The organism is Streptomyces sp. NPDC107581 (assembly GCF_055657175.1).
The window spans coordinates 93,605-151,275 of record NZ_JBVKBH010000011.1 but is presented as its reverse complement, the minus strand read 5'-3'; the positions used below and the strand labels follow the sequence as shown (position 1 = coordinate 151,275).

The 57,671-nt window shown below is 71.2% G+C and carries 37 protein-coding genes, 1 tRNA gene and 1 riboswitch; of the genes, 26 read left to right on the top strand and 12 right to left on the bottom strand.

The features are described 5' to 3' along the window. Positions 1–6: 6 nt before the first annotated feature. Complete coding sequence (locus ACZ7P3_RS27180; RefSeq protein ID WP_472085666.1) at positions 7–537, bottom strand: SUKH-3 domain-containing protein; 531 nt, start codon at positions 535–537, stop codon at positions 7–9. An 80-nt stretch (positions 538–617) separates the two neighbouring features. Then, on the bottom strand, positions 618–1,133 hold the full coding sequence (locus ACZ7P3_RS27175) for a YwqJ-related putative deaminase (RefSeq protein ID WP_472085665.1): 516 nt from the start codon (positions 1,131–1,133) through the stop codon (positions 618–620). Positions 1,134–1,418: 285 nt separating this feature from the next. Here ACZ7P3_RS27175 and ACZ7P3_RS27170 point away from each other — a divergent pair, with 285 nt between their 5' ends. Then, positions 1,419–2,438 (top strand): SMI1/KNR4 family protein, encoded by a 1,020-nt coding sequence (locus ACZ7P3_RS27170; protein ID WP_472085798.1) that lies wholly within the window; start codon positions 1,419–1,421, stop codon positions 2,436–2,438. Positions 2,439–2,447: 9 nt separating this feature from the next. Next, entirely contained in the window at positions 2,448–5,732 is a 3,285-nt protein-coding gene (locus ACZ7P3_RS27165) for an SUKH-4 family immunity protein (protein WP_472085664.1), read from the top strand. Between the two features lie 396 nt (positions 5,733–6,128). On the opposite strand, the gene ACZ7P3_RS27160 is transcribed toward ACZ7P3_RS27165, so the two are convergent. Further along, complete coding sequence (locus ACZ7P3_RS27160; RefSeq protein WP_472085663.1) at positions 6,129–6,812, bottom strand: DUF899 family protein; 684 nt, start codon at positions 6,810–6,812, stop codon at positions 6,129–6,131. A gap of 137 nt (positions 6,813–6,949) precedes the next feature. Here ACZ7P3_RS27160 and ACZ7P3_RS27155 point away from each other — a divergent pair, with 137 nt between their 5' ends. Then, positions 6,950–7,837, top strand: a complete 888-nt coding sequence (locus ACZ7P3_RS27155) for a cellulose-binding protein (protein ID WP_472085662.1) — start codon at positions 6,950–6,952, stop codon at positions 7,835–7,837. Between the two features lie 111 nt (positions 7,838–7,948). On the opposite strand, the gene ACZ7P3_RS27150 is transcribed toward ACZ7P3_RS27155, so the two are convergent. The 3 genes from ACZ7P3_RS27150 to ACZ7P3_RS27140 form a co-directional block, all read right to left on the bottom strand. Then, the gene (locus ACZ7P3_RS27150; protein ID WP_472085661.1) at positions 7,949–9,559 is read right to left on the bottom strand and encodes a sodium/solute symporter; all 1,611 of its coding nucleotides are present in this window, start codon (positions 9,557–9,559) and stop codon (positions 7,949–7,951) included. Continuing rightward, positions 9,556–9,990, bottom strand: a complete 435-nt coding sequence (locus ACZ7P3_RS27145; protein WP_472085660.1) for a DUF485 domain-containing protein — start codon at positions 9,988–9,990, stop codon at positions 9,556–9,558. Before ACZ7P3_RS27145 ends, ACZ7P3_RS27150 begins: the two co-directional genes overlap by 4 nt. Positions 9,991–10,226: 236 nt before the next feature. Next, on the bottom strand, positions 10,227–11,723 hold the full coding sequence (locus tag ACZ7P3_RS27140) for an MFS transporter (RefSeq protein WP_472085659.1): 1,497 nt from the start codon (positions 11,721–11,723) through the stop codon (positions 10,227–10,229). A 408-nt stretch (positions 11,724–12,131) separates the two neighbouring features. Between ACZ7P3_RS27140 and ACZ7P3_RS27135 the strand changes: the two genes are divergently transcribed. The 3 genes from ACZ7P3_RS27135 (at position 12,132) to mfd (ending at position 19,887) form a co-directional block, all read left to right on the top strand. Beyond that, a complete protein-coding gene (locus ACZ7P3_RS27135) occupies positions 12,132–12,920 on the top strand; it encodes an ABC transporter ATP-binding protein (RefSeq protein ID WP_472085658.1) in 789 nt (262 codons plus the stop codon). Further along, on the top strand, positions 12,917–15,496 hold the full coding sequence (locus ACZ7P3_RS27130) for an ABC transporter permease (RefSeq protein ID WP_472085657.1): 2,580 nt from the start codon (positions 12,917–12,919) through the stop codon (positions 15,494–15,496). Before ACZ7P3_RS27135 ends, ACZ7P3_RS27130 begins: the two co-directional genes overlap by 4 nt. A gap of 857 nt (positions 15,497–16,353) precedes the next feature. Further along, the gene (mfd, locus tag ACZ7P3_RS27125; protein WP_472085656.1) at positions 16,354–19,887 is read left to right on the top strand and encodes a transcription-repair coupling factor; all 3,534 of its coding nucleotides are present in this window, start codon (positions 16,354–16,356) and stop codon (positions 19,885–19,887) included. Between the two features lie 171 nt (positions 19,888–20,058). Here the strand turns inward: mfd and ACZ7P3_RS27120 are convergent, their stop codons facing one another. Next, entirely contained in the window at positions 20,059–20,652 is a 594-nt protein-coding gene (locus tag ACZ7P3_RS27120) for a TetR/AcrR family transcriptional regulator (RefSeq protein WP_472085655.1), read from the bottom strand. A gap of 200 nt (positions 20,653–20,852) precedes the next feature. Between ACZ7P3_RS27120 and ACZ7P3_RS27115 the strand changes: the two genes are divergently transcribed. The 5 genes from ACZ7P3_RS27115 to ACZ7P3_RS27095 all read left to right on the top strand — a co-directional run bounded on the left by ACZ7P3_RS27115 (position 20,853) and on the right by ACZ7P3_RS27095 (position 36,244). Further along, a complete protein-coding gene (locus ACZ7P3_RS27115) occupies positions 20,853–21,731 on the top strand; it encodes an SCO6745 family protein (protein WP_472085797.1) in 879 nt (292 codons plus the stop codon). A 187-nt stretch (positions 21,732–21,918) separates the two neighbouring features. Then, complete coding sequence (locus tag ACZ7P3_RS27110) at positions 21,919–22,701, top strand: HNH endonuclease family protein (RefSeq protein ID WP_472085654.1); 783 nt, start codon at positions 21,919–21,921, stop codon at positions 22,699–22,701. A 330-nt stretch (positions 22,702–23,031) separates the two neighbouring features. Beyond that, entirely contained in the window at positions 23,032–34,020 is a 10,989-nt protein-coding gene (locus ACZ7P3_RS27105) for a LamG-like jellyroll fold domain-containing protein (protein WP_472085653.1), read from the top strand. 577 nt (positions 34,021–34,597) lie between these two features. Further along, complete coding sequence (locus tag ACZ7P3_RS27100) at positions 34,598–35,038, top strand: DUF4304 domain-containing protein (protein WP_472085652.1); 441 nt, start codon at positions 34,598–34,600, stop codon at positions 35,036–35,038. Positions 35,039–35,128: 90 nt separating this feature from the next. Then, the gene (locus ACZ7P3_RS27095) at positions 35,129–36,244 is read left to right on the top strand and encodes a hypothetical protein (protein WP_472085651.1); all 1,116 of its coding nucleotides are present in this window, start codon (positions 35,129–35,131) and stop codon (positions 36,242–36,244) included. 236 nt (positions 36,245–36,480) lie between these two features. Here ACZ7P3_RS27095 and ACZ7P3_RS27090 read toward each other — a convergent pair whose 3' ends face one another. Beyond that, positions 36,481–37,212, bottom strand: coding sequence for a hypothetical protein (locus ACZ7P3_RS27090; protein ID WP_472085650.1), 732 nt, complete (start codon positions 37,210–37,212; stop codon positions 36,481–36,483). Between the two features lie 397 nt (positions 37,213–37,609). Here ACZ7P3_RS27090 and ACZ7P3_RS27085 point away from each other — a divergent pair, with 397 nt between their 5' ends. The 13 genes from ACZ7P3_RS27085 (at position 37,610) to ACZ7P3_RS27025 (ending at position 52,131) form a co-directional block, all read left to right on the top strand. Continuing rightward, positions 37,610–38,437, top strand: coding sequence for a glycoside hydrolase domain-containing protein (locus ACZ7P3_RS27085; protein ID WP_472085649.1), 828 nt, complete (start codon positions 37,610–37,612; stop codon positions 38,435–38,437). A 104-nt stretch (positions 38,438–38,541) separates the two neighbouring features. Beyond that, entirely contained in the window at positions 38,542–39,165 is a 624-nt protein-coding gene (locus ACZ7P3_RS27080) for a hypothetical protein (protein ID WP_472085648.1), read from the top strand. Positions 39,166–39,302: 137 nt separating this feature from the next. Further along, positions 39,303–39,950, top strand: a complete 648-nt coding sequence (locus ACZ7P3_RS27075; protein ID WP_472085647.1) for a SurA N-terminal domain-containing protein — start codon at positions 39,303–39,305, stop codon at positions 39,948–39,950. 242 nt (positions 39,951–40,192) lie between these two features. After that, a complete protein-coding gene (locus tag ACZ7P3_RS27070) occupies positions 40,193–41,224 on the top strand; it encodes a nucleoside triphosphate pyrophosphohydrolase (RefSeq protein WP_472085646.1) in 1,032 nt (343 codons plus the stop codon). Further along, entirely contained in the window at positions 41,221–42,489 is a 1,269-nt protein-coding gene (locus ACZ7P3_RS27065) for a cytochrome P450 family protein (protein WP_472085645.1), read from the top strand. Before ACZ7P3_RS27070 ends, ACZ7P3_RS27065 begins: the two co-directional genes overlap by 4 nt. A 189-nt stretch (positions 42,490–42,678) precedes the next feature. Then, on the top strand, positions 42,679–43,749 hold the full coding sequence (locus ACZ7P3_RS27060) for a transglycosylase family protein (protein ID WP_472085644.1): 1,071 nt from the start codon (positions 42,679–42,681) through the stop codon (positions 43,747–43,749). A gap of 182 nt (positions 43,750–43,931) precedes the next feature. After that, positions 43,932–44,101, top strand: a riboswitch (cyclic di-AMP (ydaO/yuaA leader). 4 nt (positions 44,102–44,105) lie between these two features. After that, positions 44,106–44,819, top strand: a complete 714-nt coding sequence (locus ACZ7P3_RS27055) for a transglycosylase family protein (RefSeq protein WP_472085643.1) — start codon at positions 44,106–44,108, stop codon at positions 44,817–44,819. 405 nt (positions 44,820–45,224) lie between these two features. After that, positions 45,225–46,511 (top strand): phosphopyruvate hydratase, encoded by a 1,287-nt coding sequence (eno, locus tag ACZ7P3_RS27050; RefSeq protein WP_472085642.1) that lies wholly within the window; start codon positions 45,225–45,227, stop codon positions 46,509–46,511. A 153-nt stretch (positions 46,512–46,664) separates the two neighbouring features. Further along, a complete protein-coding gene (locus tag ACZ7P3_RS27045) occupies positions 46,665–47,141 on the top strand; it encodes an FtsB family cell division protein (RefSeq protein ID WP_472085641.1) in 477 nt (158 codons plus the stop codon). Between the two features lie 28 nt (positions 47,142–47,169). Beyond that, positions 47,170–47,697 (top strand): DUF501 domain-containing protein, encoded by a 528-nt coding sequence (locus ACZ7P3_RS27040; RefSeq protein WP_472085640.1) that lies wholly within the window; start codon positions 47,170–47,172, stop codon positions 47,695–47,697. Positions 47,698–47,803: 106 nt separating this feature from the next. Beyond that, complete coding sequence (locus ACZ7P3_RS27035) at positions 47,804–48,745, top strand: Ppx/GppA phosphatase family protein (RefSeq protein ID WP_472085639.1); 942 nt, start codon at positions 47,804–47,806, stop codon at positions 48,743–48,745. 444 nt (positions 48,746–49,189) lie between these two features. After that, positions 49,190–50,569 carry an NAD(P)/FAD-dependent oxidoreductase gene (locus ACZ7P3_RS27030; RefSeq protein WP_472085638.1) on the top strand — a complete coding sequence of 460 codons (1,380 nt, stop codon included), beginning with the start codon at positions 49,190–49,192 and terminating at the stop codon, positions 50,567–50,569. A gap of 266 nt (positions 50,570–50,835) precedes the next feature. Then, a complete protein-coding gene (locus ACZ7P3_RS27025; RefSeq protein WP_472085637.1) occupies positions 50,836–52,131 on the top strand; it encodes a class I SAM-dependent methyltransferase in 1,296 nt (431 codons plus the stop codon). 55 nt (positions 52,132–52,186) lie between these two features. Here the strand turns inward: ACZ7P3_RS27025 and ACZ7P3_RS27020 are convergent, their stop codons facing one another. Together ACZ7P3_RS27020 and ACZ7P3_RS27015 are read right to left on the bottom strand one after the other, a co-directional pair. Then, complete coding sequence (locus tag ACZ7P3_RS27020) at positions 52,187–54,715, bottom strand: ABC transporter permease (protein WP_472085636.1); 2,529 nt, start codon at positions 54,713–54,715, stop codon at positions 52,187–52,189. Beyond that, the gene (locus ACZ7P3_RS27015; RefSeq protein ID WP_472085635.1) at positions 54,715–55,485 is read right to left on the bottom strand and encodes an ABC transporter ATP-binding protein; all 771 of its coding nucleotides are present in this window, start codon (positions 55,483–55,485) and stop codon (positions 54,715–54,717) included. The genes ACZ7P3_RS27020 and ACZ7P3_RS27015 overlap by 1 nt, the downstream gene beginning before the upstream one ends. Before the next feature lie 391 nt (positions 55,486–55,876). Between ACZ7P3_RS27015 and ACZ7P3_RS27010 the strand changes: the two genes are divergently transcribed. Then, positions 55,877–55,960, top strand: a tRNA-Leu gene (locus ACZ7P3_RS27010). Between the two features lie 115 nt (positions 55,961–56,075). On the opposite strand, the gene ACZ7P3_RS27005 is transcribed toward ACZ7P3_RS27010, so the two are convergent. Both ACZ7P3_RS27005 and ACZ7P3_RS27000 read right to left on the bottom strand, forming a co-directional pair. Then, complete coding sequence (locus ACZ7P3_RS27005) at positions 56,076–56,327, bottom strand: hypothetical protein (protein WP_472085634.1); 252 nt, start codon at positions 56,325–56,327, stop codon at positions 56,076–56,078. A gap of 311 nt (positions 56,328–56,638) precedes the next feature. Next, a complete protein-coding gene (locus ACZ7P3_RS27000; RefSeq protein ID WP_472085633.1) occupies positions 56,639–57,046 on the bottom strand; it encodes a helix-turn-helix domain-containing protein in 408 nt (135 codons plus the stop codon). 232 nt (positions 57,047–57,278) lie between these two features. On the opposite strand from ACZ7P3_RS27000, the gene ACZ7P3_RS26995 reads away from it, so the two are divergent. Then, complete coding sequence (locus ACZ7P3_RS26995; RefSeq protein WP_472085632.1) at positions 57,279–57,494, top strand: hypothetical protein; 216 nt, start codon at positions 57,279–57,281, stop codon at positions 57,492–57,494. The last annotated feature ends 177 nt before the right edge of the window (positions 57,495–57,671 follow it).

The following is a 57,671-nucleotide window of genomic DNA, read 5'->3' as shown; positions in this document are numbered from 1 at the left end:
GTCGGGTCAGCCGGTGGTGAGGCGGGCGGGTTCCATGCCGGCGATGAGGGTGGACAGGGCGTGCCCGATGTCGGGGCCGACGTACCAGTCGCCGGTGTGGTCGAGGGTGTAGACGCGGCCCTGGGCGTCGACGGCGAGGAGGGCGGCGGTGTCGGTCTCGGCGCCGAGGGGGCAGACCTCGGTGCCGAGGGCGCGGCCGAGGTCGCCGAGGGTGCGGGCGAGGTGGAGGCCGTGCAGGGGGTCGAGGTGGAGGGTGGCGGGGGCGATCTGGCGGCCGGGGCCGGTGGGGGCGATGCGGAGGCTGCCGAATTCGGCCCAGGCTTCGACGGCGGCGGGGAAGACGGTGTGCCGGTGTCCGGCGGGCGAGGTGTGCTCGCGCAGGGTGTCGGCCCAGATCTCCGCCTGCTTTATGTCCCAGCGTCCGGGTTGCCAGCCGGCGGCGCGCAGGGCGGCGTCGACGGGTACGGGGAAGCGTGAGGGGTGTCCCCCCGGTCGGGAGGGTCCGGGGCTGGGGGAGGAGGCGCGGTCGGGGTGCATCTGCCCTTCGATCGTCGTGTTCGCCGGGTCGTGCCGGAGGTGTGGGGTCGTGTCGGCGGGGCCGGGGTCCGGCCGTCGGTTCAGTGGTCGGCTGCGGCCGGGTCGACGATGCGGACGCCGAAGTGGGCGCTGAGGGCGGTGCAGGCGCGGCAGGGGGTGGCGAAGCTGCCGTGGAGGGGGTCGCCGTCCTCGCGTATGCGGCGGGCGGTGAGTTTGGCCTGTTTGAGGGCTTTGCGGGCTTCGCCGTTGGTCATGGGTTTCCGGGCGGCGCGTTTGCTGCGGGTGGCGTCGGCGGCGGCGATGTGCCGCGAGATGAGGATGGTTTCGGCGCAGCGGCCGGTGAAGCGGTCGCGCTGGGCGCTGGTGAGGGTGTCGAGGAAGTCCTGGACGAGGGGGTGCAGGGACGGTGCCTGGTCGCCGCGGGCGGCGGTGCCGGTGAGGGTGGCGCCGCGTACGGAGAGGGCCGCGGCGACGGTGGGCAGGATGCCGTCGCGGCGGTGCAGGAGGGCGGGGGCGGTGGGTGTGCCGGTGCCGCTCCAGCCGATGCGAGGGTCCCCGGCCCGCACGTCGTTACCTCCGGTCTGCAAGGTATTCATGATGGTCTTCCCCTCCCCGGGCGTCCCCCGAAGGACACAGAGTGCCAAATGCCGTGCCTGGTCGGGAAGCTGGGTCGGCGCGACACGCCCGGGTTTGGGCGGGCTGTCACGGCGGGGTGACGGCTGGTCACGGTTGCGGGGGGTCGGTGGTGGCGGGAACGCGGGGTGGGTGGGCCGGTGGATGCGGTGGGCCGGTGACCGGGGTTCGTGTACCGCATAGGCTGTCGCCATCCGCGATCGACACCGCCGTTCAGGCCAGAGAGAACGCCGCAGGGGGCAACCGCCATGACGACAGGTCGGCTCGGGCTGGGGGCACCGCCCAGCCGCCAGGCCGGGGCACAAGCCGCGCCGCCGAACGCGGCCTACGCCGGGCAGGTCGTGCACTTCCCGGATCCGGTCCGGGCGGCACGTCACCCGAGAGGGGTACGGGTCGACGAGCATGGTTACCCCGACTTCTCCGCTTATGCGCGTGCGGCGGCGGAGATCGCCGATCCACCGGAGGGTTTCGGGGTCGACGAGCTGCGGCTGACGGACTATGTGTCGGCGAACGCGGCGCTCGCGGCGTCGGGGCACGAGTTGTGGGACACGGTGCCGGATGTGGCGACGCCGCATGGCTGGACGTGGCATCACGTGGTGGGTTCGCGGCGGCTGGAGCTGGTTCCGGTCGATGTGAAGGCGTTGCTGCGGCATCACGGCGGGATCGCTTCGGCGCGGGTGGACCAGGGCAAGCGGGGGACGCGGCCGTTGCAGGAGACGCGTCCGGCGCACTTCGGGCTGCCGAAGTCGGGTGTGGCCGTGACGGAGTCGCAGGTGCAGGGCCTGGAGGAGGACCTGGGCTATCGGCTGCCGGGTGCCTACCGCTCGTTCCTGAAGGCGGCGGGTGGGTGTGCGCCGGTGGGTACGGCGCTCGATGCCGAGCTGGGGCTGCTGCTGGACCAGCCGTTCTTCACGGTGCGGGACGAGGCGGCGGTCAATGACCTGGTGTATGTGAACAAGTGCCTGCGCGACCATCTGACGAAGGACTATCTGGGCGTCGGTTTTGTGCAGGGCGGTCTGCTCGCGGTGAAGGTGAAGGGCGAGCGGCTGGGTTCGGTGTGGTTCTGCGCGTACGACGATGTGCGGGACGTGGATCCGTCGTGGCCGCCGGCCGAGCGGGTGGAGCGGTTGCTGCTGCCGTGCGGTGACGATTTCGACGCCTTCCTGTCGCGGCTCGCGGGCAGTCCGCCGGAGCTGGAGACGGTGGCGAATCTGATGGTGGACGGCGGTTTCGCGCGTGCCGTTCCGGTCTCTTCCGTGGGGGAGTGAGCTTCGGCGATGGTGACGTTCGCGCAGGCGCAGGAGCGCGCCGAGGAGTGGATCAACGGGGATGTCCCGGCGTACCAGCACCGTGAGGTGCGGGTGCGGGAGTTCGAGCTGGGTTTCGTGGTGTGGGGCGAGGACCGTGCGGAGGGCCCACGTTCGGATGCGGGCGGGCAGCGGCTGGTGATCGCCCGGGACAGTGGTGAGGCGACGCTGTGGCCGGCGCTCCCGGTGGGTGAGGTGATCCGCCGGTACGAGGAGGAGTACGGCCGTGGTGACGAGGTCGAGGACGCGGTGCCGGCGCCGGCTGCTGCGCGGGTGGATCTGAACCAGACGTCGTTCCTGCTGAGTCCGCCGGAGTGGTTGCAGGAGGCGGCGGACAAGCTGGGCCTTCCGGACCGGCGGTCGGGGGAGGGCTCGGGCGCTGCGGTTCCTGCGGCGGGCGTGGCCGGGGCGGACGCTCCTGCTTCCACTCCTGGTGCGGGTGCGGGTGCGGGTGCCGGTTCGGTCGGTCAGGGTTTCTCCAGCGGAGGAGCGCTTGCGGAGACGCAGGCCGGGGTGCCTGCGGTGACGGATGCCACCGCTTCGGCGGCTGCGGCTGCGGGCGTGCCGAGTGCGCCCGAGGTGCCGGCCGGGGCCACGCCGTGGGCCGGTACGGACACGAACGCGGAGGCGGGGGAGGACCGTTCGGTGCCGTTGCCCGCGACGGTGTTCGCACCGCCGTTGAGCGAGCAGGACGGCCCGGCTCCGCGGCCGCCGGCGGCGCTGTCGGACGCGAAGACGGCGTTGATGTCGGGGGGCAGCCAGTTGCCGCCCACGGCGGTGGCACCGGCGCTCGATGCCTCGAACGTGCCCGGAGCACAGGGCTTCCCGCCGCCCGGGGCACAGAACCACCCGCCGGGAGCGCAGGGTTTCCCGCCGGGAGCTCAGAACTACCCGCCCGGAGCACAGGGCTTCCCTCCGGGGGCGCAGGGCTTCCCGCCGCCCGAGGCGCAGAACTACCCGCCGGGAGCGCAGGGCTTCCCGCCGCCGGGAGTGCAGGGCTTCCCGCCGCCGGGAGCGCAGAGTGGCACGCCTGTCCCGGGTGCCCCGGCTGCATCCGGCGTTCCGCTGGGCAGTACGCCTCCGCCGCCTCCGGGCGCCCCGACCTACGGCTATCCGCCGGCGCCGGCGGCACCTGGCACGCCTCCGCCGGGCGCGCCGGTCCACACTCCGGCGCCCGGCACCCCGCCCGCGCCCCCTGCGGCTCCCGGTGCGCCGGGTGCGCCGGGTGCTCCGTCGGGCAGTACGCCTCCGCCGCCGCCTCCGGGCGCCCCGACGTACGGCTATCCGCAGGGTCCGGGCGCGCCGGTGGGCCCCGGCGGGCCGCAGGTCGCTCCTGGTTACGGCTATCCGCAGGCGCCGGGTGGTGCCCCGGATGCGCCGCAGTCTCCGGGCGGCCCCGGACGGCCGCTCGCGCAGAACGCCGGGGACATCGCGGACGCCGCGACGAGCAAGGCCGCGCCGCCGCCGCGCAAGGCGCGCGGCGGGGCGGGCGCTCCTCCGCCTCCGCCGGGTGCCCCTGGTGCGCCGGGCGCGCGTCCGGGGTATCCCGCGCCGCCCGTGCCGGGTGCGCCTTCCGGCCACCCCGCGTCGCCCGTGGCGCCCGCGCCGAGTGCGCCTGCGGGCGGGTATGTGCCGACGCAGCTCGTGTCCGCGCTCGGGCCCGAGGGGCCTGAGGGAGCGGGCGCTCCGGGTGTTCCTGGTGGGCCGGGGGGCGCGCAGACGCCGCAGGCTCCGGGCGTACCGAATGCGCCGGGCGCCCCCCATCAGCCCGGTGCGCCGGGTGCTCCGGGCACGCCCCCGGGCAGCGTCCACCACGCGGCCACGGTGCTGGCCGACCCGAGCCAGCTGGGAGCGGGCGCGCCGCCGGCTCCGGGCGCCCCGCAGCCGCCGGGTGTCCCGGGGGTGCCTGGTGCGCCTGGCATGCCGCAGCCGCCTGGTGCCCCCGCGGTTCCGGGCGCCCCCGGCATGCCGCCCGCGCCCGGCGCGCCTCAGCCGCCTGGTGCCCCTGGCGCTCCTGGCGTCCCGCAGCCGCCGAGCGCCCCCGGCGCTTCCGGAGGCGCGCATGGTGCGGTGCACCACGCGCAGACCGTGCTGGCGGCGCCCCCTGTGGGCGGCCCGGGTGTGCCCCCGCCGCCCGCCCCGGGCGGACTCGGCGCGCCGGGCGCTCCCGGCATGCCGCCGGGAGCCCCGGGTGCCCCGCAGCCGATGCCGCCGGGTGCCGTGCCGCCGGGCGGCCCGCTGCCGGGGCAGCCTCCGGCCTACGGCTATCCGCAGCAGGGGCAGCCGACGGTGGGCCCCGGGTACCAGGCCGTGCTGCGCTACCGCGCGCAGGACGGTTCGGAGCAGCAGCTGATCCGGCGTTCGGCGCCGGGTACGCCGCACCCGGAGTGGCAGATCTTCCACGAGCTGCGGTCGATGAACGTCCCGCCGGACCAGGTGCTGGAGCTGCACACGGAGCTGGAGTCGTGCGAGCTGCCGGGCGCGTACTGCGCGCGGATGATCCGGGAGCAGTGGCCGCAGGCGCGCATCACGAGCATCGCGCCGTACGGCACGGACCACGCGAGCCGGCAGCAGGGCATGCAGCAGTTGCTGGCGCACCAGGGCGAGCTGCACCAGGTGGCGGACGGTCCCGCGCGTCCGGCGCCGGTGCGGGCGCCCTTGCCGCCGGTGCAGGCCGCGCCGCCCGTCCCGCCGGAGGCCGTCGCGCAGGAGCTGGCTGCGGCGTTCGGGCCGGGGATCTTCCGGTTCGAGCAGCAGGCGGTGTCACGCCAGGGCGTGCCGCCGGTCGTGGCGCACACACTGGCGACGGCCGGGCTGCCGGTGGACCTGGGCCCGTTCTTCTGGGCACAGGCGCAGCCGGGCCGGCCGGTGCCGACGCTGGCGGAGCTGGCGGCCGAGCGCGGGGTGCAGCCGGCCTCGGACGCGGGCTCGTATCTCGTCATGGGCACGGACTTCGGCAGGGCGATCTGCGTCCAGTACGGCACCGCGAACATCGTTGCGGTGCCCGTGGAGGCGGGCCCCGGCGGTGCGCCGGTGGCGCCGCAGTTCGTCAACACCGGGCTGCCGGAGTTCGCGCGGTGCCTGGCGCTGCTGGGCCGGATGTGGCGGCTGCGGTTCGGGCTGAACCAGGAGCAGGCGGGCCGCTGGGCCGTCGACTTCCAGGCCCAGCTGGCCGCCCTGGACCCGGCGGCGCTCGGTTCGCCGGAGAGCTGGTGGTCGGTGCTGCTGGAGCAGATGTGGGACGGGCTGCTGTAGAGCAGGCGTCGTTGTGGAGCGGCCTGCCGTGAGGCGGGCCGCAGCGGTCGACGGGCCTGCGGTGAGGCAGGCGTCGTAGTGGGTCGGCCTGCGGTGAGGCGGGCGTCGTTGTGGAGCGGCCTGCCGTGAGGCGGGCCGCAGCGGTCGACGGGCCTGCGGTGAGGCGGGCGTCGTAGTGGGTCGGCCTGCGGTGAGCCGGGCGCCGTGGCGGGCCGGCCTGCCGTGAGGCGGCCGTAGCGATGGCACGGGCCTGCCCCGACGCGGCGCCGCAGTGGGACGGACGGGCTGCTGGGACGGGCTCCTTGGGGCTGGGCCGGCTGGGTCGTCCGGGCCGGCTGGGTCGTCCGGGGCCGGTCGGCTCTGTCGAGTGGGCCGGCAGCCGGGCGCGCACCGCCCTCAGTAGTCCAGTCCCGCGAACCACTCGCCCCGGCCGCCGGGGGTCAGGTCGAGCAGATGCCAGACGGGGTTGAGCAGGTCGATTCCGCGCTGGTCGATGTCCTCGTCCATGCGCGGGTGCATGGAGTAGAAGTGGCGGACCGTGCCGTCGCCGTCCCGGGTGAAGACCGAGACGGTGGAGTCCTGCTCGCCGTCCTTGTCCTCACTGCCCAGGTCGTACTTGAAGGTGCTGTCGCCGCAGCTCAGCAGGCGTAGGGCGGTCCAGCCGCGGGTGCGGGCGTGGGCGCGCAGCGTGGGCAGGTCGGCGGCTGCCGCGACGGCGAGATCGGCGTTCTGGGCGAGGTGGCGGGCGGCGCCGTTGAAGCCGTCGATCCACATGGTGCACATGGGGCAGGCGTTCTCCTGGAGCTTGCCGTACATGAAGTGGTAGATGATCAGCGGCCGGTCCGGGGCGGTGAACAGCTCGCCGAGGGTGACCTCGCGGACCGGGGTGTCGCCCGCGTCGAGGTCGGCGGGTCCTTCGAGGAAGACGTAGTCGTCGACCGGCGGGCCCTGCGGGAGTGCCCGTCGCCGGGCTGCCACCTGCTCGCGGTGGCGCATGAGTTCGATCTCGGCGAGGCGGAGTTCTTCGCGGGCGGCGAGGTACTCCGCGGACTCGCCGGGCAGTCGGGTGTGCCGCAGCATCGCGTCCTCCTGGGTACTGACCGTGACCGACCGTGACGTTCGGCCGGAGTGTCGCGTTATGAGCCTTTCCGTCCTGTACATCAAGATGTGCGCGAAATCATCATCTCGTGGTCCATTCGGCGGAGAGGGGTTCCAGGATGAGCGGCGCACCGGTGTCGCCCTACGGTTTCACGGCCGGGCGGGGGCGGGGTTACCGTCCCGAACAGGCCGATGCGTACGCCGCGGCCCTCTCCGACGACCGGGACGCCGCGTGGGAGCGTGCCGCGCGGCTGACGGTGCTCGCGCGGGAGATGGACGAGGAGCTCGTACGGCTGCGGGAGGTCGTGGCGCGGCTCGCACCGCAGACGTACGAGACGCTGGGGGAGCGTGCTCGGCGGATCTTCCAGTTCGGGCAGGAGGAGGCGGCGGCGGTCCGCGAAGGCGCGCGGCAGGAGGCGGGGGGCCTTGCGGACGAGGCGCGCACCTACGCGGAGCGGGTGCAGGGCGAGGCCCGGGCGTACGCCGACATCCTGCGGGCCGAGGCGGACGAGTACGCGCGCCAGCGCCTGCTTGCGGCGCGCGCCGAGGAGGACGACCTCCGTGTCTCCGCGCGGCGCGAGGCGAAGGAGAGACGTGGTGAGGCGCTCGCCGATGTGCGTGAGACGCGCGGGCGCTGCTCCGTCATGCTCGCCGAGCAGCAGAAGGAGTTCGCCGAGCGGCAGGCCGGGGCGGAGCGCGAGGCGAAGGAGCGCGCCGCCGCGTTCGAGGCGGACCATGTCGAGCGGGTCGCGCGTGCCGAGGCCGCGCTCGCCGAGGCCGAACAGGCGCTCGCCGATGCCCGGGCGTCCGAGGACCGGTGCCTGGGGCAGGCGCGCGAGCGTGCCGACGAGATGCTCGCGCAGGCGCGGGTGCACGAGGAGGGGGTCGTTCGGGAGACGGAGCGGGTGCTGCGCGAGCACGGGGAGACCTGGGACGAGGTGCAGGCCCAGATGGACCATGTGCGCAGCAGTCTCCTGTCCCTGACCGGGAGGGCGCCGGTGGAGTAGCAGGAGCCCGCCCGCGCGGGTGTGGCAGGGGGCGTGCGGCGCCCGGCCCGGCAGTGGGGCGCGGGCCCGGCAGGGGCGTGCGGTGCCGGGTCCGGCAGTGGGGCGCGGGCGTCAGTTGCCCCTGCGCACCGCCCCGGCCAGGATCCATCCCTCGACCGCCTCGTACTGGCGGCGCTGTTCCTCCGCCTTCCGGCGCCCCGAGGCCACCGTGCCCGCCCAGCCGAGGGCGAAGCCCAGCGGGATGGTGACGAGCCCTGTGGTCGTGAAGGGGAACCAGTTGAAGTCGGCGTCCGGGAAGAGCGCGGTCGGTGAGCCGGAGACCAGATTCGTCCCCGGCATCAGCGCCAGCACCGCCAGTGTGCCGCCGATCAGGGTGCACAGCAGGCCCGCGCGGGTGTAGCGGCGCCAGAAGAGTCCGTAGACCAGGGCCGGGGCGATGGCGGAGGCGCCCAGGCAGAAGGAGAGCGTCACCAGGGGCTGCAGAGTGCGGTGCTGGACCTGGATGGACAGCAGGATCGCCGGGATGCCGACCGCCAGTGCCGAGACGCGGGCCAGCATCATCTCGCGGCGGGCGGGCATCTCCTGGACGCGGGCCGCGAAGACGTCGTGGGCCAGGGAGTTGGCGCAGGCCAGGATCATGCCGGCCACCGAGGCCAGCAGGGTCAGGAAGATCGCCGTCGTCACCGCCGTGAACAGCAGGGTCTCCGCCGTCGACACGTCCGCGCCGAAGGCCGCCCGCGACCCCAGCAGGTACGCCGTGTTGCCCTGCGGGTCGGCGGCCGCGATCGTCGCGCGCCCGATCAGCGCGGTCGCGCCGAAGCCGACCACCGTGATCACCAGCACGAACAGTGCGACCGCCGACACCGCCCAGGACATCGAGCGCCGCACCTGACGGGCGCTGGAGGCGGTGTAGGTGCGCATGGTGATGTGCGGCAGGCAGGCGCCGCCGAGGACGACGGTGAGCTCCGACGTGATCATGTCCAGGCGCGGGTTCGCGCCGCCCGTGAACTCCAGGCCGGAGTGCAGGAAGGCGTCGCCGACCCCGCTCTGCCGCGCCGCCGTGTGGAACAGCGCGCCGGGGTCCCAGGCGAACTGGCGCAGGATCAGTACGGCGACGACGGCGCCCGAACCGAGCAGCATCACGATCTTCAGGATCTGGATCAGGGCGGTGCCCTTCATGCCGCCGATCGCCGCGTAGCTGATCATCAGCAGGCCGAGCCCGACCACGCATCCCGTCTTCAGCGAGTCGTTGGAGAAGCCGAGGATGAAGGCCAGTAGCTGTCCGGCGCCGGCCAGTTGGACGAGCATCAGCGGCAGCAGCGCCGCGATCGTCACCGCGCACGCCGTCATCCGCACCGCCCGGCCCGGCATCCGGCGGGCCAGGGCGTCGCCCATCGTGAACCGGCCCGCGTTGCGCAGCGGTTCGGCCAGCAGGAACATCAGCAGCATCAACGACAGGGTGGTGCTCAGTGCCAGCACGATCCCGTCGTAGCCGCACAGGGCGATCACCCCGCCCGTGCCGAGCACGGACGCCGCCGAGATGTAGTCACCGGCGATGGCGAGGCCGTTGCGCATCGGAGACAGGGATCCGTAGCCCGTGTAGAACTCGTCCAGGCCGTCCCGGTCGGGGCCGGTCATCACGCACAGCAGCAGTGTGATCGTCGCTACGGAGGTGAAGGCGACCAGCGACATCGTCTGCGCGGAGGCGCTGAAACCCGTCATCGTCCCGCCTCCCGTCGCGCGTCCACCTCGGCCAGCCTGCGGATGCGGTCCGCGAGCGGGTCGACGTAGCGCCGCGCGGTGTGTTCGTACAGCGCTATGGCCAGCCAGGTGACGGGGAGTTGGAGCAGGGCGAGCAGCAGGCCCGTGGGCAGGCCGGCCACCGCCGTGCTCGTCATGAACGACGGTGCGAACGCCGACAGGACCAGGAACAGGCTGAAGTAGCCGAGCGCCGTGAGCCCGGCCACGCGGCGCTGCCAGCGGGAGGCGCTGCGCAGGATGCGCAGGTCGCTGTGGTTGCCCAGGGCGGGGGGCGGGGTGCGGTGGGGGGCCGGTTCGGGGGCGGGCGGCTGGGGCTGCCAGGGGTAGGTGAGGTGCGGCGGGTTCGGTTGTCGCGGCGGATACGGGTACGACGGGGACGGGTCGTAGGACATCCCGGTCTCCTTGCAGGGCTCGGGTCCGTGGCGGCGGACCGCAGGGAGTTGGGGGGTGCGAGCCACGCACGCTACTCGCCCGTAATCGGAATGCGGAAGCTTTTCTCCGAACTGGCCGGTCGGTATGCGCTTACTGTGCCGGATACGCACTGACCTGGGGTGTTACCGCGATTAACTCAGACCTTTGAAACGGCTGTGCCGGTGTGAACACCGGCCGCGCGGGCGGCCGTTGGGGCTCAGTCCTTCAGGACCGGGAAGCGCCGCGGTGCCAGGACCAGCAGCACCAGGAACGCCAGCGCCGCCGCCAGGGACGCCCCCAGGTACACGGCGTGCACCGCGTCGGCGACGGCGTGCCGCGTGGCCTGCGGTGCCGTGCCGGAGGCCAGCCCGCGGGTGACGGAGTCCAGGTCGCCCGCGCCGCCCAGGCGTGCGGCCAGGACGCCGTTGGCGACCGCGCCGAAGACGGCCGCGCCGACGGTCTGCCCGGTCTGCCGGCAGAAGAGCACGGACGCCGTCGTCGTGCCGCGTTCCGCCCAGCCCACCGTCGACTGCACGCCCACGATCAGCGGGAGTTGGAACAGCCCCAGCGCCGCCCCGAGGAACGTCATCAGCAGCGTCGGCTGCCACGCCGCCCCCGGATACGGCAGGAACGGGAACGCCAGCAGGATCAGCGTCGCCGCGCCGATGCCGAGCATCGCGGTGTTGCGGAAGCCGATCCGCCGGTACACGTGCTGGCTGAGCGCCGCCGACACGGGCCAGGTCAGCGTCCAGACGGACAGGACGAACCCGGCGGCGACCGGGGCCAGGCCCAGCACCGCCTGCGCATACGTCGGCAGGAAGACGGTGGGCGCCACCATCAGCAGGCCCAGCGCGCCGAGCGCCAGGTTGACCGCGGCGATGGTGCGGCGGCGCCACACCCAGCCGGGGATGATCGGTTCGGCCGCGCGGCGCTCGATCACGACCACGAGCGCGACGAGCGCAAGCCCCGTGGTGAACAGCGCGAGGGACGGCGCGGACCACCACGGCCACGCGACCCCGCCCTGCACCAGCGCCGTCAGCAGCACGCCCCCGCACGCGAACACCGCCAGCGCGCCCGCCCAGTCGATGCGCGCCCCCTTTCGGGACTCGCGCGCCGGCTCATGCAGATGGCGCACCACCAGCCACAGCGCCAGGGCGCCGACGGGCAGATTGACCAGGAAGATCCAGCGCCAGTCGGCGTAGGCCGCGAGCACGCCGCCGATCCCCGGGCCCGCGACCGCCGACACCGCCCACACCGTGGACAGCTTGGACTGGATCCTGGGGCGCTCGGCCAGCGGATAGAGGTCGGCGGCGAGCGTCTGCACCGTGCCCTGCAGCGCGCCGCCGCCCAGGCCCTGCACGATGCGGAAGGCGATCAGCGCGCCCATGTTCCAGGCGAGGGCGCACAGCAGGGAGCCGAGCAGGAAGACGCTCGCGCCCGCGATCAGCACCGGCTTGCGGCCGAAGGTGTCCGAGAGCTTGCCGTAGACGGGCAGCGTGACGGTGACGGCGAGCAGATAGCCGGAGAACAGCCACGAGAAGACGGAGAAGCCGCCGAGGTCGCCGACGATCTGCGGGACGGCCGTCGAGACGATGGTGGAGTCGAGCGCCGCCAGCGCCATCGCGAGCATCAGGGCGGCCACGACGGCGCCGCGCCGGTTCGTTGCGGTGTGCCGCGCGGCGCCGTCGCGTATCGCAGGCTTCGTACCCCCCACGGGATTCCTTCCCCTTGCAGCGTGCATCTGTCGGCCGCGCACCAGCTTCCCACTTGACCCTCGCGCGACGGGAGGGTGGAGGCTCGCCGGGCCGGAGGGTGGAGCCGACCCCGAGAAGGACTCCACCCCACGGTGGACCACCCCTAGGGGTACCTCCGTACTACGGGTCGGGGGGCATTCGTACGTCCGGAGGACGAGAGGGGCCGTGTGCCGTCCTTAACCTGGCTTTAGGCCGCGGGGGGCGGCTGACCGAACCGACAGGGGTGGGGTTTTCCCCCGTACAAGAGGGGGTCGCGCGCCAGTGCGCGGCATGCCCGCCGGACGCGAGACTCGGCGACGAACCCGGAACGACGCACCGGAACACCCCGGCACATCCACCGATCTGCCAACCGATATAGGAGACATACCGTGACTTCGGCTGTGACCATTCCCAGGCATGGGGGCACTGGAGGGCGTACGGCCGTTGCCGCGCGGGCGCGGCAGGTCGTGAAGGCGTACGGGTCCGGCGAGACCCGTGTCGTCGCCCTGGACCACGTCGACGTGGACATCGTCCGCGGTCAGTTCACCGCGATCATGGGCCCCTCGGGGTCCGGCAAGTCCACGCTGATGCACTGCCTCGCCGGGCTCGACACCGTGACCGGCGGTCAGATCTACCTGGACGAGACCGAGATCACCGGCCTGAAGGACAAGAAGCTCACCCAGCTGCGCCGGGACCGCATCGGGTTCATCTTCCAGGCGTTCAACCTGCTGCCGACCCTGAACGCCCTGGAGAACATCACGCTGCCCATGGACATCGCCGGGCGCAAGCCCGACAAGGCGTGGCTGGACCGGGTCGTGGAGACCGTCGGCCTCGCCGGACGGCTCAAGCACCGGCCCACCCAGCTCTCCGGCGGCCAGCAGCAGCGCGTCGCCGTGGCCCGCGCCCTCGCCGCCCGGCCGGAGATCATCTTCGGTGACGAGCCGACCGGAAACCTCGACTCGCGCGCCGGCGCCGAGGTCCTGGGCTTCCTGCGCCGCTCGGTGGACGAACTGGGCCAGACCATAGTGATGGTCACCCACGACCCGGTGGCCGCCTCCTACGCGGACCGCGTGCTCTACCTCGCCGACGGCAGGATCGTCGACGAGATGTACCAGCCGACGGCCGATCAGGTCCTGGACCGCATGAAGGACTTCGACGCCCGGGGGCGCACGTCATGACCGTCCTGAAGACCTCGATGCGCAACTTCTTCGCGCACAAGGGCCGCATGGCCCTGTCGGCGGTCGCGGTGCTGCTCTCGGTCGCCTTCGTCTGCGGCACGCTGGTGTTCACCGACACGATGAACACCACCTTCGACAAGCTCTTCCAGGCGACGTCGTCGGACGTGACGGTCAGCGCCAAGGGCTCCTCCGACACCGGCCAGACCACCTCCCGCACCGGCAAGCCGCCGGTCATGCCGGCCTCCGTGGTCGGCGAGGTCAAGGGGGCCCAGGGCGTCAAGAAGGCCGAGGGCACGGTGTTCTCGACCTCGGTGACGGTCGTCGACCACGACCTCGACAAGCTCTCGCCCAGCAGCGGCGCGCCGACCATCGTCGGAAGCTGGAACGGCAACGACGCCCGCACCATGAAGATCACCTCCGGTGCGGCGCCCCAGGGCCCCGGCCAGATCATGGTCGACGCGGACACCGCCAAGAAGCACGATCTGAAGCTCGGCGACGACATCGGCGTGATCACCGTCGTGGGCACGCACCACGCGCGCGTGTCCGGCATCGCCACCTTCACCGTCACCAACCCCGGCGCCGCGATCTTCTACCTGGACACGAAGACCGCCCAGCAGACCCTGGTCGGCCGCACCGGCGTCTACACCAACGTCAACGTCACCGCGGCCAAGGGCGTCACCGACGCGCGGCTGAAGGCGAACGTGACCGCCGCGCTCGGCCACGGCTACAAGGTGCAGACCGCCAAGGAGGTCGCCGACGCCAACCAGAAGAGCGTCAAGAGCCTCCTGGACTTCATGAAGTACGCGATGCTCGGCTTCGCCGGGATCGCCCTTCTCGTCGGCATCTTCCTGATCGTCAACACCTTCTCGATGCTGGTCGCCCAGCGCACCCGCGAGATCGGCCTGATGCGGGCCATCGGCTCCTCCCGCAGCCAGGTCAACCGGTCCGTGCTGGTCGAGGCGCTGCTGCTCGGCGTGATCGGCTCCGTGCTCGGCGTCGGCGCGGGCGTGGGCATAGCGGTCGGCCTGATGAAGCTCATGGGCAACGCGGGCATGCACCTGTCCACCGACGATCTCACCGTCGCCTGGACGACCCCCACCGTCGGCCTGCTGCTCGGCGTGATCGTCACCGTCCTCGCCGCCTACCTGCCCGCCCGGCGCGCCGGCAAGATCTCCCCGATGGCCGCCCTGCGCGACGCCGGCTCCCCGGCCGACGCGAAGGCGGGCATGATCCGGGCCCTGATCGGGCTGGTGCTCACCGCCGCCGGCGGCTGGAGCCTGTACGCGGCCGCCACCGCCGACAAGGCCAAGGACGGCTCGGCCTGGCTCGGCCTCGGCATTCCGCTGACCCTGATCGGCTTCGTCGTCATCGGCCCGCTCCTCGCGGGCGGCCTGGTCCGCGTCCTCGGCGCGGTCATGCTGCGGATCTTCGGCCCGGTCGGCCGGCTGGCCGAGCGCAACGCCCTGCGCAACCCGCGCCGCACCGGTGCCACCGGCGCCGCGCTGATGATCGGCCTCGCGCTGGTGGCCTGCCTGTCGGTGGTCGGCTCCTCCATGGTCGCCTCCGCCACCGACGAGCTCGACAAGACCGTGGGCACGGACTTCATCGTCCAGCCGGACAACGAGCAGCTCATCACCCCCCAGGCGGTCAAGAGCGTCAAGGGCACCCCGGGTCTTGCGCGGGTCACCGAGTACCGGCCGACCACAGCGGACTTCACCACCCCGGACGGCCGGAAACTCAAGGACACGGACATCACGGCGGCCGACCCGACCTACGCGACCGACCTGCACAAGAAGACCGTCGCCGGCAACCTCGAGGACGCCTACCGGCCCGACTCGATGTCCGTCCACGAGAAGTTCGCCAAGGCCCACGGCATCCACCTGGGCTCGAAGATCACGGTGGCGTTCAAGGACGGCTCCACCGCCCGTCTGACGGTCCGCGCGATCACCTCCAGCGACGAGGTGATCGACCAGGGCGCCATGTACACCTCCATCGCCACGCTGGCCAAGTACGTGCCCGCCGACAGGATGCCGCTCGACCAGATGGTGTTCGCCTCCGCCAAGGACGGGCAGCAGGCGGCCGCCTACAAGGCGCTGAAGTCCTCCCTGCACCGCTACCCGGAAGTCACCGTGCGGGACCAGAGCGACTACAAGAAGGCGCTGAAGGACCAGATCGACCAGCTGCTCAGCATGATCTACGGCCTGCTGGCCCTCGCGATCATCGTCGCGGTCCTCGGTGTGGTGAACACCCTGGCCCTGTCGGTGGTCGAGCGGACCCGGGAGATCGGCCTGATGCGGGCCATCGGCCTCTCCCGCCGTCAGCTGCGCCGCATGATCCGCCTGGAGTCCGTGGTGATCGCCGTCTTCGGCGCGCTGCTGGGCCTCGGCCTGGGCATGACCTGGGGCACCACCGCCCAGAAGCTCCTCGCGCTGCAGGGCCTGAACGTCCTGGAGATCCCCTGGCCGACGATCATCGCCGTCTTCATCGGCTCGGCCTTCGTGGGCCTGTTCGCCGCCCTGATCCCGGCGTTCCGGGCGGGCCGGATGAACGTACTGAACGCCATCGCAACGGACTAGCGACCGACCGGGGGCCACTGCGCGCGGGCGGTGCCGGCCGGAGGGCCGCCGCGCGCGGGGGTTGCCGGCCGGAGGGCCGCCGGGTGTGGGGGGGTGCCGGCCGGAGGGCCGCCGGGTGTGGGGGGGGTTGCCGGCCGGAGGGCCGCCGGGTGTGGGGGGGTGCCGGCCGGAGGGCCGCCGCGCGCGGGGGGTGCCGATCGGAGAACCACCGCGTACGAGGGGTGCCGATCAAAGAACCACCGCATACGGGGGTTGCGGGGGAAAGACCCGGCGTCGGGAAGCGTTACGGCTTCCCGACGCCGGGTTTCTTTGCTGCTTGGTGGAGCTTGTTGCGTGGCCGGCTTTTGTTGCCTGGTGGAGCTTGTTGCGTGGCCGGCTTTTGCTGCCCGGCGGACCTTGGTGCGTGGCCGGCCTTTGTTGCCTGGTGGAGCTTGTTGCGTGGCCGGCTTTTGCTGCCCGGCGGACCTTGGTGCCCAGCCGCCCCCTGTTGCCCGGCGGACCTCCCTGCCCACTCGGAGTGCTGGGGGAGCGGTGGGAGTGTTGGGGCGTGGTGGGTTGTTCTGGGCCGGGTGGCGGGGTCGTGGTGGGGCGTGGTGGATGGTTCCGGTCCGGTCGATCGGGAACGCCGCGGCGGCCGTTTTTCTGTTTTCTGCCGACCGAGTCGGGTGGTGGGTGGGCAGAGGTCCGGGGAGCGGTGCGGCGAAGCCGCCTGGGCAGCTCCGGGTGCCGGCGTTGTCCACAGGGCGTTGTCCACAGGCCCGGCACCGGCAGGCGCAGCGTCGTACGCTGGAGACCCCCCGGCCCTCACACGAGTCGGGTAATTCGCGTTGCCCATAACCGGACGGAAAGCCTCCTCCATGAGCCTGCACGGTCTGCTCGACGCCGTCGTCAAGGACCCCGCCCTCGCAGAAGCGATCACCGCGGCCGCGGACGGCAACCGCATGCACGTCGACCTCGTCGGCCCCCCGGCCGCCCGCCCCTTCGCGGTCGCCGCCCTGGCCCGCGAGGCGGCCCGCACGGTCCTCGCGGTCACCGCGACCGGCCGGGAGGCCGAGGACCTGGCCGCCGCCCTGCGCTCGCTGCTGCCCGCCGAGGGCATCGTGGAGTACCCCTCGTGGGAGACCCTCCCGCACGAGCGCCTCAGCCCGCGCAGCGACACCGTCGGCCGCCGCCTCGCCGTGCTGCGCCGCCTCGCCCACCCCCGCCCGGACGACCCCGAGACCGGCCCGGTCTCCGTGGTCGTCGCAGCCGTGCGTTCCGTGCTCCAGCCGCAGGTCAAGGGCCTCGGCGACCTGGAGCCGGTGTCCCTGAAGACGGGACAGACCGCCGACCTGAACAGCATCGTGGAAGCCCTCGCGGCCGCCGCCTACGCGCGCGTGGAGCTGGTCGAGAAGCGCGGCGAGTTCGCCGTGCGCGGGGGCATCCTGGACGTGTTCCCGCCCACCGAGGAACACCCCCTGCGCATCGAGTTCTGGGGCGACGACGTCGAGGAGATCCGCTACTTCAAGGTCGCCGACCAGCGCTCCCTCGAAGTCGCCGAGCACGGCCTGTGGGCCCCGCCCTGCCGCGAACTGCTGCTCACGGACGACGTACGCGCACGCGCCCGCGCCCTCGCCGAAGAGCACCCGGAGCTGGGTGAACTGCTCGGCAAGATCGCCGAGGGCATCGCGGTGGAGGGCATGGAGTCCCTGGCCCCCGTCCTGGTCGACGACATGGAGCTGCTGCTGGACGTGCTCCCCGAGGGCGCCATGGCCGTGGTCTGCGACCCTGAGCGGGTCCGCACGCGTGCCGCCGACCTCGTCACCACCTCCCAGGAGTTCCTGCAGGCGTCCTGGGCGGCCACCGCGGGCGGCGGCGAGGCGCCCATCGACGTCGGCGCGGCCTCCCTGTGGTCCATCGCCGACGTCCGCGACCGCGCGCGTGAGCTGGACATGATGTGGTGGTCCGTCTCGCCCTTCGCGGCCGACGAGGAGCTGGACGCGGGCACCCTCAAGCTGGGCATGCACGCCCCCGAGACCTACCGCGGCGACACCGCCAGAGCCCTCGCCGACACCAAGGGCTGGCTCGCCGACGGCTGGCGCACGGTCTTCGTCACCGAGGCCCACGGCCCGGCCGCCCGCACCGTCGAGGTGCTCGGCGGCGAGGGCATCGCGGCCCGCCTCGACGCCGACCTCGGCGAACTGAGCCCCTCCCTGGTGCACGTCTCCTGCGGCTCGATCGACTACGGCTTCGTGGACCCGGCGCTCAAGCTCTCGGTCCTCACCGAGACCGACCTGTCCGGTCAGAAGGCCGCCGGCAAGGACGGCGCCCGCATGCCGGCCCGCCGCCGCAAGACCATCGACCCGCTCACCCTGGAGCCGGGCGACTACATCGTCCACGAACAGCACGGCGTCGGCCGCTACATCGAGATGGTGCAGCGCACCGTGCAGGGCGCCACCCGCGAGTACCTCGTCGTGGAGTACGCCCCCGCCAAGCGCGGCCAGCCCGGCGACCGCCTCTACATCCCCACCGACCAGCTGGAGCAGATCACCAAGTACGTCGGCGGCGAGGCCCCCACCCTGCACCGCCTCGGCGGCGCCGACTGGACCAAGACCAAGGCCCGCGCGAAGAAGGCCGTCAAGGAGATCGCCGCCGACCTGATCAAGCTCTACAGCGCCCGCATGGCCGCCCCCGGCCACACCTTCGGCGCCGACACGCCCTGGCAGCGCGAGCTGGAGGACGCCTTCCCGTACGCGGAGACCCCCGACCAGCTCACCACCATCGCCGAGGTCAAGGAGGACATGGAGAAGTCGGTCCCCATGGACCGCCTGATCTGCGGCGACGTCGGTTACGGCAAGACCGAGATCGCGGTCCGGGCCGCCTTCAAGGCCGTACAGGACGGCAAGCAGGTCGCCGTCCTGGTCCCCACGACGCTGCTGGTGCAGCAGCACTTCGGCACGTTCTCCGAGCGGTACTCGCAGTTCCCGGTGAACGTGCGGGCACTGTCCCGCTTCCAGACCGACACCGAGGCCAAGGCCGTCCTGGAGGGCCTGCACGAGGGCGCGGTGGATGTCGTCATCGGCACCCACCGCCTCTTCTCCTCCGAGACCAGGTTCAAGGACCTCGGCCTGGTCATCGTCGACGAGGAACAGCGCTTCGGCGTCGAGCACAAGGAGCAGCTGAAGAAACTGCGCGCCAACGTGGACGTGCTGACCATGTCCGCCACCCCGATCCCGCGCACCCTGGAGATGGCCGTCACCGGCATCCGCGAGATGTCCACCATCACCACGCCCCCCGAGGAGCGCCACCCGGTGCTCACCTTCGTCGGGCCGTACGAGGAGCGGCAGATCGGTGCGGCCATCCGCCGCGAACTGCTGCGCGAGGGCCAGGTCTTCTACATCCACAACCGGGTCGAGTCCATCGACCGCGCGGCGGCCCGGCTGCGCGAGATCGTCCCCGAGGCGCGCATCGCCACCGCTCACGGCCAGATGTCGGAGTCGGCCCTGGAGCAGGTGGTCGTCGACTTCTGGGAGAAGAAGTTCGACGTCCTGGTCTCGACCACGATCGTCGAGTCCGGTATCGACATCTCCAACGCCAACACGCTGATCGTGGAGCGCGGCGACACCTTCGGCCTGTCCCAGCTGCACCAGCTGCGCGGCCGTGTCGGCCGCGGCCGCGAGCGCGGGTACGCCTACTTCCTGTATCCGCCGGAGAAGCCGCTGACGGAGACGGCCCACGAGCGCCTCGCCACGATCGCCCAGCACACGGAGATGGGCGCGGGCATGTACGTGGCGATGAAGGACCTGGAGATCCGCGGCGCCGGAAACCTGCTCGGCGGCGAGCAGTCCGGGCACATCGCGGGCGTCGGCTTCGACCTGTACGTCCGCATGGTCGGCGAGGCCGTCGCGGACTACCGGCGTCAGCTGGAGACCGGGGAGATCGAGGAGGAGCCGCCGCTCGAGGTAAAGATCGAGCTACCCGTCGACGCGCACGTCCCGCACGACTACGCGCCCGGCGAGCGCCTGCGCCTCCAGGCCTACCGCGCCATCGCCTCCGCCAACTCGGAGGAGGACATCAAGGCGGTCCGCGAGGAACTCACCGACCGCTACGGCAAGCTGCCCGAGCCGGTGGAGAACCTGCTGCTGGTGGCCGGGCTCAGGATGCTCGCGCGGGCGTGCGGCGTCGGCGAGATCGTCCTGCAGGGCACCAACATCCGCTTCGCCCCGGTGGAGCTGCGCGAATCGCAGGAGCTGCGGGTCAAGCGGCTCTACCCGGGCACGGTCATCAAGCCCGCCGTGCACCAGGTGCTCGTCCCGCGCCCCAAGACCGCCAAGGTCGGCGGCAAGCCGCTCGTCGGCCGGGAACTGCTGGGCTGGGTCGGGGAGTTCCTCGCCTCGATCCTGGGGTCGTAGCCGAGGACGGGGCGCTCGCGGCGACCGGTTCGGCGAACCGGTGCAAGCGAGGCCCCGCGCCAGGCTCCCTGGACGGCCCCGCGCCAGGCTCCCTGAACGGCGTCGTGCCCGGCCCCGCGTCCGCCTCCGCTTCGGCGGTCCGCCGGGCGCGGCCCCGCGTTCGGCCCCGCTTCAGCGGTCCGCCGAGTGGAACAGCATCGCCGTAAGGGATCGGAACACTTCCTCGGGGTCCTGGTCGCCCACCGGGCCGTCGAGGTTGTGGCCGAGCAGCAGCGTGGCGAAGCCGTGGGCGAGGGACCAGGCGGCGACCGAGGCCAGGCGGGTGTCGGCGCCGCGGTCCTCGGCGGCGACCGTCGCCACGGCGGCGCGCAGCGCGTCCGCTGCCAGGGCACGGGCGGTGGTGAGTTCGAGGTCGTCGGCGCGCAGCAGTCCGGGAGTGAACATCACCTGGAAATGCGCAGGGTGCTCGCGGGCGAAGCGGACGTAGCGCACACCCGCCTCGCGCAGATCGGGCGCGTCCCTGACCGTCTCCGCCAGCAGCCCGTACCCCTCGGCCGCGATGGCGGTGAGCAGCCCGGTGCGGTCCTTGAAGTGGTGTGCGGGGGCCGCGTGCGAGACCCCGGCCCGGCGCGCCAGGTCCCGCAGGCTCAGCGCGGCGGGGCCGTCGGAGGAGATGACGTCGAGTGCCGCGGTGAGCACGGCGCGGCGCAGATCGCCGTGGTGGTACGGCCGCTGCGGTGCGGGGGTGGACTTCGAGGGGCTCATGGGCAGCAGCGTACGCCGGATCTAGCCATCGACAAGTTTGCACCATCTAGGCATTGACAAGTTTGAGTGGTCCGAGGCAATCTTGTCAGTGTCAAGTTCTGCTGAATCACAAACGGCCGGACAGGGGAGGGGGCGTCATGTCCCAGCACGTCGGCAAGGCCGCCGAAGGGGGAGAGGCAGTGGCAGTGGAAGAGGGGGGAGTGGTGCGCAGGGAGTCCGTCGAACCGGCGCAGGCGCGCCGGCTCTGGCACCTGCTGGAGCCCCTGCACGCCGTGCTCTACTACGCGCCCGAGGTGCTCGAAGAGGCGGCCGCGCTCGGATACGGCACGGCGGACCGCTGGCCGAGCTACTTCCCGTTGCGTGCCGCCCCGTTGGGCGCAGCCGGAGCCGAGCGCGTGGCCTCGGCCTTCTACAGCTTCAACCCGCGCATGGTCGCCGAGCACATCGACCCGGGATGGGGCACCGCAAGCCCGACGGAGGTGCTGGCCGCGCGTCTGCGGGGCATCGACCGGAGCTACCGCGCACTCTTCGGCGACCGTATCGAGGCCCCCGAGCTGGCCGAGGCCGCAGCCCTCGCCCGGCGCGCGGCCCTGGCGGCCGGCACCGCGGGCCGCCCACTCGCCGCGGCCAACGCCGAACTGCCCTGGCCCGAAGCCCCGCACCTCCAGCTCTGGCAGGCGGCCACGATCCTGCGCGAACACCGCGGCGACGGCCATATAGCCGCCCTGCTCCTCGCGGACCTCGATCCCGTCGAGTCCCTGGTGTCCTTCGCCGCGGCAGGTGCCGCGCCCGTCGAGCGCTTCGAGAGCCGCGGCTGGAGCGGTGAGGAGTGGTCGGCCGCCCGCGCGCGCCTCGCGGCCCGGGGGCTGGTCGAGGCGGACGGTACGGCCACGGAGGCCGGCCGCGCCCTGCGCCGTGACGTGGAGGAGCGCACGGACCGCCTTGCCGTCGGCCCCTGGCGGACCCTCGGCCGGGCCGCCATTGACCGCCTCACCGATCTCCTCGGCGACTACTGGGTCGCGGTCCTGTCCTCCGGGCTGCTGCCCTCGGAATCCACCCTGGGCATAGGCAAGGTGTGAGCTGGCGCGTGAACGCTCCCGGCGGGCTCCCCCTCCAGGGCGCCCCCTGCCCCAAGTCGAGCCCCGCTTGCCCTGAATCACCCCATTAGGTCCCATCTGGCGGACGGCGTAAGCCCGTTACCGTGGGGGACAAGAACGATTCGCCTGCCGAGGTGGGGCGGACCAGGGTGAGCAAGGGGGACGTATCGTGACGCGTCTGAAGGGCGGGGCGATCACCCCCGTGGTCGCCGGACTGCTGGCCGGGGCATTGCTGCTGGCCGGGTGCAAGGACGGCCACGGCTCGTCCGGGGGCGGCGGGCCTGCCGGTTCCGGCGCGCCGGCGGCGGGCGACGGCCGTGCCGTCAGCCCGCTGGACAACCCGGACGGCACGAAGCCGGGGCTGGCGGCGCTCACGTCCGCCGCGGACCTGGCGAAGGCGCGCTCGCTGATCGGGAAGGTGGCGACGAAGGGGCGCGGCCCGAAGACGGGGTACGAGCGCAGCAAGTTCGGCTACGCCTGGATGGACTCGGCTCCCGGTGGCATTCCGTTTGCGCACAACGGGTGCGACTCGCGGAACGACCTCCTCAAGCGTGACGGCGAGGACGTCCGCTTCCGCGCGGGCTCGGACTGCATCGTCATGTCGATGACGCTGCACGACCCGTACACCGGGAAGGTGATCGAGTGGACCAAGTCCCGTGCGACGACGGTGCAGATCGACCACGTCATGCCGCTGTCGTACGACTGGCAGATGGGCGCTGCGCACTGGCCCAAGGGCAAGCGTGAGGACATCGCCAACGATCCGCTCAATCTGATTCCCGTGGACGGGCCGGCCAACGGCGCGAAGAGCGACTCGGGACCGGCGACCTGGCTGCCTCCGGACAAGCGGGTCCGCTGTGCCTACTCGGTGCGGTTCGCCCAGGTGTCGTTGAAGTACGCGCTGCCGGTGACGTCGGCGGACAAGCGGATGATGCTGGACCAGTGCGCCGGCTGACGCAGGAATCAGCGGTTCCACTTGATCACCGTACGGTGAAGAAATGATCGGCGTCGTGTGACGTTCCGGCAAAGATGTTCACAAATCGCAAAGGTGTGATGGATAGCAAATCGGGCGGGTTCCGCAAGGAGTGGTCAAGGTCTGCGCAAGATCACCTCTTGGATCTGTCCACAGAATGTTCACAGCAGTCAAGATCGGCGCGTTTGTTTACCGTTCTTGATCGCTGGAGTCGAAGCCGTGCCTCTGTGGCCGCTCAGTCGTCGCCCACGCCCCGGGCGCCCCGCACGACCTCTCCGTCGTGTCCGCCGCGCACAGCGCTCCGTCGCCGTGGTGGTGCTCACCGCGCTGGCGCTGATGCTGACCACGGACCAGGCCCTCGCCGAGGGCCTGGAGCTGGGCCGCATCGAGCTGCCGAGCCTGAGCCTCGGCTCGCTCGCGTCCTGGCTCACCGACCCGCACTGGGGCAAGCTGCCGCACCAGCAGTCCGGCACGGCCGTCGGGCGCCGCCACCACGTCCCCGCCGACGCCACCGCCGCGCACCGCGGCGCGGGCCATGCCCCCGGCAAGGGCCACGGCGAACTGGGCGCCTACCACGCGCACAAGCCGGACACCAAGCAGGGCCGCAGCGCCGGCCGCGGCGCCTTCGACGCCAAGACCAGCAAGCGCAACGCCGGCAAGTCCTCGCGCACCGTGACCGTCTACAACAACGCCGACGGCTCCACGACCCGCGAGATGTACCAGACACCCGTCAACTACCAGACCGGCAAGGGACGCTGGGCGCCCATCGACGTGGACGTACGGGCGGGCCCCGACGGCCGCTGGCACGAGAAGGCCAACTCCCTCGCCGTCGACTTCGGCGCCAAGGCCACCGACTCCGCCCTGGCCTCCCTCGCGGTCGACTCCAGGCACCGCATCGCCTACACCCTCAAGGGCGCCGCCTCCGTCAAGGGCACCGCCCACGGCTCGACGGTCACGTACAAGCAGGTCCTCGACGCCACCGACCTGCAGGTCGCCCCCACCGCCACCGGAGTCAAGGAGTCGGTGGTCCTGCACTCCGCCGACGCCGGCACCTCCTGGACCTTCCCGCTCTCCCTCAAGGGCCTCACCCCCGTCCAGCACAAGAACGGCTGGATCGACCTGCGCGACACCTCCGGCAAGACCGTCGAGCGCATCCCCCCGTCGTACGCGTACGACTCGAAGGTGAACCGCCGCTCCGGCGACCCGGCCACCACCCACGACGTCACCTCCGAACTCGTCCACGCCAAGGACGGCTACGCGCTGAAGGTGACCCTGGACAGCCGCTGGCTGCACGACTCCCGCCGCGTCTTCCCGGTCACCGTCGACCCGACCGTCGACGACGGCTGGCTCACCACCTACGCCGAGTCCGGCGCCGACGGCGACCACTCCTACGAGCAGACCATCAAGGTCGGCTCCTACGACGCCGGCACCCACTCGGCGGTCAGCTTCTGGAAGCACTGGGACACCGCCTGGGACGGCAGCAAGAACACCGTCACCGAAGCCCACCTGGACGTCTTCGACACCTGGGCCTCGACCTGCACCCCCGAGCGGTTCGACGTCGCCCTGGTGACCAAGGACTGGACCCCCGAGTCCGTCACCAGCTACCCCGGCCCCACGCACGGCTCGTCCATCGGCAACCTGACGCCGAGCGTCCCCACCGCCTGCGCGAACACCGCCGGCGACCGCAGCGTCGGCGACTGGCTGAACGTGCCGCTGACCACCTCCGCCATCCAGGGATGGTTCAACGGCACCACCCCCGACTACGGACTGGCGCTCTACGCGTCGACCACGGACAGCCTGCACTGGAAGCAGTTCGGGTCGCTCAACAACCCCCGCAACGGCCCGCACATCCTGGTCACGTACACCGGCAACACCGCGCCGCAGCTGTACGAGCAGTTCCCCGCGGACAACGCCGTCGTCAACTCCACCCAGCCCGAACTGACCGCCTGGGCGGGCGGTGCCAACTCCACCGGCGGCAGCGCCAACCAGTACCTGTTCCGCGTCTACGACGCCACCGGCACCAAGGTCGCCGACTCGGGCTTGGTCGCCACCGGCGACTGGACCGTCCCGGCCGGCAAGCTCGCCTGGGGCAAGTCGTACAGCTGGACCGTCCAGGCCTACGACTCGGCCACCAATCTCTACTCGCCCGCGGACCCCTACCAGCTGTCCGTGCAGGTGCCGCAGGCCGTGATCACCTCCGGCCTGTCGCAGAACAGCAGCGACCACGGCTTCGACGCGTCCATCGGCAACTACACCACCTCCGACACCGACGCCTCGATCTCCACCGTCGGCCCGTCCCTGGACGTCGAACGCGACTACAACTCCCGTGACCCGCGCTGGACCGGCGCGTTCGGCGCGGGCTGGTCGAGCATCTTCGACTCCCGCGCGACCGAGCAGTACACCGCCGCCGGCGCCGTCTCCAGCGTCTCGGTGACCTACCCGGACGGCTCCCAGGTCGGCTACGGCAAGAACAGCGACGGGACGTTCACCCCCGGCAACGGACGCTTCGCCACCTTCACCTCCGTCAGCGGGGGCGGCTACAAGCTCACCGACAAGGACGACACCGTCTACACCTTCACCCAGTCCCTGGGCTCGGGCACCTACGGGCTCTACTCGGTGACGGACGCCAACGGGCGCACGGTGAACCTCACCTGGACCGGCGGACACATCACCCAGATGAAGTCCGCGGTCTCGGGCCGCGCCCTGAACCTCACCTGGAGCACCCCCTCGGGCGCCCAGGCCGCACACGTGGCGACCGTGGTCACCGACCCGGTCACCCCGGGCGACGGCTCCACCGCCCAGACCTGGACCTACGGCTACACCGGCGACCAGCTGACCAAGGTGTGCTCGCCGCTGTCCACCACCAAGTGCACCGCCTACGGCTACACCAGCGGCTCCGGCTACCAGAACGCGGCGGTCGACCTCGACCCGCACACCTTCTGGCCGCTGTCGGAGGCCTCCGGCTCCACCACGGCCAAGGACGCGATCCTCGACAACGAGGGCACCACGGACGCCGCCTACCAGAACGTCTCGCTGGGCCAGACGGCAGGCCCGCTGACCGGCTCCTCCGTGAAGGCCGCCACCTTCAACGGCACCACCTCCGACATCTCGCTGCCGAAGAACCTCGGCAACGACACCGACTCCGGCGCGCTGTCCCTGTGGTTCAAGACCTCGCAGGGGCCCGGCGTGCTCTACTCGTACGCCTCCCAGCCGATCGGCTCCGGACAGGCGGCGGGCTTCTACACCCCGTCCGTCTACGTCGGCACCGACGGCAAGCTCAACGCCGAGTTCTGGTACAGCGGCGGTGAGAACCCGATCGTGTCCACCGCGTCCGTCGCCGACGGCAAGTGGCACCACGTGGTGCTGTCCGCCTCGGGCAACTCGCAGACGCTGTTCCTGGACAACACCAAGGTCGGCTCGCGCACCGGCACCGTCTCCATCCAGAGCGCCGACGCCTTCGGCAAGAACCAGGTCTTCAACTACCTCGGCACCGGCTTCCTCGGCGGCGACTGGCCCGACGAGCCGCACCACTCCACCACCGCGCCGGACGGCTACGCCACCTACTTCAACGGCTCCATGGCCGACGTGGCCTGGTACAGCCACCCGCTGGTCGCCGCCGACGTCAACGCCCTGTACACGTACGGCACCCACGGCACCAGCCTGCTGAACTCCGTCACACGGCCCTCCGGCAAGACGTTCGCGGCGATGCAGTACGACGCGAACACCACCAACCTGAACCAGCTCACCGACGAGAACGGCGGCGTGTGGAAGCTCGGCGCGCCCACCGTGACCGGGTCCAGCGACACCTACCGCGGCGCCGTGCTCGGCGCGGCGCCCTCCGAGTACTTCCGCCTCGGCGAGTCCGCGGGCGCCGCCACGGCCGTGGACCAGGTGCACGGCGGTGACGGCACCTACAGCTCCGTGACCCTCGGCGCGTCCGGCCCCTTCAGCGACGCCAAGGCCGCCGGCTTCGACGGGACCGCGTCCAAGGTGGCCCTGCCCAGCGGTTCGATACCCGCCGCGGGCCCCGAATCGGTCAGCATGTGGTTCAAGACCGCGACCGCCAACGGCGTGCTGCTCGGCGCGTCCAAGGACCCGCTGACGTCCAGCACCACCCCGGCCGGGTACACACCCGTGCTGTACATCGGCAGCAGCGGCAAGCTGTACGGCGAGGACTGGTTCTCCGGCGGCACCACCAAACCGCTCGCCTCCGCCGCGGCGGTCACCGACAACCAGTGGCACCACGTCGTGCTCGCCGCCTCGGCCACCGGCCAGTCGCTCTACCTCGACGGCGCGCTGGTGGGCACCCAGACCGGCACCGCCGCGATGACCGGCCAGTCCTACGCCTACGCCGGTGCCGGCTTCCTCGGCGGCAACTGGCCGGACGAGCCGCACAACAGCAGCACCGACAACACCGGCTACCCGACCTACTTCAAGGGCTCCCTCGCGGACGTCGCCCTCTTCCGCTCGCAGCTGGCCGACGCCGATGTCGCCGGGCAGTTCCAGGCGGCGAAGAACTCCACCGGCCTGCTGCCGGTGAAGACCGTCAAGGTCACCTCGCCGGCCAACTCCACGCTGACGTACACCTACGACGTCACCAACGGCAACCGCGCGCTGACCGAGACCGACGGCCTCGGCAACCGGACGAGCTTCGGCTACGACACCGCCGGCTTCGAGCACACGGTCACCGACCCCAACGGCTCGATGACGGTCACCGGCCACGACGTCCGCGGCAACGTGGTCTCCTCCACGTCCTGCCAGGACCAGGCCGCGAACAAGTGCAACACCGAGTACTACGCGTACTACCCGGACGACACCACGGCGCAGCTGACCACCGCCGACCCGCGCAACGACCAGCTGCTGACCGAGCGCGACGGCCGCTCGTCCTCCGCCACCGACGACACCTACCTCACCAAGTACACCTACGACCCGGCGGGCAACCAGACCGGCATCACCGGCCCCGCGGTGTCCGGCTTCCCGGACGGCCGCACCACCACGACCGTCTACAGCGACGGCACCGGCGCCTACCCCTCCGCCGACGGCGGTGTGGTGCCCAAGGGCCTGCCGGTGAAGACGGTCAGCCCCGGCGGCGCCGTCAACCAGGTGTCCTACTTCAAGAACGGCGACGTGGCCTCCACCACCGACGCCGTCGGCCTGGTCACCTCGTACAGCTACGACGGCCTGGGCCAGGTCACCGGCCAGAAGGTGGTCTCCGACACCTACCCGGACGGCCTGAACACCACCTACAAGTACGACGCCGCCGGCCAGGTGACCGAGGAGCACGACCCGCAGCTCACCGACCGCGTCACCGGCGCCACGCACGCCGCCGTCACCAGCACGGTCTACGACGAGGACGGCGACACCACCTCGCAGACCGTCGCCGACGCGAGCGGCGGCGACCACGCGCGCACCCAGACGTGGACCTACGACGGCTACGACCACGTGCTGACCGAGTCCGACGCCAACGCGGCCGAGAGCGCCTCCGACGGCAACACCACCACGTACTCCTACGACTCCGCCGGCAACAAGACCAAGGAGGTCACCAGCGCCGGCAACGAGACCCGGTACACCTACGACGACAACGGCGACCTGCTCACCCAGGGCCTGATGTCCACCGGCGACCCGACGAACCCGCAGTCGCCCACCCTGGTCACCGAGTCCTCCCGGGCCTACGACCCGGCCGGCCGCCTCGCGTCGATCACCGACGCGATGGGCAACACCACGTCGTACACCTACACCGACGACGGTCTGACCGCGACGGTGAAGCGGACCGGCGCCGACGGCCACAGCACCTACGTGCTGGAGTCGGACAGCTACGACGCGGCCGGCAACCTGCTGCAGTCCACCACGGACAACGGCGAGACCGTCAGCAAGTACACCGTCGACGCCGCCTCCCGGACCACGTCCACCGAGTTGGACCCGACCGGCGTGGACCGGGTGACCACCCTGTCGTACACGCCGGACGACCAGGTCGCCACCGAGAACGACCACGACGCCTCGGGCTACGACCGCACCACCACCGACACCTACGACGACATGGGCAACCTGCTCAGCGAGACGCTGTACGGGGACGCCTCCGGTCACCCCGCGGGCTGGTGGAAGCTCGACCAGGACTCGGGCACCCATGTCACCGACGCCTCCGGCACCGGCAACTCCGCCACCGCCTCCGGCGTCACCTGGAGCGACGACGCCGCGAGCTTCGCCGGCACCGCCGGACAGCAGATCGCCACCAACGGTCCGGTGCTCGACACCACCGCGTCCTACACGGTCTCGGCGTGGGTGAAGATGAGCTCGCTGCCCACCCACAACGCCACCGTCGTCGCCCAGACCGGCACCACCAACAGCGCGTTCATGCTCCAGTACAACTACGCGCACACCGGTGCGCCGCTGTGGAGCATGGAGCAGACCAGCAAGGACGCCTCCGGCACCACCTTCCCGGCGGCGTACTCCACCGCCGTGCCGGCCACCGGCGCCTGGACCCAGCTCGTGGGCGTCTTCGACGCCTCCACCGGCGCGGTCAAGGTCTACGTCAACGGCACCCTGTCCGGCTCCGGCACCAACACCGCCCCGTGGAACGCCACCGGCCCGCTCACCATCGGCCAGGCCAAGTACGCCGGCGGCTCCACCGACCAGCTGCCCGGCTCGGTCTCCAACGTGCAGGTCTACCAGCGGGCCCTGTCCACCACCGAGGTGTCCTCGCTGTACGGCAAGGGCCGCGGGGGCGGCACGGTCGGCTCCTCGGACGCGCAGACCACGAAGTACGCCTACGACAAGCGGGGCCTGCCGACGTCCATGACGGACGCCGAGCAGCACACCACCGACTACGCCTACGACGAGGCCGGCAACCTCGCGGTCACCACCGCGCCCGCCGTCCAGTCCGAACCGGACGGCACCACCGCCTCCACGCTCCGACCGGTCACCACCAGCGGCTTCAACACCTTCGGCGAGGCCGTCGAGGAGCGCGACCCGGTCGGTCTGGTCACCAGCACCGCGTACGACGCCGAGGGCAACAAGGTCTCCGAGACGCTGCCGCCGTACACCCCCGACGGCGCCTCGTCGCCCAACGCGGGCACCACCGTGTACACCTACGACAGCGAGGGCAACCAGACCTCCGTCACCTCGCCCGGCGGAAAGACCACGTCGCACCTGTACGACCAGATGGGCAACCTCGTCCAGACCACCGCCCCGGACGGCACGAAGACGCACGCCGCCTACGACGCCGACGGCGAGCAGCTGTCGGCGACGGACCCGACCGGCGCGCAGACCCAGGCCACGTACGACTTCCTGGGCCGTCAGCTGACGCAGACGACGCTGGAGCGCTATCCGTCGACCCGGACGCTGACCACCACCAACTCCTACGCCGTCACCACCGGCAACCCCTACGGCGCGCACGCCGCCTCCACGACGTCGCCCGGCGGCGTGACGACGGCGTACGGCTACAACCGGGCCGGTGACATCACCTCGGTCACCGACGGGGCGGGCAACACCACCCGCTACGCCTACGACTTCGAGGGCAACCGCGCGAAGACGACCCTGGCGGACGGCACCTACACGACGACCGACTACAACGCCGACGGCGACCCGACGGCCACGCGCTCCTACGACGCGGGCGGCACCAAGCTCTGGGAGACCTCGCAGGCCTACGACGGTGTCGGCAACATGACCGCCACCACGGACGCCAACGGCCACACCAGCCGCTTCACCTACGACGCGGCCGGCACCATCACCCAGGAGATCCAGCCGGTCGACGCGTCCACGTCGATCACCACGACCTTCGGCTACGACGCGGCGGGCAACCGCACCCGTTTCACCGACGGCCGCGGCAACTCCTGGCGCTACACGTACACGCCGTGGGGCCAGCAGGAGAAGGTGATCGAGCCGACCACCGCGAAGTACACCTCGGCGGCCGACTCGACGACGACCTTCGCCTACGACGCCGACGGTCAGCTGACGAACGCGACGCTGCCCGGCGGTGTCACGACGGCGATGACCTACGACGCCAACGGCCAGCTGAAGACGATGTCCGGCGCGGGCGCCGACGCGGCCACGGCCGAGCGGAGCTTCACCTACGACGCGGACGGCCGGGTGCTGTCGGCGGACACGGACGAGGCGGGCATCGCCGGGGCGGTGGACCACCAGAACGCCACCCACGACGCGTTCACCTACGACGACCGCAGCGACGTGCTGACCGCCTCGGGTTCGGCGGGCACCTCCGGCTTCGCCTACAACGACGACGCCCAGATGACCTCGCGGACCGACGCGGCGGGCACGACGACGTACGGCTACGACACCGCCGGACGCCTGTCGACCCTGAACGACCCGGCCACGGGCACCCAGCTGTCGTACTTCTACGACCAGCTGAACCAGCTGAAGACGGTCAAGTACGGCTCCACCGGCCAGACCCGCACCTTCGGCTACAACAGCGAGCACGAGCTGACCAGCGACGTGCTGACACAGGGCGCCTCCACCCCGGCGAGCTTCGCCTACGGCTACGACAAGGACGGCAACCTGACGTCGAAGACGACGACGGGTGTCTCGGGCGCGTCCACCAACACCTACGGCTACGACTGGGCCAACCGCCTCACGTCGTGGAACGACGGCACCAGGACCACCACGTACGGCTACGACGCCTCGGGCAACCGCATCCGCAACGGCGCGGACGTCTACACGTACGACGAGCGCGACCAGCTGACGTCGGACGGCGTGCACAGCTACGACTACTCGGCGCGCGGCACGATGACACAGGAGTCGTCAGCGTCCGGCGGCACGGTCGCGTACCGGACGGACGCCTTCGGCGGCCAGATCGCGGCCGGTGAGCAGTCGTACACGCTGGACGCGCTCGGCCGGAACATCTCCGACCGGGACACACAGGCGGACACCACCCGCACGTTCGCCTACTCCGGCGCCGACAACACCATCGCCTCGGACGAGGACAACAGCTACACCTACGACCCCTCGGGCGGTGTCGTCGGCATCAAGCCGGGCGGCGGCAGCGGGGTGCTCGCCCTGACCGACCAGCACAACGACGTGGTGGGCACCTTCACCGCGGGGGCGACCTCGCTGGCGGGCTCGGTCTCCTACGACCCGCTGGGCAAGGTGGTCTCGCCGACCGACACCGTCGCCGGCCACCTGGGCTTCCAGTCCGGCTGGACGGAGCCGGGCACGGGCAACGTGGGCACGGCCTCCCGCTGGTACGACCCGAACAGCGGTGTCTTCCTGAACAAGGACAGCATCTCGCTGGACGCGGTGCCCAACTCGGTGGCGGCGAACCCGTTCGCCTACGTCGACGACAACCCGCTGGCGGGCACCGACGACTCGGGCAACTGCTCCTGGTACGACGTGGTGTGCGGCGCCAAGAAGGTCGCGCACCATGTGAGCCACGCCGTCAAGCACGTGGTGCACAAGGTCTACCACGCGGTCAAGCACGTGGCCCGCAAGGTGGTCCACGCCGTCAAGCACGCGGCGCACAAGATCGTGCACCAGGTGCGGGACGTCTACCACGCCACCGTGCGCGTGGTCCGGCGCGTGTACCACTACGCGGCCAGACACGTCAGACGCATCTATCACCGGGTGGTCCATGCGGTCCACTCCGCGTACCACAAGGTCTCGCGCGCGGTGCACCGCGTGGTGCACGCGGTGAAGAAGGCGGCGCACAAGGTCGCGCACGCCGTGAAGAAGGCCGCGCACGCGGTGGCCCATGCGGCCAGGACCGCGTACCACGCCACGGTCACGGCGGCGAAGTCGGCGGCGAAGTTCGTCAAGCACCATGCGGCGGCGATCACCTCGTTCGTGGTCTCCACGGCGGTGTTCGCGGGCTGCGAGGCGATCACGGGCGGCGTCGGCTCCATCGGCTGCGCGGCAGCCGCGGGCGCGGCGGGCTCGCTGGTCGAGCAGGGCTTCAAGTGCGCCGAGAACGGCGGCGGCGACTGCAGCGCGGGTGCGTTCGGCGAGTCGGCGGTCGAGGGCGCGGTGGCCGGCGCGGCCGGCGGCCTCCTCGGCAAGGTCGGCGGCTCCCTGCTGGCCAAGGCGGCACCGAAGGCGATGAAGGTCGTCGGCGGCCTCTTCGGCAAGGGAGTCACGGACGCCGGGGAGTCGGCGGCGGCGGATGCCACGGACGGCGCGGCCTCGGCGGCGGAGTCGGAGGCGGCGGGGACACGGGCCCAGTCGCACTCGGACGACGCGGGCGGTGCTGCTGAGGAATCCGGGCCGAGCTGCCGGATCCCGCACAGCTTCACGGGGTCGACCCAGGTGCTGATGGCCGACGGTACGACCAGGGCGATCGACCGGATCCGGGTCGGTGACACCATCGCCAACTCGGTGCCCGGGGCCGCCGGTACGGAGGCGCACAAGGTCACCGACGTGATCGTGACGCACACGGACCACGACTTCGTGGACCTGAGGGTCAAGTCCGCGGGCACCTCCGCGGACAAGGCTGCGGGCACGTCCGCGGGCGGCAAGTCGGTCAAGTCCGGCGTGAAGGCCGTGGCCAGGAAGGCGGCCCGCAAGGCGGCCTTCGGCCTGGCGGCTTCGGCGGCGGTGCTGGGCGCCCTGTCGGGCGGCCACGGTCACGGCGTCACCCACCAGCCGGCGACGGCGCCGGTGGCCGCGGTCGGCACGGCGGCGCCCGCACCGTCCGCACCCTCCGCACACGCGGACGCGCACCTGACGACGACCTTCCACCACCCCTTCTACGACGAGACCCGGTCGGCCTTCGTCGAGGCGAAGGACCTGAAGCCCGGCGACGTCCTCCAGACGCCGTCCGGAACGACCGAGGTCACCGGTGTGCGTCTGTATCGCGCGAACACCACGACGTACGACCTCACCATCGGCAGCCTCCACACGTACTACGTGGCGGCCGACGGCGTCCTGCTCCTGGTCCACAATGCCAATCTCCCGGATGTCTGTGGTCCGATCACAAAGAGCACGCATTTTGCGAAGGTGACGGTTCACGACGCGGACGGGCATATGATCGACTCGTATTCCCTTCGCAGTGGAGCCACGACTCCGGAGGAAGCCAGCCTGGGTGTCGGAAGGGCGCGTCAGGCGGTCCACACCGAAAACCGGGCAGCCAGAGCAGCCGGCGGCGCTCCGATGATCGGTGATCACGTCATCGTGGATGATCCCTTCTTCGCGGCCAGTCCTGTGCCTGAAGGCGGATGGGTGAAAATTACAGGCACCAAGCCGCCATGTGGGAACTGTCAAGGGCAGATGAGAGCATCTGCCGAGGATACGGGCGCCACGTTCGAATATCATTGGCCAAATGAAAAGGGCGGAATGAATATGTGGTCGTCGGACGACTGATGGCCGAATTCTGCAGAGGACTGCTGCGAATCGGTGGACCTCCATAGAAAATGAGGCTCCTGTTGGATGTGGTTTCGGCCCAGAGTCGAGAGCATTCGGCAGGGGCCTCGCTTTCTCGAAATCGATATACCATCGATTTGCCGGCGGGCTCCCTTGTGTCGGTCTGCGGCAGTATCATCCATGGCATGACTGTCTCGCCAGAAGAAGCAAGGTGCGAACTCTGTGGCCGGCCGCTGGATGCCCAGCACTCTCATCAGGAGCATGGCGTCTCCGCGGTGGTCAGGGAGGGTCGGCGGGTGGAGTATGTCGTGGTGGAGGTGCGTGGGGCGGTGGCCCACTATCAAGCCGTCGATGATCCGTCCAAGACGAAAAGGACGGGGGCGGTCGAACTTGCGCAAGAACTAGGGATTGATGCATCGACTCTCCCCGGTCGCCATTACACCTGCTTGGTGACGCCTGCGGAGTACGGCGTTATTCGGAGTGAATTTAGGCTCCCCTAGATTCCACCTCTCCACCTTCAAGGCGCCTCCCGTTCATGCCGAGGCGGCCCGCTTGTGACGACGGGAAGCGGTGACGCGTGACGACGGCACAGGGAGTACTTTCGGTCGCGATCCGTACGGGTTTGTCCCCTGAGCTGCGAAAGATCGGGTTCATCGGTTCCGGGCCAGTGTTCGAGCTGCCGGACTGCAAGACGTGGCTGCTGCTCGGGATTCAAAAGTCGTCAGGGGTGACTGCGACCCAACTGCGCTTTACCGTCAACGCTGCCGCCGTGCCCAAGGGGCAATGGCAGGAACTGCTGGACGCAGGTGCGAAGTTCCCCGACCGCCCCAGTCCGAACAAGGTCTACGGAAAGTGGGCCTGGTGGAAGAGGATCGGGGAACTGATGCCCGGCGGGCAGGATTTCTGGTGGACCGTCACGGCCGACACGGATCCGGGTGAGCTTTCCCGCAAGGTCGTGTCGGCGTGCGTGGATTACGCGGTACCCGCGCTGCGGGAACAGGGGCAGCTGGGTCGATGATCCTCTTCCCGTGGCGGGCGAGCGTCCCGCCACGGCCCGCAAGTCCCCGATGACCAGGCCCTTGGCTCCTTCTCAATGTGAAAGCTCCCAGTGAACCCTTTTGTCGCCACAGCCGGCACCGTCCTGCTCGGCTACGCCGCAGTCTCCATCCCCGTGAACGCCCGAAAGGCACGCGCCAAGCGTGCCGCCGCAGCGGCGAAGAAGCCGATCGTCATCGATCCCGCCGCGTACGGACTCGTCCCGGGCGACCGCCTCGACGCCCGCTCGGCGGGTCCCGACCCGGAGGCCGACGCCGTCGCGGCCGCCGCAGCCGCGGGTGACTGGCGGCAGGCGGCCCAGTACCTGGCGGGAGCCGGCCAGGACGGGGACCTCAGGTGGTACAGGCTCGGCATCCTGGCCCACACGGCCGCGCAGGACGACTCCTGGCTCCGGGCCTGGCGCGCCGAGTACGCGCACGACCCCGCTGCCGCCCTGGTCCATGCCGATGCCCTGGTCGTGCTCGCCGGCGAGGCGCGGGGTGCGAAGCGGGCGAAGCACACCACCGCCGAGCAGTTCGAGGGCTTCCACCGGTTGCTGGCCCAGGCGCTGTCCGCCTGTCAGGAGGCAGCGCGCATGGCACCCGAGGACCCCGGCCCGTGGGTGGCGCAGATCTCCATCGCCCTGGGCCTGGGCTGGTCGCACGACGAATTCCGTGCCCTGTGGGCCGAGATCGTGGCGCGCGACCCGTACCACTTCGGCGCCCACACGGCCGCCCTGCAGTACTGGTGCGCCAAGTGGCGGGGTTCCGACGAGCTGATGTTCGCCTTCGCCGAGCAGGCCGCCGCCTCGGCGCCGCGCGGAAGTCTGCTGCCGGTACTGCGGCTGTACGCGCTCTTCGAGCACGAGCACCAGGAGGGCGACCGTGCGGTCTACCGGCAGCCGTCCACGGGCCCGGCCGTCGATGCCACGCTGGACGCCGTCGCCCAGGTGCCGCCGGCCCACCACCGGTTGCCCCTGGTCCGGCATCTGCTGGCCAACGCCCTGTTCCGCACGGAGCGGTACGCGGAGGCCGTCGAGCAGTTCCACGCGATCGGCGGCCACATCGGCAGCGTTCCGTGGCACTACTCCGCGGACCCCGCCAAGGCGTTCATCCACGCCCGCACCAACACCTTCGCGGAATGGGAGAAGGCCGGCCGCCCGGCACCGCCGTCACGTGCCGCGCGCTGAAGGAGACCGCATGCCCGGCACAGTGACCGTCGAGGTGCGGCTTCCCTCGCACCAGCGATCAATGGTCCCCCTGGCGGACCTTCCGGGCCTGTACCGGGCGCTGCCGTCGGACGTGTCCCTCGGGCCGACCCTGGACGAGGTGAGGCGGAGGCATCACCTCCGACGGGAACAATCTCTGCCCCCCCAGGCGGTGCAGGGGGCTAGAGCAGGTCACCGGAGGTGCGCGCAGACCTCTGTCAGGACTTCTTCTGGGCGGACGCCGTCTTCAGGGACGTCACGATCCGCTCCGTCAGCTTCTTCGCCGTCGCCGCCCCGTTGTCGTGGCCGTCCGTCGACATCACGCTGACGACGTTCGTGCCGACCTGGGCGGCGACGAGCGTCGCGCCGTTCTCCCAGGCAGAGTCGGTCAGGGTGACCGTGTAGGCCGCGTCGCCCAGCGCCGGGGTCGCCGCACCGCTCACCTTCACCTTCGAGTGGGTGTCGGAGTCGGTGAAGCCGGTGCACGCCGTGGCCGTCTTCTGCACGGCCTTGAGGACGTCCGCCGCGGTCTTCCCCCGGTAGGCGTCGATCTCCTGCCCGATGTCCTCGGAGGTGTTCTTGCTGACGTAGTCGTTCTGCGCGAAGGACACCCCGGAGATCCCGGTGATCTCGATCCAGCCGGTGCCGCTCAGCTTCGTGCAGTCCGGCTTGGCGGCGGGCGCCGCCGACGGGGGCGTGTACGTGCCGCCGGTGTCCCGGGCCCCGCTCGGGTCGACGGCGAAGCCGGAGGCGAAGAACGACGCCGGGGCGAGCGCCTTCTTCAGCTGGGTGCCGGTGAGCAGACCGGCGTTCGGGTCCTTGGCGGGAGAGGAGGTCGCCGTTGCCTTGGCCGACGCGGACCCGGAGGTGCCGCAGGCCGCCAGGGCCAGCGGGAGCGCGGCCACGGCGAGGAGACGGGCGGCACGGGCGGGGCGGGACGGGATGTGCATGTGAGTCCTTCTGATGAGGCAGGGGCCGAGGGGGTGGCCAGCGGACCCTATGACGCGCAGCGGACGCACAGTTCATGCACAGGTAAGGGCATGATCAACAGCAGGTCAAGGCGGGTGGGACGGTGAGGGGTGCCCGCCCCTGTCACCCATGACGCGGATGTTTTTGCCGTTGCTTGAGAGAAGCGTGTGGTCTCCATGGGGTTCCTTTTTCCGTTCGCTGAAACCGCATCGGTTACTTTGCGAACCGATTACGGCACCGGGGAACGCGTCGGCAGACGCCCGCACACGCCGTATCAGGGGGCCAGCAACTTTTTTCCAGCGGACGTACGTCGCCCGACCGCCGTCGTACGCCGCTCCGCACGCACGCGCGCACACGCGCACAGAGCAAGGGGTGGGGATGGCCGAGCACCGGCAGTCGAAGAAGCGCAGGTACGTCACGTGGGCCGTGGCCGGGGCCGCCGTCGTCGCGGGCGGCGGAATCGCCGCGCAGACCTCGATGGCCGCCACCACCTGGCCGGCCCAGAAGACGTTCACCGGCCGTGCCTTCGACACCTGCACCGCCCCCTCGCTGTCCGCCATGAAGGCCTGGCACACCGGGTTCTACGGCGCCGCGGCCGTCTACGTCGGCGGCAAGAACCGCGGCTGCGGCCAGCCCAACCTCACCGCCTCCTGGGTGAAGTCGGTCAGCTCCCTCGGCTGGAAGCTCATACCGCTCTACGTCGGCGCCCAGCCGCCGTGCCAGACCAGCTCCAACCCGGAGAAGCTCACCGCCTCCACCGCCTCCTCCCTCGGCACCAGCGACGCCAACGACGCCGTGGCCAAGGCCGCCGCGCTCGGCATGAAGGCCGGCAGCGCGATCTACCTCGACATGGAGCCGTACGACACCACGAACAAGTCGTGCAACGACGCCGTGCTCACCTACGTCCGCTCCTTCGACAAGCAGCTGCACGCCAAGACGTACCGGGCCGGTTTCTACGGCTTCACCAGCTCCAGCGCCAAGGCCATCGCCACCGCGAGCAACAAGACCGACCTGCCGGGCAACCTCTGGTACGCCCTGTGGGACCAGAAGAACACCACCACGTCGGACTGGCCCTGGGGCTCGACCCAGTTCACCAACCACAGCCGGGCCCACCAGTACATGGTGAACAGCAAGGAGTCGTACGGCGGCGTCACCCTCACCGTCGACCGCGACGCGTGGGACGCGCCCGTCGCCATCACCGGCTGACCGACGCAGACGGCACGGCCGCACAGGTCCGGCCGCCACTGAGACCCGGGGGCGGGCAGGATCCGGCGGCCGGCGCCGGAGCAAGGCAGGAGAGCAGGTAGGACGTGGCCAAGCAAGTACGGCAGGTGGCGCAGGGGCGCCCGGCGAAGCAGGCGCAGGCATCGGCGGGCGGCCGGCTCGCGGTGTTCGGCCGCGGTGCCGACGCATGGCTGCGTACCCTGCGCGGGCGCGGCATCGCCCTCGCGGCGGGCGCGGTCGCCGTCGTCGGCGCCCTCGTGGTGACCGGCGCCCTGCTCTTCCGGCACGACGACCGGCCGCCGATCCCCGACACCCGCGCCCGGCACTACACCGAGACCGACGCCTGCCTGCTCACCGGCAAGGACGGCGTCAACGGCACCCCGGCCGCCGACGTGTGGCAGGGCATGCAGGACGCCTCCCGCACGACCCACGCCAGGGTCAGCTACGACCAGGTGACCGGCGAGCAGAACGCCGGCAACGCGCGGCCGTTCCTCAACGGGATGCTGCAGCGCTCCTGCGACGTCGTCCTGGCCGTCGGCCGGCCCGAGGTGACGGCGGCCGTCCAGGCGGCGCCGCGCTACGGCAAGGTCGGCTTCGTGCTGGTCGGCGGTGGCGGCGCGGGCGGGAACGTGACCACGGTCCGCGCCGGCGACGGGCTGCGCGCGGACGTGGCGGCGGCCGTCGAACGGGCGGTGCACGGCCGGCGCTGAGCGGTCCGGGGGGCGGGGCAGTACCGGAACACCCGAGGAATCGTTGGTCGAATGGGTTGGCCAGAGCTTGGCCGCTGCCTACCATCGATCACCGCAAGACTTTGTGCTCCGTCGCACAATCTCCTCAGGAGGTTTCCTTGCACCGCCGCCGTCGCACCGCGCTCGTCCTCTCCGCCGCGATCGCCGCCGCGGCACCCCTCCTCACCGCCTGCGGAGGCCAGGCGCACGCGGGCGCCGCGGCCGTCGTCGGAGGGCAGCGGATCACCGTCGCCCAGCTGGAGAGCAGGGTCAACGAGGTACGCAAGGCACAGCGGGCCGCGGTGCCCGACGAGACCCAGTACCAGCAGGTCCTCTCCTCCACCGCCGGCCTCACCCGCGACACCCTGCACAACATGGTTCTCGACCGGGTGCTGCACCGCGCCGCGCAGGACGAGGGCATCTCGGTCACCCGCAAGGAGGTCGTGCAGATGCGCACCGGCCTGGAGCAGCAGGCCGGCGGTGCCAAGGGGCTGGAGACGGCCTGGCTGCAGAAGTACGGTGTCGCGCCCGCACGCCTGGACGACAACCTCCGCCTCCAGGTCGAGGCCCAGAAGCTCGCCGCGAAGCTCGGCACCGACACCACCCAGCCCGCCTTCTGGAAGGCCCTCTCCCAGGCCTCCGGGGAACTTCACATCGACCTCAACCCGCGCTACGGCTCCTGGGACGTGCAGAAGAGCAGCCGTGTGGACGCGAAGACGCCGTGGGTGCGGGACGTCACGACGGGGACGCAGCAGCAGTCGGCGTAGGCCCCAGGACGGGGCCAGGGGCCGGAAGCCACGGGCCGGAAGCCAGGGGCCAGGCCAGGGGCCGGAAGCCAGGGGCCGGAAGCCAGGGGCCGGAAGGCAGGGGCCGGAAGCCGGAAGGCAGGGGCCGGAAGCCAGGGGCCGGAACGGCAGCGGACAGGGCTTCCGGTCATACGATCACAGGACCTGCTCGGCCCTGTGGACGACCGAGCCCCTGCCGTCGCGCCGTGCGTTACGTTCGGATCGTGAACGAAACCAGCCCCGAAGCCGCCCCCGGCCGCATCGTCCTGCTCACCACCAGCCACCGCGTCGCGCCCGGACTGCTGTCCTGGCCCGCCTGGCAGGCGCTGCGCACCGCCGACGCCGTGCTGTGCGCGGACGGCGCGCATCCGCAGCTGCCGTATCTGCGCGAGGCCGGGATACCGGTGGCGCAGGCGTCCCCCACCGCCCAGGAGCTGGTCGACGCCTGCGCCGGCGGGCGGACGGTGGTGGTCGTGGCCACCGGGGAGGGAGAGCCCGCCCTCACCGACGGCCTGGCACGCCTGGCCGGCAGCGGCCGCGTCGCCATGCCCGAGCTGGAGCTGCTCCCCGCCTCCTACGACCTGCCCGGCGCCCGCCTCCTCGACCTCGTCCAGGTCATGGACCGCATCCGTGCCGAATGCCCCTGGTCGTCCCGCCAGACCCACCAGGGGCTGGCGAAGTACGGCATCGAGGAGGCCTACGAACTGGTCGAGGCGATCGAGGCCGGCGACCGCGAGGAGCTGCGCGAGGAGCTGGGCGACGTGCTGCTCCAGGTCGTCTTCCACTCCCGCATCGCCGAGGAGGACCCGGACGCGCCGTTCTCCGTCGACGACGTGGCGGGCGGCATCGTCGCCAAGCTCATCCACCGTCATCCGCATGTCTTCGGCGACGAGAAGGCCGAGACACCGGAGGACGTCAAGGAGCACTGGCTGCGCACCAAGGCCGAGGAGAAGCAGCGCACTTCGGTCACCGAGGGCGTCCCCCTCGGCCAGCCCAGCCTCGCCCTGGCCGCCAAGCTCGCCTCCCGCGCCCGCACGGCCGGGCTGGACGTGCCCCTGCCGCAGGGCGAGGGCGTCGGTTACGAACTGCTGGCGCTGGCCGTCCGGGCCGAGGCACAGGGAGCGGACCCGGAAGCGGCGCTGCGGGCGGCGGCGCGGACGTACCGGGATGCGATCAGGACGACCGAAGGAGCGCCCGGAGCGGAGGGGGAGAGCGAGGCGGTCCTCACCGAGAAGCCGGATACCGTCAAGGAGTGACCGACCAGCCCCGCCTTCCGACGGCTCCCGACCTCTTCACCTGGGAGTTCGCCACCGACCCCTACCCCGCCTACGCCTGGCTCCGCGAGCACGCCCCCGTGCATCGGACACGGCTGCCCAGCGGGGTCGAGGCCTGGCTGGTCACGCGGTACGCGGATGCCAAGCAGGCCCTCGCCGACCAGCGGCTGAGCAAGAATCCCGCGCATCACGACGAGCCCGCGCACGCCAAGGGGAAGACCGGCATCCCCGGTGAGCGCAAGGCCGAGCTGATGACGCACCTGCTCAACATCGACCCGCCGGACCACACCCGGCTGCGCCGGCTGGTCAGCAAGGCGTTCACGCCCCGCCGCGTCGCCGAGTTCGCGTCCCGGGTGCAGGAGCTGACCGACCACCTCATCGACGGGTTCGCGGGCACGGGCTCCGCCGACCTGATCCACGAGTTCGCCTTCCCGCTGCCCATCTACGCCATCTGCGACATGCTCGGCGTCCCGCGCGAGGACCAGGACGACTTCCGGGACTGGGCGGGCATGATGATCCGGCACGGGGGAGGACCGAGGGGCGGGGTGGCGCGGTCCGTCAAGAAGATGCGGGGCTATCTCGGCGACCTCATCCACCGCAAGCGCGAGGCCCTGCCCGCGGAGCCCGCCCCGGGCGAAGACCTGATCTCCGGCCTCATCCGCGCCTCGGACCACGGCGAGCACCTCACCGAGAACGAGGCCGCCGCCATGGCCTTCATCCTTCTCTTCGCCGGCTTCGAGACGACCGTCAACCTCATCGGCAACGGCACCTACGCCCTGCTCACCCACCCCGAGCAGCGGCGCCGGCTGCAGACGTCCCTGGCCGCCGGGGAGAGGGACCTCCTGGAGACCGGTGTCGAGGAACTCCTGCGGTACGACGGGCCCGTGGAGCTGGCCACCTGGCGGTTCGCCACCCGGCCGCTCAGCATCGGCGGGCAGGACATCGCCGCCGGGGACCCGGTGCTCGTCGTCCTCGCCGCCGCGGACCGCGACCCCGGCCGGTTCGCCGACCCCGACGTGCTGGACCTGTCCCGCCGGGACAACCAGCACCTCGGCTACGGCCACGGCATCCACTACTGCCTCGGTGCCCCCCTCGCCCGGCTGGAGGGCCAGACCGCTCTCGCCACCCTGCTCACCCGCCTGCCCGACCTGCGGCTCGCGGCCGATCCGGCCGAGCTGCGCTGGCGCGGCGGACTCATCATGCGCGGCCTGCGCACGCTTCCCGTGGAGTTCACGCCCGCGCCATGAGCGCGTCCGCCCGGGCGCACAGGAACACGTCCGCCCGGGCGCGCACGGCAGACGTCAATTCTGTGATCTTCACGTGATCTGTGCGGCATTAACTTGTGACAAGTGATCGTCTGCCTATACGTTCACCCATCAGCGCGGCGCCCAGCTTCATCCGCCGCGCCCCTCCGTTGTCGCACGAAAGGCTTCCGCATGCTCTCCGGGAACGGTCGTCACCGTCGCCCCCGTCAGGCTCCGGCTCTCCTCGTCGCGGCCGGAGTGACCGGCTCCGCCATCGCCATCCCGCTCCTCGGCGCCGCGAGCGCCAACGCGGCCGACGGCACCACGTGGGACAAGGTGGCCGAGTGCGAGAGCGGAGGTTCCTGGAGCGCGGCCACCGGCAACGGGTACTACGGCGGCCTGCAGATCTCCCAGGACGACTGGAACAGGTACGGCGGCTCGCAGTACGCCTACAGCGCCGACCAGGCCAGCCGCTCGCAGCAGATCGCCGTCGCCGAGAAGATCCTCGCCGACCAGGGCACCACTCCCTGGGCCACCTGCGCCCTGCTCTCCGGTCTGACCTCGAACTCCGGCTCCGTGGACGTCGACACGGGTGTCGGCGGCTCGGGCTCGTCGGACCAGGACGCGTCGGGCTCCGGTGACTCCTCCGGGTCCAAGGACTCGTCCGGCTCCGCCGGTGATTCCGACTCGTCCGACCTGCCGGATTCATCGTCTTCGTCACCTTCGTCGGACTCGTCGGACTCCTCCTCCGAGACGACCGCCAAGCCGTCCTCGGGCGGGGACACGGACTCCGGCAAGGGTCAGGGTAAGAACGAGGACAAGGTGGACAGTAAGGGCAACACCGCTGAAACCCCCAAGTCCGACAAATCCACCTCGCCCGGTTCCGGGGGCGCGCAGGGGAGCGGGTCGGCCACCACGGATCCCGCTACGGAGGATTCGGACAATTCCCAGCAGACCGGCGGCTCTTGGAGCCTGGTGGACACCGGCGCCCTCACCAGTGGCGGACGCCACCGTGGCGGCAGTGCGGATGAAAACATGACAAACGGTCAGGATGCCACCTCGTCGGGCCGCCACGCCTCCCGTGATGCGGGCACCTACACCGTCCGCGAGGGCGACACCCTCGTCTCCATCGCCGACTCCCTTGGTGTCGACGGCGGATGGCACGCGCTCTACGCCGGGAACAAGAAGGTCATCGGCACCGACCCGAACGACATCACCCCCGGTCAGGCCCTGGATGTCACTGCGGAAAAGGGTGCAAAGTAGCGGGAGTTGACGCCCCGCTTCACGCCTAATGTCCGTTTTGGCGAAAGTGTGGGATGAGTCTCAGAAGCCCTGATCGTCTTTGAAATTCCGCCGTGGGCATGTCTACGGTCAAGGCCGCTCGTCACCACGAGCCCCGGCAGTCGCAACGCCGAATCCTGCCAGCGGTTGCCCGGGAACAGTCGTCGCGTCATGCGCCGTAGGCAGGAGCGGGGGACCCAAGGTAAGTGCCGGGCCCAGCAGTTGAAGCTGGATCCGGCTTGGGGTGAAGCCGTGCCTCTCCAGGAGGTGCGGCCGGGCAACTCAACCGGCCCGAACCCGACAGCTCACCTCGCAGGCGTCGGTGAGGGGATCGATCCATGCTGTTTTCCGGCAAGGGCAAGCACCGTCGTCCGTCCAAGGCCACTCGCGTCATCGCGCTGGCCGGTGTCACCGGTGCCGCTGTCGCCGCCCCGCTGATGGCGGCCGGCAACGCCTCCGCCGCCACCACCTCCGAGTGGGACGCGGTCGCCCAGTGCGAGTCCGGCGGCAACTGGTCCATCAACACCGGCAACGGCTACTACGGCGGCGTGCAGTTCTCCGCCTCCACCTGGGCCGCCTACGGCGGTACGCAGTACGCCGCGCAGGCCAACCAGGCCACCAAGGCGCAGCAGATCGCCGTCGCCGAGAAGGTCCTCGCCGCCCAGGGCAAGGGCGCCTGGCCGGTCTGCGGCACGGGCCTGTCCAGCACCCCCAACAACGGTCCGGCCCCCACCACCGAGTCCAAGACCACCGGGTCGAAGACCGCTGCGCCGAAGACCACCGCGCCGAGCACCACCACCCGCTCCACCGACCCGCAGGCCGCCTCCCGCTCCGCCGAGCGCCCGGCCGCGAGCAAGACCGTCACCACCCCGGCCGGCAAGAAGGTCAAGAAGGGCGACGGCGAGTACAAGGTCGCCACGGGTGACACCCTCAGCTCCATCGCCGAGAAGCACGGTGTCAAGGGCGGCTGGAACAAGCTGTTCCAGCTGAACAAGGACATCGTCGAGGACGCCGACCTCATCTACCCGGGCCAGCAGCTGCACCTGAAGTGACACCTGGCTCCCACCCGGACCACAGCGCCCTCACAAGGCCGGCCCCCACTCTGAAGGCCTCGTGAGGGTCATCCCCCCGTCCCCACGGGCTCCCCGCCCCGGCGCGTGTTCCCCCGTACGCGCCGGGGCGGGGTTGTTTGTTCCCCCGCCCGGCCGCCCCGCCCGGCCGCCCCGCCCGGCCGCCCCGCCCGGCCGCCCTGCCCGGCCGCCCCGCTCCGTGTCCCCGCCCCGTTTCCCCAGTCTTCGGCCGGGCCTCATCCGGACGTCCCTTTGTTCCGTGCGTAAACAATGGGTACGGTCTCCCTGTCCACGGGCGGTCGGTCGACGGTCGGCGCCCCCGGGACGGTTAGGCTCTAGTCGCAAGGCACACCAGCCCGCACAACCAGCGTCACATCCACGAAGGAGATGCTCGTGCCGTCCATCGACGTCGTCGTAGCCCGGGAAATCCTGGACTCCCGAGGCAACCCCACGGTCGAGGTCGAGGTCGGCCTCGACGACGGCAGCACGGGTCGTGCCGCCGTTCCGTCCGGCGCCTCCACCGGTGCCTTCGAGGCCATCGAGCTGCGCGACGGTGACCCGAACCGCTACCAGGGCAAGGGCGTGGAGAAGGCCGTCCTCGCCGTCATCGAGCAGATCGGCCCCGAGCTGGTCGGCTACGACGCCACCGAGCAGCGCCTGATCGACCAGGCCATGTTCGACCTGGACGCCACCGACAACAAGGGTTCCCTCGGCGCCAACGCCATCCTCGGCGTCTCCCTCGCCGTCGCCCACGCCGCCTCCGAGGCCAGCGACCTCCCGCTCTTCCGCTACCTGGGCGGCCCCAACGCGCACCTGCTGCCGGTGCCGATGATGAACATCCTGAACGGCGGCTCGCACGCCGACTCCAACGTGGACATCCAGGAGTTCATGATCGCCCCGATCGGCGCGGAGTCCTTCTCCGAGGCCCTGCGCTGGGGCACCGAGGTCTACCACACCCTCAAGAAGGTGCTGAAGGGCCGCGGCCTGTCCACCGGCCTCGGCGACGAGGGCGGCTTCGCCCCGAACCTCGGCTCGAACCGCGAGGCCCTCGACCTCATCCTCGAGGCCATCAAGGAAGCCGGTTACGCCCCCGGCGAGCAGATCGCCCTGGCGCTCGACGTCGCCGCCTCCGAGTTCTACAAGGACGGCACGTACCTCTTCGAGGGCAAGGAGCGCTCCGCCGCCGAGATGACGGAGTACTACGAGGAGCTGGTGGCGGCCTACCCGCTGGTCTCCATCGAGGACCCGCTGTTCGAGGACGACTGGGCCGGCTGGAAGGTCATCACCGACAAGCTCGGCGACAAGGTCCAGCTGGTCGGCGACGACCTGTTCGTCACCAACCCCGAGCGCCTCGCCCGCGGCATCGAGGAGGGCACCGCCAACGCCCTGCTCGTCAAGGTGAACCAGATCGGCTCGCTGACCGAGACCCTGGACGCCGTCGAGCTGGCCCAGCGCAGCGGCTTCAAGTGCATGATGTCCCACCGCTCCGGCGAGACCGAGGACGTCACCATCGCCGACCTCGCCGTCGCCACCAACTGCGGCCAGATCAAGACCGGCGCCCCGGCCCGCTCCGAGCGCGTCGCCAAGTACAACCAGCTGCTGCGCATCGAGGAGATCCTCGACGACGCCGCGGTGTACGCCGGCCGCAGCGCGTTCCCGCGCTTCAAGGGCTGAGCGTCCCCCGCACGTCCGCCCGGCGGACCGTCGGGCGCGGCAAGGGCTGACCCGCACAGGGGCATGACCCAGCCAGTCGTACGTACGTCCCCGTACTCGGTCCCGTACCGTGTGCGGGGACGTACGCACGTGAAAGGGGAGGCGGAGAGCCAGATGGCCGTGAAGGACCGGGACCGTTTCTCCACCGCGACCAGGCTCAGGCTGCTCGGCGAGCAGACGGCGGCCCGGGTCTACCGCTCCCAGACCAAGCGGCAGGCCCGCCGCTCCCGGCTCACCGGGCGCGCCGCGCTGCTCGCGCTGGTGCTGTGCTCGCTGATCGTCGCCCTCGCCTATCCGATGCGGCAGTACGTGTCCCAGCGCGCCGAGATCGCCGACGTACAGCGGCAGCAGCGGCAGGCCCGCCAGCGCGTCGAGCAGCTGCGCGACCTCAAGGCGCGCTGGCAGGACGACGCCTATGCCGAGCAGCAGATCCGGCGCCGGCTGCACTATGTGATGCCCGGTGAGACCGGGTACGTCGTGATCGACCCGGGCGCGGCCAAGCAGTCCCGCGCCGGTCTCGGGGCCGCCCACCGGCCCTGGTACGCGAACGTCTGGGACGGGGTCGACAAGTCCGATGCCTCCGACCAGTGAACCGACAGAAAGACAGCTGAAGACAGTCATGGAAACGCCTCCGCCGCCCACTCCGCGCACCGAGCCGACCGACGCGGACGTCGAGGCCTTCAAGCAGCAGCTCGGCCGTCCGCCGCGCGGGCTGCGGGCGATCGCGCACCGGTGCCCGTGCGGGCAGCCGGACGTCGTGGAGACCGCCCCGAGGCTTCCGGACGGCACGCCCTTCCCCACGACGTACTACCTGACGTGCCCGCGTGCCGCCTCGGCGATCGGCACGCTGGAGGCGAACGGCGTCATGAAGGAGATGTCCGACCGGCTGCAGAGCGACCCCGAGCTGGCCGCCGCCTACCGGGCCGCGCACGAGGACTACATCCGGCGCCGGGACGAGATCGACGTCCTGGAGGGCTTCCCGAGCGCGGGCGGCATGCCCGACCGTGTGAAGTGCCTGCACGTCCTCGTCGCCCACTCGCTGGCCGCGGGACCGGGCGTGAACCCCCTCGGCGACGAGGCGATCGCCATGCTGCCCGAGTGGTGGGCCAAGGGGCCGTGTGTCGTGCCGGGCGCCGCCGCGGAGTGACCGCCGGGCACCCGTCGTCCCGCAGGGTCCGGCTCCCCGGACCCCCGGCCCCGTCCATCCTCCACCCGGCCCCGCCGGCCGGAACGCCGAAGAGAAGGATCTGCCCATGACCCGCGTCGCCGCCATCGACTGCGGTACGAACTCCATCCGTCTGCTGGTCGCGGACGCGGACCCGGAGACGGGTGAACTCGTCGACCTGGACCGCCGGATGACGATCGTGCGGCTCGGCCAGGGCGTCGACCGCACCGGCCGGCTCGCCCCGGAGGCGCTGGAGCGGACCTTCGCCGCCTGCCGCGAGTACGCCGGGATCATCAAGGAGCACGGCGCCGAGAAGCTCCGCTTCGTCGCCACCTCCGCCTCCCGGGACGCGCAGAACCGCGAGGACTTCGTGCGCGGCGTCCTCGACATCCTCGGCGTCGAGCCCGAGGTCATCACCGGCGACCAGGAGGCCGAGTTCTCCTTCACCGGCGCCACCGCGGAACTCAAGGGCCGTGACGACCTCACCCGGCCCTACCTCGTCGTGGACATCGGCGGCGGCTCCACCGAGTTCGTCGTCGGCGACGACCACGTACGGGCCGCGCGGTCCGTGGACATCGGCTGTGTGCGGATGACCGAACGGCACCTGGTGCACGACGGCAAGGTGAGCGACCCGCCCACCGAGGAGCAGATCGCCGCGATAAGGGCCGACGTCGAGGCCGCCCTCGACCTCGCCGAGCAGACGGTCCCGCTGCGTGAGGCGCACACCCTGGTCGGCCTCGCCGGCTCGGTGACCACGGTGTCCGCGATCGCCCAGGACCTGCCCGAGTACGACTCCGGGCGCATCCATCACTCGCGCATCTCGCACGAGCGCGTCCGTGAGATCACCGAGCGGCTGCTGCGCTCCACGCACGCCGAGCGTGCGCGGATCCCCTCCATGCACCCGGGCCGCGTCGACGTCATCGGTGCGGGCGCCCTCGTCCTGCTCGCGATCATGGAGCGGATCGGGGCCGAGGAGGTCGTCGTCAGCGAGCACGACATCCTCGACGGCATCGCGTGGTCGGTGGCGTAGCTCTCTTTTGTTACTGACCAGTAGCCGTCGGCTGAGCAGGTCGGATAACGTCTGAGCGGGGCCGAGGGGTCCTCAAGGGCCCCTCGGTGACGGCCGGTCGGAAAAGTTCGTGAAGTTCTTCACAAGGAATTCCGCCTCGTGGAACCGTGAAACGGGCCCGGTTGGCCCTTCCGGGGGCCGCCAAGCCGTTTGAACATGTTCAGACGGCAGGCGCGAGAAGGGCTCGGAAGGGTTCGCTCCGGGGGTGTTGCGAGGTGCTCACGAGCGCCCCGGTCGCCCAGAGAGGCAGCTCACGCGGCCTTGACAACGGGTCAGACCACCCCGTGGTTCCCCTCCGGGGTCATGGCCTGTGTCACGCGAGCCGCGGAGTTTAGCACAGGGCCTGTCAGACCTTGTGAAGGGGCGCACGAGCACCCCTCCCGGGGCGGGTGGATACTCGATGGCATGAGCACCACGGAGCGTCCCAGGATCCTCGTAGTAGGCGGTGGGTACGTAGGCCTGTACGCAGCTCGGCGCATTCTCAAGAAGATGCGCTACGGCGAGGCGACCGTCACGGTCGTCGACCCCCGGTCGTACATGACCTACCAGCCCTTCCTCCCCGAAGCCGCCGCCGGCAGCATCTCCCCTCGCCACGTCGTCGTCCCGTTGCGACGCGTGCTGCCGAAGGCGGAGGTCCTCACCGGCCGGGTCACCACCATCGACCAGGACCGCAAGGTCGCCACGATCGCCCCCCTCGTGGGCGAGGCGTACGAGCTGCCCTTCGACTACCTGGTCATCGCGATGGGCGCGGTTTCCCGCACCTTCCCGATCCCCGGCCTCGCCGAGCAGGGCATCGGCATGAAGGGCATCGAGGAGTCCATCGGCCTGCGCAACCACGTCCTCGAACAGCTGGACAAGGCCGACTCCACGACCGACGAGGAGATCCGCCGCAAGGCGCTCACCTTCGTCTTCATCGGCGGTGGCTTCGCGGGCGCGGAGACCATCGGCGAGGTCGAGGACATGGCCCGGGACGCGGCCAAGTACTACAACAACGTGTCGCGCGAGGACATGCGCTTCGTCCTCGTCGACGCCGCCGACAAGATCCTCCCCGAGGTCGGCCCCAAGCTCGGCCAGTACGGCAAGGAGCACCTGGAGAGCCGCGGCGTGGAGATCTACCTCTCCACCTCGATGGACTCCTGCGTCGACGGCCACGTCGTGCTGAAGAACGGCCTCGAGGTCGACTCCAACACCATCGTCTGGACGGCCGGCGTCAAGCCCAACCCGGCTCTGTCCCGCTTCGGCCTCCCGCTGGGTCCGCGCGGTCACGTCGACTGCGCGCCCACCCTCCAGGTCCAGGGCACGGACTACATCTGGGCCGCGGGCGACAACGCCCAGGTGCCGGACGTCGCCGCCCGCAAGGCCGGCGTCGAGAACGCCTGGTGCCCGCCGAACGCCCAGCACGCGCTGCGCCAGGCCAAGGTCCTCGGCGACAACGTGGTCTCCGGCATGCGGGGCTTCCCGCAGAAGGAGTACAGCCACGCCAACAAGGGTGCGGTCGCCGGTCTCGGCCTGCACAAGGGCGTCGCGATGATCGTCATGGGCAAGATGAAGATCAAGCTCAAGGGCCGCCTCGCCTGGTACATGCACCGTGGCTACCACGGTCTGGCGATGCCGACCTGGAACCGCAAGATCCGCATCTTCGCCGACTGGACCCTCGGCATGTTCCTCAAGCGCGAGGTCGTCTCGCTCGGCGCCATGGAGAACCCCCGCGACGAGTTCTACGAGGCCGCCAAGCCGGCGCCGGTCGCCGCCGCGAGCAAGACCGAGAAGGCCAAGGCCTCCTGACCTCCGGTCGCCGATCCACCCGAAGGACCCCCTGCCATCCGTGGTGCAGGGGGTCCTTCGGCGTTGCGGGGGCTCCCCGGCAATGGGGGGATTTCCGCGGCGTCGTGACGGCCGGTTCGGCACCGCCTTGATCCGCCGGCGGGGCGTGCCGCCGCCGCGGCCGAAAAAAAGAGGCGCCGCAACCCCTTTGCGGGACTGCGTCGGGCGGTCGTCGGTGTTTACGTGGTGAACGGACATCCGGGATCGTCGTCTTGGAGGTGTGCGCCATGGCCGACGCCGCGTCGCGGCTGACAAGTGTTGCCGAGCAGGTGCTGGGAGTGCCGCTGCCGGTGCGGATCCGCGCCTGGGACGGTTCCCAGGCCGGACCGCCGGGAGCCCCCGTCTTCGTCGTCCGCAACCGCCGTGCCCTGCGCCGACTGCTCTTCAAACCGGGCGAGCTGGGCCTGGCCCGCGCCTGGGTCTCCGGGGACCTGGACATCGAGGGCGACCTGTACACCGCGCTCGAAGCCATGGCCGGACTGATCTGGGAACGCGGGGAGGACGCCCGTACCCTCGTCCAGGCCCTGCGCGATCCGGACGTTCGGGCCGCGGCCCGCGAGCTGCTGAGGCTCGCCGGACCGCCGATCCCGCCCGCCCCGCCGCGCGAGGAGGCCCGCAGACGCGGCCATCTGCACACCCGGCACAGCGACAAGCGGGCCATCAGCCACCACTACGACGTCGGCAACGACTTCTACGAACTCGTCCTCGGCCCGTCGATGGTGTATTCGTGCGCGTATTGGGAGGCCGGAGACGACGCCACCCTGGAGTCGGCCCAGCGCGACAAGCTCGAACTGGTCTGCCGCAAGCTCGGCCTGGCGCCCGGCCGGCGGCTGCTGGACGTCGGCTGCGGCTGGGGCTCGATGGCCCTGCACGCGGCCCGTGAGCACGGGGTGAACGTCGTCGGCATCACCCTCTCCCAGGAGCAGGCCGTCTACGCCCGCAAGCGCGTCGCCGACGAGGGCCTGGCCGACCGGGTCGAGATCAGGGTCCAGGACTACCGGGACGTCGTGGACGGCCCCTACGACGCCCTCTCCTCCATCGGCATGGCCGAGCACGTCGGCGCCGAACGCTACCTGGAGTACGCGAGCACCCTGTACGCCCTGCTCAAGCCCGGCGGGCGGCTGCTCAACCACCAGATCGCCCGCCGCCCGCAGCGCGACGAATCGACCTACGAGACCGACCGGTTCATCGACGCCTACGTCTTCCCGGACGGCGAACTCGCCCCGGTCGGCACCACCGTCACCCAGCTGGAACGCGCCGGCTTCGAGGTCCGGGACGTGGAGTCCATCCGCGAGCACTACGCCCACACCCTGCGCCACTGGGTCACCAGGCTGGAGGCCGACTGGGACCGCGCGATCCGTCTCGCCGGCGCCGGCCGCGCCCGCGTCTGGCGCCTGTACATGGCCGCCTCCGCGCTCGCCTTCGAACGCAACCGCATCGGCGTCAACCAGGTGCTGGCCGTGCGCACCCCCGAGTCGGGCGGCTCCGGCCTGCCGCTGCGCACCCGCACCTGGCACGGCTGACACGCGAAGGGCCCCGCTCTGCACCGGCAGAGCGGGGCCCTTCGTCGCCGCGGTGCTACTCGGCCTTGATCGCCGCCAGCATGTTCAGCCGGGCCGCGCGCCGGGCCGGCCACAGCGCCGCCAGCACGCCGACCACCGCCGCCAGCAGCAGGAAGACCGTCATCCGGCCCCAGGGCAGCACCAGTTCGTAGGTCGGCATCTTGGTACCGAGCAGCTCACCGGCCGCCCAGCCGAAGAAGACGCCCAGGCCGATGCCGAGGACCCCGCCGAACAGCGAGATCACCAGGGACTCCAGGCGGACCATCCGCTTGACCGCCTTGCGGTCCAGGCCGATCGCGCGGAGCATCCCGATCTCCTGGGAGCGCTCGAAGACCGACATGGCCAGCGTGTTGATGACGCCGAGGACCGCGACGATCACCGCCATGCCGAGCAGGCCGTAGACCATGTTCAGCATCAGCGTGAACATCTTCGCGATGTCGTTGGAGATGTCCTGCTTGTCCTGCACCTTGATCGCCGGGTTGGGGCCGAGGACGTTCTCCAGCTTGTCCTTGGTCGCGTCGGAGGCGCCGCCCGCCGTCTTGACCATGACCTGCATGTCGGCCGGGTCCTTCAGGTGCGGGGTGATGGCCTTGTTGTCGACGATGATCCCGTTGAGCAGGTCGTTGCCCTCGTAGATCCCGGCGACCGTCAGCTTCTGCGCCTTCCCGTCCTCGTAGTGCGCGGTGAACCGGGAACCGGCCCGCCAGCCGTACTCCTTGGCCCGCTCCTTGTCCACGACGACCTGCGAGCCGCCGACCTTGAACGAGCCGTCCTGCACCTTCAGGTCCGTCAGCTCGCCGATCACCGAGCCGTTGACGCCGGTCAGGAACTCGGTCTTGCCGTCGATGCGCGATTCCGCGTTGCGCAGCGGGCTGCTGGCGGTGACCCCGCCGGCGGCGGCGAGCTTCTTCGCCACGTCGGGGGAGAGCGGGCCGCGGTTGGCCATCGAGACGACGTAGTCCGCGCGGACCGCCGAGCTGGCCATCTTGTCGATCGCCGTCTGCAGGCTGCCCGCCATCACCGTCATCCCGGTGATCAGGGTCAGGCCGATCATCAGCGCGGAGGCCGTGGCCGCCGTACGGCGCGGATTGCGCACCGAGTTCTGGCGGGCCAGCCGGCCCGAGACACCGAACACCCGCAGCACCGGGGCGGCGGCCGCGATCAGCGGACGGGACAGCAGCGGGGTCAGGATGAACACGCCGATGATGAGCAGGACCGCACCGAGCCCCATCGGGCCCTGGCCGTCGGAGCCGTCCATCGACGTGGCCGCGAGGACCACCGCGACGCCGGCCGCCGAGAACAGGGCGCCGAGCGTGTTGCGCAGCACCAGCGACTTGGTGGTCGCCTGGGCGTGCACGCTGCTCATCGCCGCCACCGGCGGGATCTTCGCGGCCCGGCGGCCCGGCAGCCAGGCGGCCAGCACGGTGATGACGATGCCGACGGCGAGCGCGGCCAGCACGGTGCCCGGCGTGATCACCAGCGGTCCGTCCGGCATGCTCGCGCCGAAGGAGCCCAGCAGGCCGCGCAGTCCCGCGCCGATGCCGATGCCGGCGACCAGACCGGTCACACCGGCGACGGTGCCGACCACGAACGCCTCGATCAGCACCGACCGGGTGACCTGGCGGCGGGAGGCGCCGACGGCCCGCAGCAGGGCCAGTTCCTTGGTGCGCTGGGCGACCAGCATGGTGAAGGTGTTGGCGATGATGAACGTGCCGACGAACAGGGCGATGCCGGCGAACACCAGCAGGCCCTGCTTCAGACCGCTCATCGAGGAGGAGATCTGCTGCGCCTGGTCGTCGGCGAGCTTCTTGCCGGTGGTGGTCTCCACCAGGTGCGAGGGCAGCGCCTTGTCCAGCCCGGCCTTGAGCGCGCTCTGGCTGGTCCCCGGCGCCGCCTTGACGTCGATCTCGTCGTAGGCGCCCTTCTTGCCGAACAGCGCCTGCGCGGTGGGCGTGTCGAACAGGGCGAGGCTGCCGCCGGCGGCCACGTTGCCGTCGTCGGTGGTGAAGATGCCGCTGATGCGCGGGGTGAGGACCGGGCCGTCGACGGAGACGCGCACGGTGTCGCCGACCTTGTAGCCGGCGCGCTCGGCGGTCTTGGAGTCGATCAGCACCTCGTTCCTGCCGTGCGGCGCACTGCCGCTCGTCAGCGGGTAGCGGACGTCCTTGGTGCCCGAGTAGTTGCCGCCCTCGGACTGCCAGCCGCCGCCGACCAGTTTGCCGTCCTTGTCGGCGATCGCGGTGAAGCCGGTGACCACACCGGTCGCCGAGGCGGCGCCCGGGGTCTTCGCGGCCTTGTCGAGCAGCGCCTGGGTCAGCTCGGGGGTCTTGCCGACCTTGTTGCCCTCGGAGTCCTGGTACTTGGCCCGGACGGCGACGTCGACGTGGTCGAAGCCCTTGGCGGAGCTCTTCTGGTAGGCGTCGGAGATGGTGTTGGTGAAGACCAGGGTCCCGGACACGAACGCCACGCCGAGCATGACGGCGAGCACGGTCATCAGGAGCCGGGCCTTGTGCGCGAGTACGTTGCGCAGGGCTGTGCGGAACATCAGCTGGTACGGCCCTTCGCGTCGAACTGCTTCATGAGGTCGAGGACGGCCTCGGACGTCGGGGCGTAGATCTCGTCCACGATCCGGCCGTCGGCGAGGAAGACCACGCGGTCCGCGTAGGCCGCCGCCACCGGGTCGTGGGTCACCATGACCACCGTCTGCCCCAGCTCGCGCACGGAGTTGCGCAGAAAGCCCAGCACCTCGGCGCCCGAGCGCGAGTCGAGGTTTCCGGTCGGCTCGTCACCGAAGATGATCTCGGGCCTGGAGGCGAGCGCACGGGCGACGGCGACCCGCTGCTGCTGGCCGCCGGACAGCTGGGAGGGCCGGTGGCTGAGCCGCCCGGACAGCCCGACCATCTGGATCACCTGGTCCAGCCACGCCTTGTCCGGCTTGCGGCCCGCGATGTCCATCGGCAGGGTGATGTTCTCCAGCGCGGTCAGCGTCGGCAGCAGGTTGAAGGCCTGGAAGATGAAGCCGATCTTGTCCCGGCGCAACTTGGTGAGCTGCTTGTCCTTCAGCGAGCCCAGCTCGGTCTCGCCGATCCGCACGGATCCCGAGGAGAAGCTGTCCAGGCCGGCCACGCAGTGCATCAGCGTGGACTTGCCGGAACCGGACGGGCCCATGATCGCGGTGAACTCGGCCTGCCGGAAGTCGACGGAGACCCGGTCCAGGGCGACCACCCGGGTCTCGCCCTGCCCGTAGATCTTCGACAGCTCCGTGGCGCGTGCGGCCACGGCCGTGGTCCGGCCGGCGGTGGGTGTGGTGGTCACGGGAGGGTGCTCCTGTCGGGACGACGTCAGTTCGTGGGGACTGATCCATCGTCCCGGCCCGAGGAGCCCCTGGAGTCAGTCGCTGTTCCCGTTCCGAGGGGCGACTTCGGTCGGACGCGAGGGGGCCGTGTCATACCTGGGGAGGACGGGCGACCCCGAGACCGGCTTTGTCGAGAACAGGTGGAGCGCCCTCGTTCGGTAGGTGAAATTCCGTCATTCCGCGTGCGCGCGCACCCGTGCCACGCCAGGCTATTGGCAAGTGCTGATGGCGTGTTTCTCGGGCTGATGCGCCCTCAGAAGTCAATAAAATAAGACAACATCGGTCCACCCTTCCGCTGTTCGGGGGATGCCTCCCGATAGGCTCGGAACTCGAAGCGGAGCCCCATGGCCTGCCCGGATGGTGGAATGCAGACACGGCGAGCTTAAACCTCGCTGCCCCTTCGCGGGCGTGCCGGTTCAAGTCCGGCTCCGGGCACTTTCCGCGCCTGCGAGAGGCTGTGCGGGGCATCGGTGCGTTGTCCGGATCGATGGTGTCGCCGCCGCCTCCCGAGGCCGGCCGCGCGTGCGCAGCCGGCCGGTCCGGCGCCTTCTCACCCTTCGTAGACCGTCAGCACGGCACCCTCCACCTCGACGCGGCGGCCCGCCCGCAGGCCCCCCGCGCGCAGGGTGCGCAGGCAGGTGTGGAACAGGGTCAGCTCGTCCGCGTCCAGGATCGCGGCGGCCAGGTCCAGCAGTCCGGAGACCGCCTCCTCGGTGAGCTCCTCGGGCAGCTCGCCGGAGAGCAGGACGACCGATTCACCGGCGGGCCCCCGGACCACCGCGGTGGTCGGCCCGCCATGCACGAACAACACGTTCCCCCCAAGAGCCCGGGGTCGTGCGGCTCTCGCTCCTCGGGCAGGACGAGAGACTAGCGGGGGATCTTGGCGCATTCGGCCGCAGTTGAAATCTTTTTCCGACTTGGCGGATGAGTGGGCATTCGCGGTCACCGGACGGACCGGGACCGTCGTCCGCGCGGGCCGGAGGGCGTCGCCCCGGTGGGCCGGAACGGTCGTCCGCGCGGGCCGGGGTCGTCGCCCCGGTGGGCCGGAACCGTCTTCCGGGCGTGCCGAGGTCGTCGTCCGCCCGGACCGGCACCGTCGCCCGCGCGGGCGGGTCACTTCTCCGGTGTGTGCTGTGCGGAGCGGCCCAGCAGGGACTCCACCAGGGCGGCGACGTGCCGCCGGTCGTCGGCCGAGAGCTGCTGCACGCTGGCGATGAGCAGGTCCACCTCGGGGTCGCTGGGCCGGGAGGCCGCGCCCTCGGCGTCCGTGGCGGCCGGGGTGCCGTACACGTGGATGCCGCACGCCTCGGCCGCGGCGCGCCGCAGGGTGTCGAGCGGTAGTTCGAGTCCCTTGGCCAGGCCCTCCAGCGTGGCCGCCTGGGGCATACGGACCACCCGGTCCGTGGTGGCCAGGTGGTGGACGGTGGAGCGGGGCACGCCGCCGCGGCGCGCCACATCGCCGTAGGACCAGCCCTTGCGGTCGAGGCGCTCGCGGATCAACTGCTGCAGTGCGTTGGACACCGTTGGTCACTTCCTGCTCGCGGCTCGGCCGAACCCTCCCTGCCGGGGCCGATTCTACGGTCGGGTGGCCGCGCCGCCGAAGGGGTGATTCCCCGAACGGGTTGCGCGGGGGTGCCGCGAGGGCCTAGTGTCCAATCTCGTTGGACAGTCCGTCCGACCAAGTTGGACAGAGTCCGGGGGGAACCTGACTCGATCCGACCGGAACTGCCTGTTTCCCGAGGGGGAATTGATCATGATGAACGCCCATGAGCTGGATGCCGAGTCCGCGGAGCTGCTGCCGGGCCGTGAGGCCCTCGGCCGGCTGAAGTTCAGCTTCGGCAAGACGGTCAACGTCACCAAGCACGTCGCGAACATCTCCGCGCACAACGAGTCCGCCGCCCTCAACGACCACTCCTCGTGGTCGGTGGCCGACTCCGGCGCCTCGCAGACCATCAGCGTCAGCCAGTAGCACGCGCGCACCACCCCGACCCACCGCAGAAACCAAGGAAAGGACATTCACCATGAGCATGGACATGCGAGAGCTGGACGGCGAGTCCGCGGAGCTGCTGCCGGGCCGTGAGGCCCTCGGCCGGCTGAAGTTCAGCTTCGGCAAGACGGTCAACGTCACCAAGCACGTCGCGAACAT

What these genes read in the sequence shown, in the direction of transcription:
- ACZ7P3_RS27020 (WP_472085636.1), bottom strand. Translation starts at nt 54,715, where the DNA reads ATGTTCCGCACAGCCCTGCGCAACGTACTCGCGCACAAGGCCCGGCTC.
- ACZ7P3_RS27145 (WP_472085660.1), bottom strand. Translation starts at nt 9,990, where the DNA reads ATGTCCTACGACCCGTCCCCGTCGTACCCGTATCCGCCGCGACAACCG.
- ACZ7P3_RS27155 (WP_472085662.1), top strand. Translation starts at nt 6,950, where the DNA reads ATGAGCGGCGCACCGGTGTCGCCCTACGGTTTCACGGCCGGGCGGGGG.
- ACZ7P3_RS27160 (WP_472085663.1), bottom strand. Translation starts at nt 6,812, where the DNA reads ATGCTGCGGCACACCCGACTGCCCGGCGAGTCCGCGGAGTACCTCGCC.
- mfd (WP_472085656.1), top strand. Translation starts at nt 16,354, where the DNA reads ATGAGCCTGCACGGTCTGCTCGACGCCGTCGTCAAGGACCCCGCCCTC.
- ACZ7P3_RS27025 (WP_472085637.1), top strand. Translation starts at nt 50,836, where the DNA reads ATGGCCGACGCCGCGTCGCGGCTGACAAGTGTTGCCGAGCAGGTGCTG.
- ACZ7P3_RS27165 (WP_472085664.1), top strand. Translation starts at nt 2,448, where the DNA reads ATGGTGACGTTCGCGCAGGCGCAGGAGCGCGCCGAGGAGTGGATCAAC.
- ACZ7P3_RS27030 (WP_472085638.1), top strand. Translation starts at nt 49,190, where the DNA reads ATGAGCACCACGGAGCGTCCCAGGATCCTCGTAGTAGGCGGTGGGTAC.
- ACZ7P3_RS27090 (WP_472085650.1), bottom strand. Translation starts at nt 37,212, where the DNA reads ATGCACATCCCGTCCCGCCCCGCCCGTGCCGCCCGTCTCCTCGCCGTG.
- ACZ7P3_RS27060 (WP_472085644.1), top strand. Translation starts at nt 42,679, where the DNA reads ATGCTCTCCGGGAACGGTCGTCACCGTCGCCCCCGTCAGGCTCCGGCT.
- ACZ7P3_RS27085 (WP_472085649.1), top strand. Translation starts at nt 37,610, where the DNA reads ATGGCCGAGCACCGGCAGTCGAAGAAGCGCAGGTACGTCACGTGGGCC.
- ACZ7P3_RS27130 (WP_472085657.1), top strand. Translation starts at nt 12,917, where the DNA reads ATGACCGTCCTGAAGACCTCGATGCGCAACTTCTTCGCGCACAAGGGC.
- ACZ7P3_RS27055 (WP_472085643.1), top strand. Translation starts at nt 44,106, where the DNA reads ATGCTGTTTTCCGGCAAGGGCAAGCACCGTCGTCCGTCCAAGGCCACT.
- ACZ7P3_RS27180 (WP_472085666.1), bottom strand. Translation starts at nt 537, where the DNA reads ATGCACCCCGACCGCGCCTCCTCCCCCAGCCCCGGACCCTCCCGACCG.
- eno (WP_472085642.1), top strand. Translation starts at nt 45,225, where the DNA reads ATGCTCGTGCCGTCCATCGACGTCGTCGTAGCCCGGGAAATCCTGGAC.
- ACZ7P3_RS27120 (WP_472085655.1), bottom strand. Translation starts at nt 20,652, where the DNA reads ATGAGCCCCTCGAAGTCCACCCCCGCACCGCAGCGGCCGTACCACCAC.
- ACZ7P3_RS27175 (WP_472085665.1), bottom strand. Translation starts at nt 1,133, where the DNA reads ATGAATACCTTGCAGACCGGAGGTAACGACGTGCGGGCCGGGGACCCT.
- ACZ7P3_RS27170 (WP_472085798.1), top strand. Translation starts at nt 1,419, where the DNA reads ATGACGACAGGTCGGCTCGGGCTGGGGGCACCGCCCAGCCGCCAGGCC.
- ACZ7P3_RS27045 (WP_472085641.1), top strand. Translation starts at nt 46,665, where the DNA reads ATGGCCGTGAAGGACCGGGACCGTTTCTCCACCGCGACCAGGCTCAGG.
- ACZ7P3_RS27040 (WP_472085640.1), top strand. Translation starts at nt 47,170, where the DNA reads ATGGAAACGCCTCCGCCGCCCACTCCGCGCACCGAGCCGACCGACGCG.
- ACZ7P3_RS27035 (WP_472085639.1), top strand. Translation starts at nt 47,804, where the DNA reads ATGACCCGCGTCGCCGCCATCGACTGCGGTACGAACTCCATCCGTCTG.
- ACZ7P3_RS27150 (WP_472085661.1), bottom strand. Translation starts at nt 9,559, where the DNA reads ATGACGGGTTTCAGCGCCTCCGCGCAGACGATGTCGCTGGTCGCCTTC.
- ACZ7P3_RS26995 (WP_472085632.1), top strand. Translation starts at nt 57,279, where the DNA reads ATGATGAACGCCCATGAGCTGGATGCCGAGTCCGCGGAGCTGCTGCCG.